Below are 55,337 nucleotides of genomic sequence, written 5' to 3' on the forward strand. Positions count from 1 at the left end.
AACTGGCCAGACTGTCCGCCGCGCAGCGGCAGCAGATCGTCGACGAGTTCGTCGAGGGCACGTTCGCGGGGCTCGACCTGGACGGCGACGCCGGGATCGTGGCCGAGTGGATGCGGGAACTGCCCGATGAGCCCGGCCGGGTGGACGCCTGGGTGGAGCTCGCCGGGCTGACCACCGACGCCGCCTTCGGCCGCCGGTTGAGGGAGATCGCGCTGGCGGGCCCGCAGCCCGCGCCGGGCCGCGATCTACGAGCGGCGGCCCTGGAGCACGTACGGCCGGCACTGGCCGACCAGGTGGCACCGGAGTCGGCCGAGGGCCTGCGGATCCTCGACCGGATCGTCGACGGCCCACAGCAGGGGCCCGAGCTGCTCGCCTGGCTGGAGACCGTCGCCGACGCCCGGGTCGAACGCTACTGGGAGTTGATCGCCACGCTCAACGGCCGCGAGACCGCGCCTCCCGCGGTGCCCGCACTCCAGTGGCTGATCGCCGCCCTGCGCGCCCACAGCCGACCCGTCGAGGTTTCGGGCCGTCGGGAAGGTACCTGATCAGGAAGGCTCCTGGGTGCGGCGCCAGCGGCGCGGCAAGCCGGGCGGTGCCGACGGCGCGGCGAGCCGGGCGGTTCGGCGCCGGAGGCGCGGTGAGCCAGGCGGTGAACGCGTGCGAGCGATCCGTCAGGTGGCGGTGTGGTCGAGGAAGGCGGCGATGAGGGGCGCGATTTCCGGCAGGTTCTCCTCAAGGGCGAAGTGACCGGTGTCGAAGAGATGAAGTTCGGCGTTGGGCAGGTCGCGCAGGTAGGCGCGGGCGCCGGGTTCGGGGAAGAACGGGTCGTTGGTGCCCCAGACGATGAGCGTGGGCGGGGTGTGCGCGCGCAGCCAGGCCTGCCAGGCGTCGTAGTGCTCGATGTTGGAGTGGTAGTCGAAGGTGAGGGCGATCTGGGCCTCCTTGCGGCCCGGGAGGTCGAGGAAGTGCTGGTCGAGCGTCCAGCCGTCCGGTGACACCAGCTCGGGGTCGCCGGTGCCGCTCTCGTACTGGCCGCGGGTGCCGGCCAGGGTGAGCAGCTCGCGGATCCGCTCTTCGGCGCCTTCGGTCTCCGGCCGCAGCCCGAGGAGGTCGCGGGCGAGCGGGGAAAGCCCTTCGACGTAGGCGTTGCCGTTCTGGACGATCAGCCCGGCGATCCACTCGGGGTGGCGCGTCGCGAGCCGGAAACCGACCGGCGCGCCGTAGTCGAAGACGTACATCACGAAGCGGGTCAGGCCGAGCCCTACGACGAAGCCCTCGACGATGTCGGCGAGCCGGTCGAAGGAGTAGGCGAAGCCTTCGGGGGTCTCGGTGTGCCCGAAGCCGGGGAAGTCGGGGGCGATCAGCCGGTAGCGGCCGCCCAGGACGTCGATCAGGCGGCGGAACTGGTGGGAGGCCGAGGGGAAGCCGTGCAGGAGCAGCAGCACGGGCGCGTCGGGCCGGTCGGGAAGCGACTCGCGGTAGAAGACCCGGACGCCGTCGACCTCGAGATGGCGATGCACGGTCCGGGCGACCAGGGGAAACGTCATGGCTAATGCCTTTCAGATCAGAGATCTCATGCATCAGCAACATAAATGATCTCGTACCCCTGACCGCGGAGCCGCCGGCCCTGGATTTGGTCAACACCCGCCCGACGGCGCAAGGCGATCTGACGACAGGGCACGTCAATGCCATCCAGAATCGCCAACCCCGGACATCACAAAACGCCGGAAATGTCCGGCAGAGCGTCAGAGCGAGGCGGCCAGCGCGAGGGCCGCGGCGGCCTCGTGGCGCAGGACCATGATCAGCAGCGTGGCGACCAGGGTGGCGATCAGCAGCCAGCTGATGAGGATGATGACCGTCGAACGGCGCGGCTTACGCCGCCCGCCGGACCCCCCGTCGGCCTTCTCCTCGCTGCGCCGGGCCCGCTCGTTGAATGACTCCAGCCGCGCCACAAGTCGCGGATCGTCATCGACGAGGTGCTGCTCGATCTGTGCCAGCATCCGCTCCTCGTCCTGCGACCAGGCCATGGGTGCACCTCCGGAACGCAAGCTCTGTGCCGGGTTTCTGCCCAACCATGAAGATCATTAGCCCCCGCCCAAGCAGGTAATTGCCACCTCTTTCCATTTGCGATCATCATCGAACCTTTGTTCTAATCATGGGATGCGCTGGGACAACCTGCGTCTGGCCGATTCCGGCCGGGACGATCCGGCCGCGCCGCTGTTCGCCCGCGGCGCGGTCACCCGCACGTTCGACACGCCCGAGTTCAAGGGGATGACCTTCTTCGAGATCCACGCCCGTTCGATCATCAACCGGGTGCCGGCGGCCAGCCGGGTCCCGTTCGACCACACCATCAACCCCTATCGGGGCTGCGGCCACCGCTGCGTCTACTGCTTCGCCCGCAAGACGCACCAATACCTCGACCTCGATGCCGGTGCCGACTTCGACTCGAAGATCGTGGTCAAGGTCAACGCCGCCGAGCTGGTCCGCAAGGAGCTGGCCGCGCCGCGCTGGCCGGGTCATGCCATCGCCATGGGCACGAACGTCGACTGCTACCAGCGCGCCGAGGGCCGTTATCAGCTGATGCGCGGCATCCTGTCCGCCCTGCGCGACGCCGCGAACCCGTTCTCGATCCTCACCAAGGGCACACTCATCCTGCGCGACCTCGACCTGCTGACCGAGGCGGCCGAGATCACCCAGGTGAGCGCCAGCGTGTCGGTCGGCTTCGTCGACCCCGACCTGTGGCGCTCCGTCGAGCCCGGCACCCCCGACCCGCGCCGCCGGCTGGAGACCTGCGCCACGCTCAACGACAACGCCATCCCCTGTGGCGTGCTGATGGCGCCGATCCTCCCCTATCTCACGGACTCCCCCGGCCAGCTCGAACGTACGGTCAAGGAGATCGCCCAGTCGGGCGCCACGCACCTCGCCCCCATCGTCCTGCACCTGCGGCCCGGGGCGCGCGAGTGGTGGCTGGGGTGGCTGTCCCGCGAGCATCCCCGGCTTGTGCCGCGCTATCTGGAGCTGTACGGAAGGGGGGCTTACGCGCCGCAGGCGTACCAGCAGCGCATCACGGACCAGGTCAAGGCGCTGGCCCGCCAGTACGGCGTCGGCCGCGCGACCGCGGCTTCGGCGCGCCGCCTTCCGCCACGCCCCCAGGCCGGAGCCCCGCACGGCCCAGAGGCCGGAGCCCGGCCCGGCCCGGCGGCGCTGCAGCTCAGCCTCCCCGGCCTGTCCGAACTCCCGGACGAGTGAGCCCTTCACCGAAGTCGGCCACCGGTCACCACTTCGGCCGGCGGCAAGCCTTCGAGAGGGGGTAGGCGCGGCGTTCACGAGGTGCGCTTCGGCGCCGGTCCTTGGCCGCAGCAGCCCTCGTCCGGCCGGACGGTCGTGAGCGACGAATAATGGTTGGCGGCGCGGATCACCCCGCTGCCACTATGGGGCCGTCTCTGACGTCTACCGGCAGGAGCGTGTGATGCGGTGCCTTCGAGTCTCCCAGCGCCCTATTGGCACGAGAGTTCTCGAGGCTTCGACCACACATGCACATCCTCAACATCGGCATCCTCGCGCATGTAGACGCCGGTAAGACCAGCCTGACCGAGCGGCTGCTGTTCCGGACCGGCGTGATCGACCGGCTGGGCAGCGTCGATGACGGCAGCACACAGACCGACAGCGGCGCCATCGAACGGCGCCGCGGCATCACCATCCGTACCGCCGTCGCCTCCTTCACCGTGGGCGACCTGCGGGTCAACCTCATCGACACGCCCGGCCACGCCGACTTCGTGGCGGAGGTCGAACGAGCGCTCGGTGTGCTCGACGGCGCCGTGCTGGTGCTGTCGGCCGTCGAAGGGGTTCAGCCGCACTCGCGCGTCCTGATGAAGACGCTGCGCAGGCTGCGGGTGCCTACGCTGATCTTCGTCAACAAGATCGACCGGGCCGGGGCCCGGGAGCGGGAGCTACTGGACGACATCCGGCGGTGGCTCTCGCCGCACTGCGCCCCTCTGAACACCGTCCGGCGGCTCGGCGGCCCGGACGCCCACACGGTACGCACTCCCGGCCCGGACGCCGAGGTGCTGGCCGAGCATGACGACGGCATCCTGGAGTCGCTCGTCGAGGGGCGGGTGCCGACCGGCAAGGAGCTGTGGGCGGCGATGGCCCGGCAGTGTGCCGACGGGGTGCTGCATCCGGTGCTGTTCGGGTCGGCGATGACCGGGCGGGGGGTGGATGAGCTGCTCGACGGGTTCCATCTGCTCCCGGCCACCGTCGCATCGGGTGGCGGGGCGGCCGGGGCGACGGTGTTCGCGATCGAGCGTGGTGCCGCCGGGGAGAAGATCGCCTATCTGCGGATGCGTTCCGGCGTGCTGCGGGCGCGGCAGCGGGTGTCCCTCTATCGCCGCGGCCGGGACGGGACGGTCGAGGAGTATGTCGGGCGGCCGACCGCGGTGCGGGTGGCCGGGTCCGCCGAGACGGAGGCGGTGGCCGGGGACATCGTGACAGTGCGCGGCGTCCCCGAGATCCGGGTCGGCGACCACCTCGGCACCCCGCCGGAAGCGGACGCCCGAGACAGCGGCCGGGCCGGGTATTTCCTGCCGCCCAGCCTGGAGACGGTGGTCAGGCCGCGGGTGCCGGGTCAGGAGGGGCGGCTGCATGCCGCGCTGGCCACCCTGGCCGAGCAGGATCCGCTGATCGGCACCCGCGCCCTGCCGGGCGGTCAGACGTCGGTACTCCTCTACGGGGAGGTGCAGAAGGAGGTCATCGCCGAGACGCTGGCCGCCGACTTCGGGGTGGCGGCGGTGTTCGAGCCGACCAGGCCCGTCTATCTCGAACGGCCCGCGCGCCAGGCGGAGGTCGTCGAGGAGATCACGCGTCACGGTCGTAACGACTTCGTCGCCACCGTCGGCCTGCGGGTGGAGCCCGCCGCCATCGGATCCGGGGTCGGATACCGGCTGGGCGTGGATCTGGGGTCGCTGCCGCTGGCCTTCCATCGGGCCATCGAGGACACCGTGCGCGACACGCTGGCCGAGGGACCGCACGGCTGGCCGGTCACCGACTGCCTGGTCACGCTGACCAGGAGCGGTTACGACAGTCCGGTCAGCACGGCGGCCGACTTCCGCGGGCGGACCGCGATCGTGCTGCGGCGGGCGCTGCGCCGGGCGGGCACACGGGTGTACGAGCCGTGCCACCGCTTCGAGCTGGAGGTGCCGCCGGAGTCGCTGAGCGCGGTGACCGTACGGCTGGCGGCGCTGGGTGCCGTGGTGGCCGATGCCGTGCGGCGGGAGGCGGTGTGGCTGGTCAGCGGCGAGATCCCGGCCGTGGCGGTGCATGAGTTCGAGCTGGCGCTGCCCGGGCTGTCGCACGGCGAGGGTGTGTGGTGGTCGCAGCCCTTCGGCGACCGCCCTGCTCGCAGGTAACGATATGTCACCATTAACCTGCCCATAGTGACCGCCATGCCCGAAATGGGTACTAAGTGCGTTGATGTACCAATCCACCATCATCCGTTCGGGGGGAACCATGGTGAACAAGAAGCCGGCCGCCAAGACCGGCAAATCCAAAAAACAGGCGATCAAGTCCAGCCGCCAGGTCAAGGAGTCCAAGGACGCCAAGAAGGAGCCCAAGAAGCCCGACGTGGCGTGACCCGGTGAAATGATCAGGCAGCCGCGGCCGGAGTCCCGGCTGCCTGACCACGGGAGCGATCCATGACGGCCTACCTCCGCTTCCCCGCCGTCTTCCAGGACGTCGTCGTCTTCGCCGCCGAGGACGACCTGTGGATGGTCTCCGCCCTCGGCGGGCGCGCCTTCCGCCTGACCGCCGGGGTCGCCGAGGCCGGATACCCGCGCATCTCTCCGCGCGGCGACCAGCTCGCCTTCGTCGGACGCGAGGAAGGCCAGGAAGAGGTGTACGTCATGCCCGCCGACGGGGGCGCGGCCCGGCGGGTCACCTACCACGGGGCTCGCTGCGCCGTCACCGGCTGGGACCCTGAGGGCCGCATCCTGTACGCCAGCGACGAGTGCCAGCCCTTCGAGGGCCGCAAGTGGCTGCACCGCGTCGCGCCGGGTGGCGTGCCGCAACGCCTGCCGTACGGCCCCGCGAACTCCATCGCCCACGGCCCGGACGGCATGATCGTGCTGGGGCGCAACACCGCCGACCCGGCACGCTGGAAGCGGTACCGCGGCGGCACCGTCGGCGACCTGTGGATCGATCCCGACGGCGAAGGCCACTTCCGCCGGCTCATCCGCCTGCCCGGCAATCTGGCCTCCCCCTGCTGGAGCGGCGACCGCGTCTGCTTCCTGTCCGACCACGAAGGCGTCGGCAACGTGTACTCCTGCACTCCCGACGGCGACGACCTGCGCAAGCACACCCATCACGAGGACTACTACGCCCGCAACCTGTCCGGCGACGGCCACCGCCTCGTCTACCACGCGGGCGCCGACCTCTACCTGCTCGATCCGGGGGACGCGCCGCACCGGATCGACGTGCGGCTGGCCAGCTCCAGGACCCAGCGCAACCGCAGGTTCGTGGACGCCGACGACTACCTCGACAGCGCCACGCTCAGTCCCGACGGCAGCGCCCTGGCGGTCACCGCGCGCGGCAAGGCGTACGCCATGGCCGGTTGGGAGGGGCCGGTCCGGCAGCACGGCGAGCCGGACGGCGTCCGTTACCGCTTCCTGACCTGTCTCAACGACGGCCGCCGCCTCATCGCCGCCGCCAGTGACGACAGTGATGAGGAACAGCTGGTCATCCTCGGCGACGCGACCGCCCTGAGCATCGCCCGGCTCGGGCGGATCACCGCGCTGGCGCCCGATCCCGTCCATGACCGCGTCGCCGTCACCAACCACCGCGACGAGCTGTATCTCGTCGAGCTGGCCACCGGGCAGGCCGTACTCGTCGAGGCCAATCCGCACGGGCCGCCCGCGGACCCCGCCTGGTCGCACGACGGCCAGTGGCTCGCGTACGCCAGCCCGCTGAACGCCCACACCACCGCGATCATGCTGCATCACCCCGCGACCGGCCAGACCGTGCCCGCCACCGAACCCCTTCTCGAAGACTCCCGTCCCGCCTTCGACCCGCGCGGCCGCTACCTGTACTTCATCGGCCAGCGCGTCTTCTCCCCCGTCTACGACCAGCTCCAGTTCGACCTCGGCTTCCCCCTCGGCACCCGCCCCTACGCCATCGCGTTGCGCCGGGACGTCCCCGACCCGTTCGTCCCGCAGCCGCGTCCCCTCGGGGCCAAGGACGAGGACGACGAGGAAGAGGAGGAGCCCGAGCCGCTGCGCGTGGACCTCGACGGGCTGGTCCGCCGCGTCACCGCGTTCCCGCTGCCTGAAGGCCGCTACGAGCGCATCGCCGGGCTGCCCGGCAAGGCCCTCATCCTCAGCAGCCCGCTGCAGGGTGACGGCGTCCTGGACCTGTACGACTTCGCCAAGGGCGAGAGCGAGACGTTCGCCCGCGGCGTCACCGACTTCGAGCTGGGCCGCGACCACAAGACGCTCCTGTACCGGGCGGGCGACCGGCTGCGTGTGCTGAAGGCCACCGAGACACCCGACAACGACGACGACACCCCGGGCCGCGAGAGCGGGTGGATCGACCTGTCGCGGATCAAGGTGTCGGTCTGCCCGGCCGCGGAGTGGCGGCAGATGTTCCGCGAGGCGTGGCGCCTGCAGCGCGAGAACTTCTGGACCGAGGACATGGCCGGCGTCGACTGGGCCGAGGTGTACGAGCGCTACCTGCCGCTCGTGGAGCGCGTCAGCACCCGGGGCGAGTTCTCCGACCTGCTGTGGGAGCTCCACGGCGAGCTGGCCACGAGCCACGCCTTCGAGAGCGGCGGTGAGTACCGGCCGGGCCCCGAATACACGCAGGGCAAGCTCGGCGTCGACTGGGACCACCGCGACGGCGTCTACCACATCGGCGCGATCGTCACCGGCGACCTGTGGAACCCCGAGGCCACCTCACCCCTCAACCGGCTCGGCCTCGACGTACGGCCCGGCGACGCGGTCCTGGCCATCAACGGCGCTCCCATCGGCGAGACCGCCACCCCGAACGAACGCCTGGTCAACCTGGCCGACGAGGAGGTCGAGCTCACGCTGCGCCGCGGCGAGCGCCTCTTCACCGCCACGGTCCGCGCCATCGCCGACGAGCGGCCCGCCCGCTACCGCGACTGGGTCAACCTCAACCGCGCCCGCTGCCACCAGCGTTCGGACGGCCGCGTCGGCTACCTGCACGTTCCCGACATGGGCACGGAAGGGTTCGCCGAGTTCCACCGCGGCTTCCTGGCCGAGTACGACCGCGACGCCCTCATCGTCGACGTCCGCTTCAACGGCGGCGGCAACGTCTCGGCGCTGCTGCTGGAGAAGCTGGCCCGCCGCCGCCTCGGCTACGACTACCCCCGCTGGGGCGACCCCGCGCCCTATCCGCCGGAGTCGCCGCGCGGCCCGCTGGTCGCCCTCACCAACGAATGGACCGGCTCCGACGGCGACATCTTCAGCCACACCTTCAAACTGCTGGGCCTCGGCCCCCTCATCGGCAAGCGAACCTGGGGCGGCGTCATCGGCATCTGGCCGCGGCACCGATTGGCCGACGGCACCCTAACCACGCAGCCAGAGTTCTCCTTCGCCTTCGACGACGTGGGCTGGCGGGTCGAGAACTACGGCACGGACCCCGACCTGGAGATCGACATCACCCCGCAGGACTACGCGGCGGGCACGGACACCCAGCTCGAGAAGGCCATCGACGTGATACTCGGCCTGCTGGCCGAACACCCCCCGCACACCCCGGATCCAGCACATCGGCCGCGGATGCAACCATAAGACGATTTACAGCGTCTATAGATCATGCGTGGGGTTGGTCCTCGGGGATGGACGGGACACTCCGCCAAAGCGGGACAATAAGCCGGTGGCGAACGGGTACGTATCGCTAACGGCCACTTGTGTAGTGACACTCTCAGTCCAAGGGGGACTTCTCAGGTGCGCGCACTGGCACGCAAGGGCAAGTCGGCGATGGTCCGGCTGTACAGGGGCTACAACCGCCGCAAGGTGCGCAAGGCGCCACCGCCGTCGACGGACAAGGTCAGCATTCTGATCCTGCACGCGTACGGCATGGGCGGCACGATCAGGACGGTGTTCAACCTGGCCAGCTATCTGGCCAAGCACCACGACGTCGAGATCGTCAGCATTCTGAAAGAGGCCGAGGAGCCCTTCTTCCCCATCGATCCACGGGTGAAGTTCCGTTTCCTGGACGACCGGCTGAACCCCAGCCCGGACCCGGTGCGCGCGATGCTGTCGAAGATGCCGAGCAAGCTCATCCCGGCGGAGGAGTCGGCCTACCACCGCTTCAACCTCTGGACCGACCTCAAGCTGGCCCGCTACATCCGCTCGCTCGACACCGGGATCCTCATCTCCACCAGGCCCGGCCTCAACCTGGCGATGGCCCAGTTAGCGCTGCCCAGCCTCATCACCATCGGCCAGGAGCACGTCGCCCTGCGCACCCAGCCGGAGGCGGTGCAGGAGCTCATCAAGTGGCGCTACCGGCGCTTCGACGCCCTCGCCACCCTCACCAAGGCGGACCTGCGCGACTATCGCGCCGCCCTGCCCAAGAAGCCCAAGCGGCTCATCCGCATCCCCAACGCCGTGCCGCCCATGACCGGCGACGTGGCCAAGCTCGATGCCAAGGTCGTCATCGCCGTCGGCAGGCTGACCCGCCTCAAGGGCTTCCACCGGCTCATCGTCGCCTGGGAAGAGGTCGCCAAGACCCACCCCGACTGGACGCTGCGCATCTTCGGCGCCGGTCCCCAGGAGGAGAACCTGCGCCAGCAGGTGATCGACGCAGGCCTCGAAGGCAAGGTCGAACTGCCCGGCGCCACCACCGACGTCGGCGCCGAACTGGAGAAGGCGTCCGTCTTCGTGCTCAGCTCGCGCCACGAGGGCTTCCCGATGACCATCCTGGAGGCCATGGCCAAGGGACTGGCCATCGTCAGCTTCAACAGCCCGCACGGACCCAAGGAGATGATCACCGACGAGGTCGACGGGTTGCTGGTCAAGCCGCGTACCAACGCCAACCTCGCCACCTCGCTCCTGCGCGTCATCGAGGACGAGCAGCTACGCCGCCACCTGGCGGCCGGGGCGCTGGAGACCGCGCGCACGTACGACGTCGACGCCATCGGCGCCCAGTGGGACGCCCTCTTCGCGGAGCTCCTGGCCCGCCGCAACGGCACCTACGTCCGTCCGACCCCGCCCGCGCAGGCACCGGCACAGATCGAGCCGGCACCGGCCGACCCCGCGCAGGCCCCGCCGCACGCCTGACGCCCGCGCCCCCGCTCTCGATCCGGGCGGGCGTCACCAAGCGGACGATCCGCTCGCTCAGGTGCGGCTCGTCAGCTCGACCGGCTCCGCGATGACGTCCACCAGTGCCCCGTTGCGGTGCACCGTGATGGGCAGGGGCCGCCCGATCGCGTCGGCGAACATCAACCGCTGCAGGCTCTGCGCGTCCCCCACCGGATGGCGGTCGGCGCTCAGCACCAGATCCCCCGCCCGCAGGCCGGCCCGGTCGGCGGGCGATCCGGGCATCACCTCCACCACCCGCAGCGCGGTGTCCTGGCCGGTCCGCCGCCGTAGCGGCTCGGCCAGCGGCGCCGGCGAGGTCACCAGCCCCAGGTACGCCCGTCGTACCCGGCCGTCCTTGATCAGCGTGGCGATGATCGCCCGGGTCGTGCTGTTGACCGGCACGGCCAGCCCCACCCCGACACCGGCCACGGCGGTGTTGACGCCCACCACCCGCCCCTGCGAGTCGGCCAGCGCGCCGCCCGAGTTGCCGGGGTTCAGCGCCGCGTCCGTCTGGATCACGTCCTCGATGAGGCGTACGGCCTGGCCGCTGCGGGCCGGTAAGGACCGTCCCAGCCCCGACACCACGCCGGCCGTCACCGAACCGGCCAGCCCCAGCGGGCTGCCGACCGCCACCACGAGCTGCCCCACCACCAGCTCGTCGCTGTCGCCCAGGACGACGGGCCCGGGCGTGGGCACCTGCGCCCTGATCACCGCGAGATCCGACAGCGGATCCCGCCCCACCACCAGGAACTCACCCGACGCCCCGTCGGAGAACGCCACCGTGCCCGCCCTCGACGAGCCCACCACGTGCGCGTTCGTCAGCAGGAATCCATCGGCTGTGAAGACCACCGCCGATCCGCTGCCCCGGTCCACCCGCACGCTGGCCACCTTCGGCAGCAGCTCGGCCGCCACCGTTGAGACGACACGGGAGTAATCATCCATGACGACCTCTTCTCAGTTGCTTACATCATTACTCCGCAACTCAGAAAACGGCACCAACTTTTTCAGCTCACCGCCTGCGCCAGGGCGGCGCCGCAGTAGGCCGCCCCCAGCCCGGCCACGACGCTCGCCGCCGCGTTGGCCACCGAGTGGAAGCGGGCGCCCTCCTCGGCCAGCCGCACGGTCTCGTACCCCAGGGTCGAGTACGTGGTCAGCGCCCCGCAGAACCCGGTGCCCGCGAACGCCATCACTCCGCTCCCGGCAGGCAGCGCCGCCAGGAACCCCAGAACCGCCGACCCGGCCACGTTCACCGCCAGCGTCCCCCAGGGGAACACCGTGTCGTGCCCGGCCTGCACCGCCCGGTCCGCCAGATACCGCAGCGGAGCGCCCAGCGCCGCGCCCACCACGATCAGGACGATCGTCATCGGGCCGCCACCCGCGCCAGCCGCCGCGTCACCCGCATCCCGCACCACACCGCCACCACGGCCGCGACCATCGTGGCCGCCAGATAGACCAGCCCGGCGACCGGCGCCCCCCATGCCACCAATCGCTGCACATCCACCACGTAAGTGGAGAACGTGGTGAACCCGCCCAGAATCCCGACCCCGAGGAACGGCCGCACCAGCCGATGCGCCTGCCGTACTTCGGTGATCACCACCATGAGCACCCCGATCAGCAGGCATCCGGAGACGTTCACCCAGAACGTCGCCCACGGGAACCCGGCAGGTGAGGTGGGCAGCGCGCTCTGCACCCCGTACCGGGCCAGCGCCCCTAGCGCACCCCCGGCCGCGATGACCGCGAGCACGCCCCAGGACAGCTCCGCCCGCTGCCCGGGAACGTGGAGATCCACATCCGGATCAACAGCACCGTGCGTCATAGATCCCTCCCTCTGCCGTCTCAAACCTCTCACCGTGTCAAACACCACAATGTCGGGAATTGATCTCTAGAGAACCTGTGCCCAAGATCTCGGAGGCGTACTTGAGCACAAAGGATACGGTCGCCCTCCTGGCCGGGGGTGTACTGGTCGTCTCCCTCATCGGCGGCAGCAAGAGCAGCCCGGCCACCGCGGCCAGCCCCCTGAGCAACACCAGCGGAACCCTGCCAGGACTCGCCCCCATCACCAAAGATGCCGACAAAGCCAGCGCCCGCGCCCTCATCAAGGGACTCCGGGTGAAGGGCCGCGGCCCCAAGACGGGCTACGAGCGCACCAGGTACGGCGACAACTGGGCCGACACCGCCACCGACGTCCCGTACGCCCGCAACGGCTGCCGTACCCGCGACGATCTGCTCGCCCGTGACGGCCATGACGTCAAGTATCGCCAGGGCTCCCGCTGCGAGATCGTCTCCCTGCGGCTGACCGACCCTTACACCGGCAGGACCATCGACTGGCGAAAGGAGCACGCCGACGAGATCCAGGTCGACCACGTCATCCCGCTCGCCTACGGCTGGCGGATGGGCACGCCGCGCTGGTCGATGGCCAAGCGCGTCGACTTCGCCAACGACCCGCTCAACCTGCTGCCCGTCGACGGCGCCGCCAACGAGCAGAAGGACGGCTCGGGGCCGGCCGGCTGGCTGCCGCCGCAGCACCGCATCCGCTGCGCCTACGTCACCCGCTTCGCCCAGGTCGCGCGCAAGTATGACCTGCCCGTCACCCGCGAGGACAAGGACACCATGCTCGCCCAATGCCGCTGACCGCCGCCGCTCAGCGCACGTCCATCCACTCGAAACCGTTCTTGAACGTCAGCGCGGCCAGGACCCGCTGCCCGTCGGCGTTCGGGTGGAAGTAGTCCCACTTGCTGATGTGGTCGAGCGTGAACGGGTAGCCGAACACCGCGCCGCCGTCCGTACGGCACGCGGGACCCAGCGTCGCGCACGCCTCGGCGGCCTCGTGGTTGTAGGCCATCACCCGCGCCCGCACCCGGGTCCGCCGCGCCACGTCCGCGGCCTTCATCGATGACGGGGAGGCGAGCATGGTGGGGCAGATATGGCCGAGCGTCCAGAACGAGCGCGCCAGCGCGTTGCCCTTGCCGACCTGCCACAACCGGCGCAGGTCCGGAATGCTGGCGATGAACACCCGCACGCCCGGCATCCCGGCCCGCAGCTCCGCCAGAGCCGCGTCCAGCCGCTGCCGGTAGACCTGCACGGGCGTCATGTCCTTCTCCGCCGGCTTGCAGGCGTCCTGGGCGCCGATGAGGATTGTGACATAACTCGCTTTGGCCTCCACCGCCTGCCTCACCTGCCCCAGCAGGTCCGCGCTCGTGGACCCGGGCACCGCGAAGTTGCGGTTGTGCCCCAGGATCGACCTGCTCAGCCCGGCCAGCCGCAGGTAGTGGCTGGTCACCTGGGCGTTGTCGCCCGCCGACCAGGAGCGGGAGGTGCAGGCGACGTACCAGCCGCACGCGTTGAACCCGGCCGAGACCGAATCACCCAACGCCGCCATGACCTCTGGGACAGGCTCCGCCGTGGCGGCCTGGGCCGTACCGGAACCGAGAAGAACGAGCGCGGCGACGCAGACGGGCGCGAGACGAGTGATCATGCGGCCCAAAGTAGGGATGAGCGAGGAGGCCGACTATGTCGTTAGGGCAACATCTGCCATCTCAGGACCGTGTTCATATCGCCGCTTGACAGGCCGGATCCGATGCGGCCACGACCGAATATCATGCGAGTTCCCACTTTTTCTGGGTTCGTTGACCGTAACCGGTCATTCACGGGGGTCCCAGTCGAACGTGTTCAGTTCCCGCATAGAGTGTCTTGGGTGAGTGTCGCGCTCGGAACCACCCGCCCGCTACCGGTTCGCACCACCCCCATAGGTGACCCCGGTAACTTGCTGGCCTCCCTGCCCCGGACCCCCGCCCCTTATGCCTGGATCAGGCATGGCGAAGGACTCGTCGGCTGGGGTGAGGCCGCCCGTGTGAATGTTCCCGCAGGTCCCGGCCGGTTCGCCTGGGCCCGGCGGTGGCTCGGCGACCTCTTCGGCGACGCCCGTATGGACGCCTACCTCGACGGGCCGGCCGGCACACCCGGCGTCGGGCCGGTCGCCTTCGGCTCCTTCACCTTCGACGAGAACGCCGCCGGCTCCGTCCTCGTCGTCCCGCAGGCCGTACTCGCCCGGCGCAACGGCCACGCCTGGCTCACCACCATCGGCGACGCGCGGCTCGAACCCCTCACCCCGATCCGCGACCCGGGCCGCATCAGCTACGGCGACGGCAGCCTGTCCGCCCCCGAATGGGAGCACGTCGTCGCCCAGGCCGCCCGGCGCATCCGCGACGGCGAGCTGGAGAAGGTCGTCCTGGCCCGGGACCTGCTCGCCACGGCCGAGCGTCCCATCGACGTACGCCTGCTGCTCAGCCGCCTGGCGCACCGCTATCCCGAGTGCTACACCTTCTCCGTCGCCGGCTTCGTCGGCGCCACGCCCGAGTTGCTCATCCGGCGCACCGGCCAGGAGATCGAGTCGCTCGTCCTGGCCGGCACCACGCCGCGCGGCAGCGGCCCCGAAGACGACCTGGCGCGCGGCGCCGCGCTGTTCGCCTCGGCCAAGGACCGGCACGAGCACGAGTGCGCCATCGCGTCCGTACGCGAGACGCTCGCCCCGCTGTGCTCGTCGCTGCAGACCCCCGACGAGCCCGAACTGCTCATGCTGCCCAACGTCCAGCACCTGGCCAGTCACGTCACGGGCCGCCTGGCCGACGGCGCGTCGGTGCTCGACGTGGTCGCCGCCATGCACCCGACCGCGGCGGTGGGCGGCACACCCACCGACACCGCCATCAAGGTGATCCGGGAGCTGGAGGGGATGGATCGCGCGGGGTACGCGGGGCCCGTCGGATGGATCGACGCTCACGGGGACGGCGAGTGGGGGATCGCGCTGCGGTCGGGGATCGTCCGCGGCCGCCGCGCCCGCCTCTTCGCCGGCGGCGGCATCATGGGCGACTCCGACCCGGCCTCCGAACTCGCCGAGGCGCAGGCGAAGTTTCGCGTCATGCAGTATGCGCTGGAGGGATGATTTTTTGCGTTATGGGAGAGCCCAGCCGCCGTGGGCCGCATGCGCTTGAGGGGTCAAAACCTTTTCTGTGCTTTACGGCACAGCACGGGAGGGCCCAGTCACCGTACGTGGCTGAGGACCTCCAGGGACACGGCCGCTGAGCCCGCACGGGGCCGGGCGCCGTTACGGCCGTATTCTTAGCCTGCTACGTGGATTCTGTTGCCCGGAGTCACCTGGGCTCGGCCTGCCGTGAGGGTTGCCAGCCAGTCGGTGAAGGTGGCCGTCTCGTCGTCTGACACCGCTACCGTGAAGACGACCTTGCTGCCGTAGGACACGTCCTTGATCGGGTGTTTTGATGCCCTCAAATCATTCTCTATGCGCCCTGCCTGGTCGTGGGCGACTGTTACCTCGATGAGGGTTGCCGGGATCATCCTGATGGGTTGTGCCTGGTCCAGAGTTTCCGTTACCGCTGAGCTGTAGGCGCGGACCAGGCCGCCGGCGCCCAGGAGGGTGCCGCCGAAGTAGCGGGTGACCACCGCCACCACATCGTTGAAGCCTCTTCCCGTCAGGGCCTGGAGCATCGGCGTGCCCGCTGTGCCGCCTGGTTCGCCGTCGTCGTCGCCCTTGCGGTCGTCGCCGATGACGTAGGCCGTGCAGTTGTGGGAGGCGTTCGGGTGCAGGTGGCGGCGTTCGGCGATGAAGGCCGAGGCTTCCTCGGGTGTCCTCGCCGGGGCGACCGCGCAGACGAAGCGGGAGCGGCGGGCCTCCGTCTCGTGCTCGATGGCGGCGCTCAGGGTGAGATAGGAGGACACGTCCACAGATTAGTGCTCGCCGGACAGCCTCTCGGGACTAGCATCGCCTTCATCCCCCGGCAGGTCCCATGGAGGTATCCGTGGACATAGCGGACGACGTCATGCCCTACATCACCGAGGCGATCTGCGCCTATGGCGGTGCCGTACTCGCCAAGACCAACGAGCTCGCCGCCGGGTCGAACATCGCCCGCGGGACCCGCATCCTGCAGCGGATCTTCGGGCGGGGTGACGCCGGCTCCAGGAGGGCGATCGAGCAGGTGGCGGCCCGCTCCGGCGACGATCTGGCGTTACGGCTGGCCATCCTCGAGGCGTTCGCGGCCGATCCGACCCTGGCCGGCGAGATCGCCGCCATGCTGCCCGCCCGCAGCACCACCTGAACGGCCAGCCGCGGCGCCACCTGAATGGCCGCTCGCAGCACCACTTGAACGTTCCGCCGAGGCGCCACCTGAGCCGCCGCCCGCAGCACCACTTGCGCGGCCGGCTGCGGCCACCGCTGCGGGACGCCCCGCGTCGCGCGACTGGTCCATTTCCCGCCATTCCCGGCGCAGTCCGGTCAGTCCGACGGTGAGGAAGTAGGCCGCCCCGCACGCGGCCAGCACCGGCGACAACCCGGCGGCGGCCACCGCCGCACCGGCGATGAGCCCGCCCAGCGGAATCCCGGCCCATGCCAGCGAGTCCCCCAGCGCGTTGACCCGGCCGAGCAGCCGTCGCGGCACCCGCTCGAAGTAGATCGCGCCCAGGATCGGGTTGATGAGGCCTCCGCTGAGCCCGCTCAGCGCGAACACGACCACGATCGCCCACACCGGCGCGTCCATCGCCAGAACCAGGAACCGCGGCGGACCCGCGAGCAGAAAGGCCACGAAGAACACCGCCCGCCGCCGCATCCGATGCGCCACCGCGGCGGCCACCAGACTCCCGCCGACCGCCGCCAGCCCCATCACGCTGCTGTTCAGCCCGATCACGGCCGGGCCGTGGCCGGACTCCCTGGCCCACACCGGCACCAGCACCTGGGCGAACGCCGCGTCCAGCAGGTTCGTCACGGCGACCATGAGAGCGAGGGCCAGCAATATCGGCTCACCCCGCAGAAAAGCGATCCCCCCGGCGAAACGCCGCCAGTAACCCGCCCGCTCCCCCGCACCACCCTCGGAATCGCGACCTGAGCCGTGGCTTGACGTCTGAAGAGGAACCGCGCCCTCGGCCGACACCTGGACGGCAAGGAGATCACCAGCCGGCACCTGGGCGGGGACTGCGTCTTCGGCTGACGCCCGGGCGCGGGGCAGTGCCCACACGATGACGACGGAGCCGAGTGCGAAGCAGGCTCCGCTGGCCGTCAAGCCCACCAGTGGGCCCGCCAGTGCCACCAGCGCCCCGCCCGTCGCCGGGCCGACGGTGGCGGCCAGGCGTTCCGTCACGCCCGACAGTGCCGCGGCCCGCTCCAGTGGGATCCGGCCGCGCTCGGCCGCCTCCGGCACCATGATCTCCTTGGCCAGGTCGCCGGGCCCGCGAGCCGCGCCGATCAGCGACACCAGCCCGAGCAACACCGGGAAGGCCAGCAGGCCGAAAGCGTGCAGCAGAACCACGGCCCCGGCTCCGGCGGCGCTCACCACATCGGCGACCCACGAGACCCGGCGCGGCCCCAGGTGGTCGACCAGCGGCCCCACGAAGAGCTTGACCAGGACATACGGTGCCATCTCGCAGAAGGCCACGAGCCCGGTCATGGTGGCGCTGCCGGTCGTGACGAGCACGAACCACGGCAACGCGATGGCCGACACCCGAGTGCCGGTCAATGACATGGCCAGGGCCGCCAGCACCCCGGCCAGCGGGCGTAAGGACCGCCCAGTCGCAGGACGGCCGGTCATGGCAGGTTCGATTCCGATACGTCCGGCTCGGGCAGCAGGTGCATGACCAGCGACACCCGCTCGGCGCCCTCGGCGGCCGCGCTCTCGGGGTCCTCGCGCCGGTAGCGGGCGACCACGGCCAGCAGCTCTTCGTGCAGCCGTCCGGCCTCCTCAGGGGTGAGGCGCAGCGCCCAGTGGCTGATGTCCAGCTCGTCGTACCAGGGCCGGGGCATGGTCTGCAGTTCGTTCAGCGCGCGCTGGGTCAGCAGGCTGTGCGCGGCCGCCACAGACCGCAGGTAGGTCAGCACAGCCTCGGGCTCCTGCCTGGCCAGTTCGCTGTCGGCGAGCCGGGTGACCTGGTGTACGGAACGCCACCACCGCTCGCGCGCGTTTCCGCGTTCGGTGTCCTCCTCGACGAAGCCCGCCGCCGCCAGCCTGCGCAGGTGGTAGCTGGCCGTACCGGAGTTGACGTCGAGGCGCTCGGCCAGGCGGGTGGCCGTCGAAGGACCGTACTTGCGCAGCAGTTGGACGAGCTCCACCCGCACCGGGTGGGCGAGGGCGCGCAGGCCCTTGGCATCGAGGACGACGACTGAGGTCATGCACCCAACCATAGATTGCCAACATCTCTTCGCAAAGAGTTATTCGCGAAGAGATGTTGGCAATCTACTCCGCACGCCTTTACATTGTAGATTTATTGGCATGGTAAAGTGCGATGGTGAATCCCCCCTTCACACCACTGGCCCCTGACGACCCATCCGAGATCGGCGGCTATCGCCTGGTGGCGCGGCTGGGGGCGGGCGGAATGGGGCAGGTCTACCTCGCCCGCACCCAGAGCGGCAGGCGGCTGGCCATCAAGGTGATCCGCGCCGAGTTCACCGGGGATCCGGAGTTCCGGCGGCGGTTCCAGCAGGAGGTCGCCGCGGTCGAGCGGGTGCAGAGTCTCTACACCGCGCCCGTCGTCGACGCCGATCCCCAGTCCAGGACGCCCTGGCTGGCCACCGCCTACGTGCCCGGGCCCTCGCTCGACAAGGCCGTCGCCCGGCACGGCCCGCTACCTCCCCGCACGGTGCTGACCTTGGTCTGCGGGGTGGCCGAGGCGCTGCAGGCCATCCACGCCGTCCAGGTGGTCCACCGCGATCTCAAACCGTCGAACGTGCTGCTGTCCCCCGACGGCCCCCGCGTCATCGACTTCGGCATCGCCAAGGCCGTCGACGCGACCCCGCTGACCGGCACCGGCATCCGCATCGGCACGCCGCTGTTCATGGCTCCCGAGCAGGCGCTCGGGCACCCGGCCGCGCCGCCGGTCGACGTGTTCGCGCTCGGCGGTCTTGCGCTGTTCGCGGCGACCGGCCGCACACCGTTCGGTGAGGGCCCCGACCCTGCGGTGCTCTACCGCGTGGTGCATGACGAGCCTCAGCTCGACGGCTGCCCGCCGGAGTTGCGCGAGGTGATCGCCCGCTGCCTGGCCAAGGACCCGGCGCACCGGCCGACGCCGCGCGCCCTGGTGACCGAGCTCGAACGGTACGCGCGGACGGGGCCGGAGTGGCTGCCCCCGGAGCTCACGCACTCCCTGCCCGCCTACGCGGCCTCGCCCTCTCCTCCCCCTGCGAGCTCACGCAGGACGTTCGGGTTCGGTGTCGTGGCCGGCGCCGTCGCGGGCGCCGCGCTGATCGCGGGCGCGGCCACGGCCGTGCTGCTGAACCAGGGTCCCGCCGTCGGCACCCCGCTCGCCCAACCCGCCGCGACCGTCACGGTCACCGAACAGGCGCCCGCGAGCAGGCCCACTGCCGGTACGACCGAGGAGACCACCCCGAGCCCCGCGGGCACGGCGACCGAGGGCTCGGTGGCCGGAGCGAAGGCGGGCACGCTGCTCGGCACGTACAAGGGCATCGATGTGACCATTTATTACTCGGTCAACTTCACCGACGACCCCACCCACCCGAAGGAGGGCAACGACGAGGACGTCACGTACGGCGCCATCGGCCTCGAGGCGGAGAAGATGGCCGTGCTCGAACCCGGACAGACCGGCACCTACCAGGCGTGCGTCGACAACACCCGGTACATGGACAGCTACGCCGCCGACCAGGCCAAGGGCCGGCTGGTGTGCGTCTTCGCCGAGAACACGATCGGTCTCGTCAAGGTGACGAAGCTATCCGGAGGGGCCAGTGACTACATCACCATGGACCTGACAGTCTGGCAGCGTTGACGCCTACTCTGTAAGTCATGTCCGTTACGCCCTTGCGAGGCGGGCCGGCGCGCGAGGCCGAGTTACTCGGCGTCGTGCTCGATGTGCTGCGCGAAACCGGGTACGACAGGCTGACCATCGAGGCGGTGGCCGCACGCGCGAAGGCGGGCAAGCACACCGTCTACCGGCGCTGGCCGTCCAAGGCGGAGCTGGTGGTGGCGGCGTTCGTCAATGCCGTCTCCGACAGGCCGGTCGTCCCCGACACGGGTGAGCTGCGGGGTGATCTGCTCGCGCTGATGGAGTCGCTGGTGGGCGAGCTGGCCCGGCTCGGTGACGTCATCGCCGGGCTGGTCGGCGAGATCCTGCACAACGCCGACCTGGCCCGCGCGGTGCAGCAGAACTACATCGCCGGCCGCCGCCGGTTGACGCTGGAGGTGTTCGAGCGGGCCTGGGCCAGGGGCGAGCTGTCGCGCAGCGCCGACACCGACCTGCTGTGGCAGGTGGGCCCGGCGGTGCTGTTCTTCCGGGCGCTGGTCAGCGGTGAGCCCGTCGACCACGAACTGGCCCGGCGGCTCGTGGACCACATCGTGCTGCCCATCGCCCTCGGCCGCCGATAGAGCACCACCGACAGAGCACCACCGACAGAACAGCGCCGACAGAGCAGCGCGCCGATCTCAGGCCCGCCGCCGGGCACGGTACGCGCTGGCCTTGGCGCGGTTCTGGCACGACAGCCCGCAGAAGCGCCGCGAGGTGTTCCGCGTCACGTCGAAGAAGACCAGCGCGCACCCGTCCGCCTCGCACGACCGGAGCCGAACCCCCTGCCCCACCCCGATCACCATGGCCAGCGCGGTGCCGGCGTCGGCGGCCCAGGCGTCGACCAGCGAGGCGTCCGGCTGGTGGAAGGCCAGGACGGGCGGCTCACCGTGCAGGTTGGCGACGGCCGCGTGCCGTACCAACAGCGCGTTGAGCGACGCGACGGCATCGGGGCCCCCGCCGAACACGGGCCGCAGTTCGGCGGCCACCTCCGCCAGGCGGTCGGCGTCGGCGGCGGTCAGAGATCCGGCGGGCGGCCGGTCGAGGCGCGCCGTGGCGGCCAGTACGGCGGCGCGGCGCGAGGCCCCGTCGGCCGGCGGCGCGAGGTCGCGCCCGCGTACCTCACCCACGGCCAGTTCGTTCACCAGGAGGACGGCGAGCTCCACCCACCGGCCAACATAACTGTCTATTTGGGATTGACCAGTGATGCGCCAGGAGTCTATCGTCACTGGCATACCTTATCTAGACAGTGAGGAATTGGCATGTCCATCGATGGCAGAGTCGCCCGCCGCATGTGGCACCAGTTGGAGCCGATCCACGCGGCGCTGTACTTCTCCCCCCAGGCCTTCGAGGAAGCCGCGGCGATCGGCTACGACGTGGAGTCGCGCTGGCCGAGCTACTTCGCCTACCGCACCGCGCCGCTGGGCCACACGGGCACGAACCTGGCCTTCGCCACCTACTACAGCTTCAGCCCTCAGACGATCGCCGAACACGTTCCGGCCGTCTGGGACACCGCCACCCCCGAGCAGGTGCTCCAGACCCGCATCCGGGCCGTCGACCGCACCTATCGGGCGCTGCTCGGCGACAAGGCAGAACAGCTCGCCGAGGCCGCCGAGCTGGCCAAGCGGACGGCCGAGAGCGTGACGGTGGCCGGACGGCCGCTCGCCGCCGCCAACCTGGACCTGCCCTGGCCGGACGAGCCGCACCTGGCGCTCTGGCACGCCGCCACCGTGCTGCGCGAGCACCGCGGCGACGGCCATCTCGTGGCGCTCCAGGCGGCGGAGCTGGACCCGTGCGAGTCGCTGGTCTCCTTCGCCGCGATCGGCGCCGCTCCGTCGGCCAACTTCGCCGGGCGCGGCTGGAGCGAGGGCGACTGGGCCGCCGCGCAGGATCGGCTGGCCGGGCGTGGCCTGGTAGACGCCGCGGGCCAAGCCACCGACGCGGGCCGGGCGCTGCGCGACCAGGTCGAGCGGATGACCGACGAACTGGCCGCCGAGCCGTGGCGACGGCTCGGCGAGCAGCGCGCCGACCGGCTGGCCCAGCTCATCCGGCCGGTCCTGGGCGCCGTCTTCGAGGCGGGAATCCTCCCGATGACCAGCACGCTCGGCATCGCCACGGTGAAGGCACCCGACTGATCCACGAACGCGCCCGGACCTCCATCGGCGGGCGCGGACCTGTCAGTAGCCGGGTGCGGGCTGCCAGAGGCTGATCTCCGTGCCCTGGTCGTCGGTGCAGGTGCAGCCCCGCCCCGATTTGCTCTCGATGATCTCCCCCGTCGTGCCGCCGAGCTCGCGCACCCGCTTGATCGCGGTGTCGACGTCGTCGACGCTGTAGTACAGGTTCGGCTGCGACGAGGGGCCGGAGGCGGTGAGGCCCATCGGCACCGCGGTGTTGGTCACGTGCAGGTACGTCTCGTGCTCGCGCCGGAACTCCCACCCGAACAGCGCCTCGTAGAAGGCGGCGGCCCGATCCAGGTCCTCGACCGACAGCGTGTAGTAACCCAGCTCTACAGCCATGCGCAGACCTCCGCAATAATTGTCGCTATCGTTAAGCATCACCATACAACGAAGGCGAGCAATAATTAACGCAAACGGCAACGATCTGGATGCCACGCTGGCCGCCCTCGCCGACCCCACCCGGCGCAAGGTGATCGACCTGCTGCGCGCCGGTCCCCGCCCCGCCGGGGAGCTGGCGCAGGCCGTCCAGATGAGCGCGCCCGCGCTGAGCAGGCATCTGCGCGTGCTTCGGGCCGGCGGGCTGGTCCAGGCGGAGGCGGGCGGCGAGGATGCCAGGCTGCGCCTCTACACGCTGCGCCAGGAACCGTTCACCGCCCTTCAGGCGTGGCTCGACCAGGTGCAGGCGTTCTGGGCCGAGCAGCTCGGCTCGTTCAAGGACCACGTGGAACGCACGACTCCATGAACTCCGTCCAGGCCGCCGTCATCGTCCCCGTCGACCAGGCCACCGCGTTCCGCGTCTTCACCGACGAGATCGACGGCTGGTACGTACGCGGCCCCCATAGCTGGGTCGACCCGTCACGCGCGGTCGGCATCCGGTTCGCGGACGGCTACCTGCGCGAGCTGTGGTCCGACGGCGGCCACGTCGACACCGGCCGGATCCTCGTCTGGGAGCCGCCACGCCGCCTGGTCTGGGCCGACCTGATCAACGACCAGGGCGAGATGGAGATCGAGGTCGCGTTCACGCCGGTCGACGGCGGCACCGAGGTGCTGCTGGAGCACCGCGGCCTCGACACGCTGCCGCCGGACGTGGCCGGGCGCATCCGCCGCGGCTACTCCTGGCAGATCGCGCTGAGATGGTTCGCCGAGAGTTTCGCGCGTTTGTGAAGCCCGTAGAATCCCGCCTGTGACTCGTGACGAAGAGGCCGTGCGCCACGCGGTCGAGCGGATGGCGCGGATCTTCTCCGACTGGGGGCTGCCGCCCATGGCGGCGCGCGTGCTGTTCACGATGATGGCGGCCGAGGAGCGGACGCTGACCGCCGCCGAGCTCGGCGAGCGGCTCGGCGTCAGCCCGGCCGCCATCTCCGGAGCGGTGCGCCTGCTCACGCAGATGCACCTGGTGGTGCGGGAGCCGGTGCCCGGCTCCCGCCGCGATGTCTACCGTCTGCCCGACGACGCCTGGTACGAGCTCACGCTGGCCAAGATGCCGATCTTCCGGCAGATCACCGACGAGGCGTCGGCCGCGGTCGAGGCGGTCGGCGGCGACGACACCACCGCCGGCGCCAACCTGGCCAGGATGCGCGACTACTTCGCGTTCGTGGAGCGCGGGCTGCCCCGGCTGCTCGCCGAGTGGCGCGAGCGCTGACAGCCGAGCACGAGCGCTAGCCCCTGCCGTATTTCTTGTGCACGGCCTGTTTGCTCACCCCGATCGCATGAGCGATCTGCGCCCACGGCAACCCGGCCACCCTGGCCCGGCGTACCTGGACCGCCTCCATGCGTTCGATCTCGTGCCGCAACGCGGTGGTCGCCTGCAGGGCTCGCAGCGGATCCTCGTCCTGCGCCTGCCGCATCAGCGTCGCCAGGTCGTTCGTCATTCCCCCAACGTAGTCCAGCGGCCGCTCATCGCGAGTCCAGGACGAGCCTCAGGCCGAGCCCGATGAGGACGACACCGGAGATCTGCTCCAGCCGCCGCTTGACGACCGGGCGGCCGAGGAACGCCTTGGCCTTGGCGACGGTCCAGATGAGCAGGCCGTACCAGAGCAGGTCCACGAGCACCCAGACGACGGCGAGCGTGACGAGGGTGAGCGGGACGTTCTGCCCCTGCGGCACGAACTGCGGCAGGAACGACATCGCGAACACCGCCGCCTTCGGGTTGGCCAGACAGGTCCCGAACCCGGCCAGGAACGACCGGCGCCGACCACTGACCGCGACCCCCTCGACCGGCGCCGAACCCTTGCGGGCCTGCCAGAGCGACTGCGCCCCCATCACGACCAGCAGGACCGCGCCCGCGACGCGCATCACGTCATAGGCCACCTGCGAGGCCAGCACCAGCGCCGACAAGCCGAACGCGGCGGCCAGCCCCCAGATCAGGATGCCGGTCTCGTTGCCCAGGGTGGCGGCCAGGCCGGAGCCGCGCCCGGCCCGCAGCGTCTGTCTGAGAATGATCGCGGTGCTGACCCCGGGAACCATCGCCACCAGGATGCACGCGCCAATGAATGCGATGAGATACATGCGAGGCATCGTGGCAGAATCGCCCCGATTTAGCCGTAGATTTTTCCGAGCTCCGCGACGGCCTCCACCATCAGCGCGCGCAGCTCGGGCGGTCCCAGCACCTCGACGCTCGCCCCGAGCCGCAGCAGCAGCCACCGGGCGTGCGTGATCGACTCGATCGGAACGGTGAGCGTGCGCCAGCCCTCGGCGTCGGGCTCGGCGCCCTCGGCCAGCGCGGCGGCGACGACGTCGTTGCCCATCGTGTAGGCGAGCAGGCTGTCCGTGCCGGGGGCGACCTTGATGACGGCCTCGGCGGTGTACATGCGCTCGCGGAACTCGCGTGAATAGTCGCGCCAGAAGCCGCCGAGATCGAAGCCCTCGGGCCGGTCGAAGCCGCCCGGCAGGGTCTCCAGCGCCAGGATGCGCGCGACCCGGTACGTACGCGGCGTCGCTCCGGCGGGGGCGGCGACCATGTACCACGAGCCGCCCTTGAGCACGAGCCCGTACGGGTTCACCACCCGCTCGACCTCCTGCCTGCCCCAGCGCCGATAGGTCATCCGCAGCCGCCGCTGCGCCCACACCGCCTCGGCCACCTCGCTGAGGTGCGGCACGTCGTCGGCGTCGCGGTACCAGCCGGGCACGTCCAGCAGGAAGCGCTCACGCATCCGTGAGGCGTGCGAGCGCGGCTCGGGCGGCAGCGCGGCCAGCAGCTTCAGCTCCGCGCTCGCCACCACCTCCGACAGCCCCAGCTCGGCCGCGGGCCCCGGCAGCCCGGCCAGGAACAGCGACGACGCCTCCTCGGCCGTCAGCCCGGTCAGCCGGGTCCGGTAGCCGTCGAGCAGCTGGTAGCCGCCCGCCGGGCCGCGGTCGGCGTAGACCGGCACGCCGGCGGCCGACAGCGCCTCGACGTCGCGATAGACGGTCCTGACCGACACCTCCAGCTCCGCGGCCAGGTCGGTGGCGGTCATCCGGCCGCGCGCCTGCAGGAGCAGCAACAGGGAGAGCAGACGGCTGGCGCGCATACCCACCATTGTATTGCGCACATAAGTCATGTTTGTATGAACACATGGAACGTGTGCTGGCCATCATGAACACCCTTCGCACCCACGACAGCGTCTCGGTCGCCGAGCTGGCCGCCGAGCATGGCGTGTCGGAGATGACCATCCGCCGCGACCTGGACGAACTGGCCCAGCAGGGGGTGGTGCGCAGGGTCAGGGGCGGCGCGCTGTCGCTGCTGCTGCGCGGCGAGGAGCCGCCGTTCGGGGTACGGGAGCACGAGGCGGTCGACGCCAAGCAGCGGATCGGCGCCGAGGTGGCCGGGCTGATCGCCGACGGCGAGGCGGTGCTGCTCGACGGCGGCACGACCGTGTACGAGGTGGCGCGCGCACTGCTGGACCGCCGGGTGACCGTCCTGCCGCTGGCGCTCCAGTCCGCGTCGCTGCTGGCCGCGGCGCCACGCGTACGGCTGGTGCTCCCCGGCGGAGAGGTACGGCCGGGCGAGCTGAACTTCAAGGGCCCCCTGACCGAGAGCTCGATCAGGGCCCTGCGCTTCGACACGGCGGTGATCGGCTGCTGCGGCCTGTCGTCCGAGCAGGGGATGACCGCCCACGACCTGCCGGAGGTGGCCGTCAAGCAGTCCGCCATCGCCGCGGCCAGGCGGGTGATCGTGGCGTGCGACTCGGGCAAGTTCGCCAGGACGGCGTTCGGCGCGGTCTGCCCGATCTCGCGGCTCGACGTGGTGGTGACCGACGCCGGCATCCCGCGCGAGCAGCACGACGCCCTGCTCGCCGCCGGGGTCACCGTCCGGCTCGTCCAGGAAGCCCGGTGAATCGCGCCCGGGTCGCCGTCTACCTGCTGTTCTTGCTCGCCGGGGCGGCCATCGGCACCTGGACGGCCCGGATACCGGCCATCAAACAGGACCTCGGGCTGAGCGACGGGCGGCTGAGCCTGGCGCTGCTGGCCATCGCCGCCGGGGCGATGGCGGGCATGCAGGCGGTCGGCCGCCTGGTCGACCGCTACGGCAGCAGCCGCGTCATGATCCCCGCCGCGCTGCTGCAGGGGGTGGTGCTCGTCCTGCCCGCCTACGCCGTGAACCTGGGCACGCTGGCCGCCGCGCTGTTCGGGTTCGGCGTGGTCCACGGTGTGCTGGACGTCTCGATGAACGCCAACGCGGTGGAGGTGGAGCGGGCGTGGGGGCGGCCGATCATGTCGTCGTTCCACGCGGTGTTCAGCATCGGCGGGTTCGCGGGCGCCGCCGCCGGAGGGCTGTTCGCGCACCTGGCGCTCTCGCCCGCCGCCACGTTCCTGTCGGTGGCGGTGGTGATCGCGCTGCTGGCCGCGTGGGCGGCGGCCTGGGCGCTGCGCTCCCGGCCCGCGCCGGCGTCCTCGGAAGCCGGGGTACGGCCGAGGCTGCCCAAGGGGATCCTCTTCCTCGGTGTGCTGGCGTTCTGCTGCCTGGTGGGCGAGGGGGCGGCGGCCGACTGGAGCTCGGTCTACCTGCGGGAGGACCTGTCCGCGTCCGCGGGGTTCGCGGCGGCGGGCTATGCCGCGTTCTCCATCATGATGACGGCCGGGCGTCTGGCCGGGGACCGGCTGGCGGTCCGCTTCGGGCCGGTGGCGCTGGTGCGCGGGTGCGGGCTGCTGGCCGCCGCCGGGCTCGGGCTGGCGCTGACGGTCGGGCATCCGGTGGCGGGGGTGGCCGGGTTCGGGTGCTTCGGGGCGGGGTTGTCGTGCATCGTGCCGCAAGTGTTCTCCGCCGCCGGGCATCGTGATCCGGCGTTCGCGGGGCGGGCCCTCGCGCGGGTGGCGAGCATCGGCTATCTGGGGTTCCTGTCCGGGCCCGTGCTCATCGGGGGTCTCGCCGAGCTGTCCGGGCTGCCGCGGGCGCTGGGCGTACCAGCGCTGCTGGCCGCCTTCGTGGCGCTGGCCGCCACCGCGCTGCGCCCCCGTACGGCCGAGCCGGTCGGGTCCTAGCGCTCGCGCGAGCGCACGGCGCCGCATCAGGTCCTAGCCGAACTGCTGCCAGCCCAGCCTGATCACCATGGCCACCACCACGCACAGCAGCACGACGCGGACGAAGCCCGTGCCGCGCTTGAGCGCCATGCGGGCGCCCACCTGCGCGCCCGCCACGTTGCAGACGGCCATCCCGAGGCCCAGCCCCCACAGCACGTGTCCCTGCCAGGCGAACACGAACAGCGCGCCCAGGTTGGTCCCGGTATTGATGATCTTCGCCGAGGCGGAGGCGGACACGAAGTCGAGCCCGAGGATCGTGGTGAACGCGATGATCAGGAACGTGCCCGTCCCCGGGCCCATGATGCCGTCGTAGAAGGCGACGCCCACGCCCGCGATCGTCACGGCCGCGACGACGCGGCCGTTCGTCCGCAGATGGGGCTGCGGCACCGAGCCCATCGCCGGGCGCAGCGTCACGAACGCGGCCACACCCACCAGCACCGCCATCACGGCCGGGCGCAGCACCTCGGCCGAGATCGCCGCCGCGGCCAAGGCCCCCAGCCCGGCGCTGACCACGGCCAGCCCCACGCCGGGCAGCGCGACCGCCCGGTCCACCTTGGTGGTACGCGTGTAGGTCACGGCGGCCGAGGCGGTGCCGAAGACGGAGGAGAGCTTGTTGGTGGCCATCGCCTGCACGGGCGGGATGCCCGTCACCATCACCGCGGGCAACTGCACCAGCCCGCCGCCACCCACGACGGCGTCGACCCAGCCCGCACAGAGGGCAGCCGCCAACACCAGCACCACATGCTCCAGCGGCACGCCACTCCCCCGATTTCCCCCGAGAACCGCAAAGAGCGTATATGTCCCGCTATCACAACCAAACAGGAGGGATGCCCCTTACCACCGACACCCCAGCCCCGGCCGCACTGCCCTGCACCGACAGACTGCAAGCCCCAGTCCGCTGGCCGCGTTTCGCTGGCCTGCGGGAGCGGCCGACCTCATGGCGCGGCCGCCCCGCAGGTCTTCGTCGCCGCCCGGTTCTAGCGGGCGGTGGTCAAGGTGCGCTTTCGGGAGGCGTAGATGTCGTCGATCAGGTTGTAGGAGCGCGCCTGCTCGGCCGTGAAGATCCGGTCCCGCTCGATGTCCTTCCTGATCTCCAGCTCCGTCTTGCCCGTATGCCTGGCCAGCATGAACTCCTGCTGGTCGCGCATCCGCAGGATCTCCCTGGCGTGGATCTCCATGTCGCTCGACTGGCCCCGTCCGCCCTCGGTGGAGGGCTGGTGCAGCAGGACGCGGGCGTGCGGCAGGGCGGCGCGCTTGCCCGGCGTGCCCGCCGCCAGCAGGACCGCGGCGGCCGAGGACGCCTCGCCGATGCAGACGGTGTGGATCTCCGGCCGGACGAACTGCATCGTGTCGTAGATCGCCGTCATCGAGGTGAACGAGCCGCCCGGCGAGTTGATGTACATGTTGATGTCCTGGTCGGGGTCGAGCGACTCCAGCGTCAGCAGCTGCGCCATCACGTCGTTGGCGCTCGTGTCGTCGATCGGCGTGCCCAGGAAGATGACCCGGTCCTCGAACAGCTTGTTGTACGGGTTCATCTCCTTCATGCCGTAAGAGGTGCGCTCGGTGAACGAGGGCAGCACGTAACGTCCGCTCATATCAGTTCATCCCCTCGGCCATGTGGTCGACGAATCCGTAGTCGAGCGCCTCCTGCGCGGTGAACCAGCGGTCGCGGTCGGAGTCGGCCTGGATCTGCTCCAGCGGCCGGCCGGTGTGCTGGGCGGTGATCTCGGCCAGCCTGCGCTTGGTGTAGAGCAGATTCTCCGCCTGGATCTGGATGTCGCTGGCCGAGCCGCCGATGCCGCCGAGCGGCTGGTGCATGACGATCCGCGCGTTGGGCAGCGCGTAGCGCTTGCCGGGGGTGCCCGCGCACAGCAGCAGCTGCCCCATGGAGGCGGCGAAGCCCATGGCCACCGTCGCCACGTCGCACGGGACGAACTGCATCATGTCGTACAGAGCCATCCCCGCGGTCACCGACCCGCCCGGCGAATTGATGTAAAGCGTTATGTCGCGGTGCGGGTCCTCGGCCGCCAGCAAAAGCAGCTCACCGCACAGCCGATTGCATATCTCGTCGTCGACCTCCTGGCCGAGAACAAGTATGCGCTCCTTCAGCAGGCGCTGGCTGAGCTGGTCAGGCCAGGCAGTACGCAGGGTCTCCGTCATGGAATCGCCTTTCTCTCGAGCTATTCACCGACGCTAGACCCGGGCCGCGCCAATTCCAGCTCCTTTTCGCTGGGGGCGCATTTCTCTAAAGGCGCATTCCACCGAGAGCGAATAACCGTCGACATACAATCACGAATGTGAGATGGAACCTGCCCCGGCGATGGGCGTGCCTGATCCTCGGCGGCGCGCTGCTGATGCCGTACATGATGACCGGGGTTCTGACATCGGGCCTGCTCCAGGGCCAGTCGGCCAATTTCCTGCTGCCCCTCCAGCTCGGGGTGTTCGTGGCGGTCCTGCCGGTGGTGGCGGTGACCGGGCTGTTCCTGCCGGTGCGGGCGCTGGAGGTGAGCGCCGCCCAGGGGTTGCTCGGCGCGCGTGTGGAGACGCCGCCCAGGCAGGCGGGCCGGTCATGGCAGGAACGGTGGCGCACGGCCGCCTGGTACACCCTCCACCTGGGCGTCGGCGGCCTGGTGAGCGGGTGCACGCTGGCCGGGGTTCCGTTCACGGTCTTCACGTTCGCGGTGCCGTTCGTCGGCGGGCCCGAGCGGATGCTGGGGATCGCCGTCGAGCCGGGCTGGGCGGCGCTGCGCTGGCCGCTGATCGGGCTGGCCGTGCTGGGGGCGGTGGTGCTGTTCGCGGCCGGCGCGGGCGCGCTGCTGGCCCGGCTCGCCCCCGTGCTGCTCGGCCCCACCCCCGGCGAACGGCTGGCCGCGGCCGAGCGTCGGGCCCGTACGCTGGCCGAGCGCAACCGGCTGGCCCGCGAGCTGCACGACTCCGTCGGCCACGCGCTGAGCGTCGTCACCCTGCAGGCCGCCGCGGCCGGGCGGGTGCTCGACCGCGACCCGGAGACGGCCAGGACCGCTCTGGCGGCCATCGAACAGTCGGCCCGTGCCGCCCTCGACGACCTCGACCACGTCCTCGGTGTCCTGCGCGAGGGCGACCCGCCCTCTGACGCCGGCCCGCCGCAGGCGACGCTGGCCGATCTGGGCGACCTGGCCGCCGCCTCCGGCGCCGAGGTGCGGCGCGAGGTGGGCGACCTGACCGGCGTGCCCGCCGTGGTCTCCAGGGAGGCCTACCGGATCGTTCAGGAGGCGCTGACCAACGCGCTCAGACACGGTCAGGGGCCGGTACGGCTGGCCGTCGCCGTGCAGGACGACGACCTGAGACTGGAGATCACCAACGAGACCGGCACGCAGCCGGGCACCCGGTCGGACGCACCGACCAACCGGCCGGACGCACGGAACAACCGGCCGAGCGCGGGGCCGGGCGACCGGGTGGGCGGGAGGGGAATGACCGGTATGCGGGAGCGCGTTCGCCTGCTCCGCGGCGATCTGGAGGCGGGCCCGGTGGCGGACGGCTGGCGCGTCTCCGTCCGGCTGCCACTCCGGTCGGTCCCGTGACAGGCGGTGGTCGAGGGTGCCCGGCGCAGGGGCGGGCCTGGATCATCGCTCAGGTCGGTCCCTGACCCCGCTACGGTCGGTCCCATGACATCCCCTACGGTCGCTCTCATGACACTCCCGCGGTCGCGCGCATGACGCTCAAGGTCGTGATCGCCGACGACGAGGGCCTCATCCGGGCCGGTCTGCGCGTCATCATCGACGCCGAGCCGGGGCTGAGCGTGGTCGGTGAGGCCGCCGACGGCGCCGAGGTGGTGCCCGTGGTGCGCAGGGAGCGCCCCGATGTGGTGCTGATGGACGTACGCATGCCCGCGGTGGACGGCATCCAGGCCACCCGGCGGCTGGTGGCCATGGACGAGCCGCCCAAGGTGCTGGTGGTCACCACGTTCGAGAACGACGACCACGTCTACGAGGCGCTGCGGGCGGGCGCCAGCGGGTTCCTGCTCAAGCGGACCAGGCCCGACGAGCTGGTCCACGCGATCAAGCTGGTGGCGGCCGGGGACTCGCTGCTGTTCCCGGCGGCGATCCGGACGCTGGCCGGGCGCAGGCCGCCCGAAACCCAGCCCTCAGAGGTGCCCGGCATCGGCCGGCTGACGGGCCGCGAGGGCGACGTGCTGCGGCTGATGACCAGGGGGCTGTCCAACGGCGAGATCGCCGCCGAACTGGTCGTCAGCCAGGAGACCGTCAAGACGCACGTCGGCAACGTGCTGACCAAGCTGGGCGCGCGGGACCGCACCCAGGCCGTGATCGCCGCCTACGAGTCGGGCTTCGTCTCACCTCGCTGACACACCCCGCTGGACGATCCGCGACACCGGCAACGTCGTGCTCTCGGTGACCGTCATGCCGGTGGCGGCCAGGTGCTCGTCCACCAGCCGCAACCCCACCGCATATCCCGCCATGTCGGGAATGCCGCGAGGCTCTTGCCCGTACCGCGCCACGGTGGTGTCCCCCAGCACGTACGCGGACGTGAGGTGCATGCCCTCCAGCTCGAAGTCGGCCATGATCTTCGCGTAGGCCCGGTCCAGTTCCGCGCCGGTGACCATCGACGACCACGGCCCCATGGCCTCGACCCCCGACAGCTCCCGTACGAACGCCTCCGCCAGCCCCTCGGAGACCACGTGCTCCCCCACCGTCGGACGCCACGGCACGTTGGTGTAGCGCGCCTGGTGGTGGAACTCGTGGACGGCGCAGTGCGCTATCCTGCCGATCGTCTCCTCCGTCGGCCAGCCCAGCAGGTACAGCAGGCCGGGCGAACCGCCCATCCCGTAGTAGCCGCCCGTGACCTTCATCAGGTGCTCGTCGTCGGGATTTCCCAGCACGAACACCACCTGCAGTGAGCCGGGCACCTTGAGGCCGGCCAGCCGGTCGGCGGCCCGGTACAGCTCCCGCTCGACCTGCCCCAGCACGTCCGCCTCGATCATGGCGCGGATCGCGGGCAGGTAACGCGGGTCCTCGGCGTCCACCCGGAAGCCGGGCCCCTGGTGGTGGATGTCGACGATGTCGCCCGGCATCGGGATGGCCGGGCGGATGGGCGCGAGCAGCTCGCGCAGCAGATCGGGACGCCGCTCCAGCGGCTGTTCCAGCAGCTCGGCCATGGCCGTGAGCGTGTCGTGAACGATGAACTCCATGTCCACGGACGCTAGAACCTCACGCGACGTGAGACTCAAGCCGAAAAACCGGGAGATCAGAGCGGCGAGCCGTCTCCCGAGTCCTCACCGGGCGTCGGCCCCGGCGTGAGCTGCCCGCTCCTGCTCGGCGACGGCGTCTGGGTGGGCGAGGGCTGCTGCGGCTCCGGCGTGGCCGGCGTCGGAGGCGCGGTCGGCTGGAAGTTCGTCGGCGGCAGCGGCCTGGGCAGCGGCTCGTCGTCCGCCCTGCCCATGATCAGCAGCAGCGCGATCACCGTACCGAGCAGCAACAGCACGGCCAGCGCCATGGCGGCGAGCAGCACCCGCCGGCGCGTCTCGGTGAGCGGCCGGCGCCCGCTCGGCGCGCCCGGCAGGGCGGGCGCGCGGTCGGTCAGCCAGTACGGCACGAAGTCCGGGCCGTGCGCCTGTCCGATGAACGTGCCCCCGACCATCACCGGCTCCAGGAACCACTCGGCCCCCGGACGGCCCGGCACGAACGGCACGGCCACCCAGGGCGCCGTGCCGGTCTCCATCGACAGCACCTCCGGCACGCCGTCCAGCACCGCGGCGCGTGTCCTGGAGGCCCGGCCGAGCCAGCCGCGCGCGGGCGCGGCCTCGCGCACCGCGGTCACGAACCGTTCGCGGGCGGCGGCGTCGAAGGCGGCGCCGCGGGTCAGGAGGGCCAGCGAGACGGCGCGGCCGTCCTGCCCCTGGCCGAGGTAGACGAAACCGGCCGGCGCGGAGTGCAGGCGGGCCTGCACCACGAACGGCCCCAGGTTGGGCGGATCTCCGTACTGCAGCGGACTGGCCACGTTTGCCATGAAAGCACAGACCGGCACCGTGCACGTTTGCGGGACGTTTGGTGGAATGGCGTCATGAGCGTCGCCGAAGATGTGCCAGACGAAACCGATGCGGCCGTGCTGCGTCAGACCCTTGACGAGGTCCGGCGGGTCATCGTCGGCCAGGATCACATGGTCGAGAGGTTGATCGTCGCCCTGCTGGCCCGCGGTCACTGCCTGCTGGAAGGAGTGCCGGGCGTCGCCAAGACCCTCGCCGCCTCTACCTTGGCCACCGTGGTGGGCGGCACGTTCGCCCGGATCCAGTTCACGCCCGACCTGGTGCCGAGCGACATCGTCGGCACCCGGGTCTTCCATCCGTCCAATGAGAAGTTCGACGTCGAGCTGGGTCCGGTGTTCGTCAACTTCCTGCTCGCCGACGAGATCAACCGCGCCCCCGCCAAGGTCCAGTCGGCGCTGCTGGAGGTGATGGCCGAACGCCAGGTCACCCTGGCCGGGATCACGCACCCGCTGCCCAGGCCGTTCATCGTGCTGGCCACCCAGAACCCGATCGAGTCCGAAGGCGTCTATCCGCTGCCCGAGGTGCAACGCGACCGGTTCCTGTTCCGCGTGCGGGTCCCGCATCCCAGCGCGCACGAGGAGCTGGAGATCCTGCACCGCATGAGCGTCACCCCGCCGGCGCCCGACCGCGTGCTGGACCCCGACCGGCTGATGGCGCTGCAGGAGGCGGCCGAGCAGGTCTCGGTCCACCAGCTCGTCGCCGACTATGTCGTACGCCTGGTCATGTCCACCCGCTCGCCCGCCGAGTACGGGCTGGGCGAGCTGGCCGACACCATCGAGGTCGGCGTCAGCCCGCGCGCCACGCTCGGCCTGGTCGCCGCCGGGCGTGCCCTGGCCCTGCTGCGCGGCCGCGACTACCTGCTGCCCGACGACGTACGCGACGTGGCCGTCGACGTGATGGCGCACCGGCTGATGCTCACCTTCGACGCGCTGGCCGACGGCGTCGATCCCGAACAGGTCGTCAGGCAGATCCTGCACGCCGTACCACCGCCCCTCGTCGTCTGGAACCAGAATCGATGAGCGGCCGGTGAACACAGCCGAGCAGGCGCTGCGGCGCCTGGAGCTGACGGTGACCCGGCGGCTCGACGGGCTGCTGCACGGCGCCCATCTGGGGCTGCTGCCGGGGACGGGCAGCGAGGCCGGCGACAGCCGCGTCTACGTGCCCGGCGAGGACGACGTGCGGCGGATGGACTGGGCGGTCACCGCCCGCACCACCGTGCCGCACGTCCGTGACCTGATCGCGGACCGGGAGCTGGAGACGTGGGCGCTGGCGGACCTGTCGCCCAGCATGGACTTCGGCACCGCCGACACCGACAAGCGCGATCTGGTGGTGGCCGCGGTGGGCGCGATCGGGTTCCTGTCCAGCCGGATGGGCGACCGGTTCGGGGCGCTGGTGCTGCACGACGAGTTCGTGCACCGGATGCCGGCGCGCACCGGGCGGCCCGCGCTGTACGGGCTGCTGCACTCGCTCATGGACGCGCCGCGCGGGCAGGCCGTACCTGACGCGCCCGACCTGGCGGAGGGCATCGACGTGCTGTCCGCCACCCGCAGGCGGCGCGGCATGCGGCTGATCGTGTCGGACTTCCTCGACGCCCGGCCCGAGCTCGACCCCGAGGCCGAACGGACGTGGGAACGACCGATCAGGCGGCTGTCGGCCCGCCACCAGGTGCTGGCGGTGGAGGTCATCGACCCGCGCGAGCTCGAACTGCCCGACGTGGGCCGGGTCGCGTTCGCCGACCCCGAGAGCGGGCACGTACGCGAAGTGCACCTTTCCCCCAAAGTACGCCGAGACTACGCAGAGGCGGCCGCACTGCAACGCGAAGGCACCAAGGCCGCGCTGCGCCGAGCCGGAGTGGCCCACCTGGTGCTGCGGACCGACAGGGACTGGGTGTTCGACGTGGCGCAGTTCGTCCTGCGTCAGCGGCGCATGGCCCACCTCGCCCATCGGAGGCCACGTGCGTAGTCAGGGAGTAATCGAACCGGGCGACAATGGTCCTATGCCGATGAAGGAGGCATGGTGACCTTTCTGTCGCCGGCGTGGTTGTGGTTGTTCGCGGTGGTGGCGCTGGTCGTGGTCGGCTACGTGGCGGCGCAGTTCGCCAGGCGCCGCTACACCGTGCGCTTCACCAACCTCGCGCTGCTCGACCTGGTCGCGCCCGCGGGCCCCGGCTGGCGGCGGCACGTGGCGCCGCTGCTGTTCCTCGCCATGATGTCGCTCCTGGTCATCGGCGCGGCCAAACCGGCCGACCAGGTGAAGGTGCCGCGCGACCGCGCCACCATCATGATCGCGCTGGACGTGTCGCTGTCGATGGACGCCGACGACGTCCAGCCCAACAGGATCAGCGCCGCAAAAGCCGCCGCCCAGTCGTTCGCCAGGGAGCTGCCCGACAGGTTCAACGTCGGCGTGGTCTCCTTCGCCCGCTCGGCCAACGTGGTCATCGCCCCCACCACCGACCACCAGGCCGTCGTGACCGCGATCGGCAACCTGACCACCCGGCCGGGCACCGCGATCGGCGAGGCGGTGTTCAACTCGCTCGACTCCGTACGCTCCTTCGACCAGCAGGCCGCCACCGACCCGCCACCGGCCGCGATCGTGCTGCTGTCCGACGGCGACAACACCTCGGGCAGAGGCGTCAACGAGGCCATCGACGCCGCCCAGCAGGCGCGCGTGCCGGTCTCCACGATCGCGTACGGCACGCAGGAGGGCACCGTCTCCATCGACGGCAGGCCGGTGAACGTGCCGGTCAACAAGCAGACCCTGCAGTCGCTGTCCGACGGCACCAGCGGCCGGGCCTACACGGCGGAGTCGGGCAGCGAGCTGCGTGACGTCTACGAGCAGATCGGCACCTCGCTCGGCTTCAAGCTGGTGGACCAGGAGGTCACCCAGTGGTTCATCGTGGCCGCCATCGTGGCCGGGCTGCTGGTGGCGGGTGCCGCGGTCCTGTTCGGTGCCCGGATCCCGTAACGTTTTGCCACGTGGCCCACTACTTCTCCGAGCAGCCGCGGACCGCGAGCCGACCGGGCTCCGTCGACCTGGTGCTGCCCGACCTGCACCTGCGGCTGGAGACCGACCGGGGGGTGTTCTCCCCCGAGCGGGTCGATCTCGGCACCCGCGTGTTGCTGGAGAGCGTTCCGCCGCCGCCGCAGGAGGGCGACCTGCTCGACCTGGGCTGCGGCTACGGACCGATCGCGCTGACCATGGCCTCGCGCGCGCCCGGGGCGACCGTCTGGGCCGTCGACGTGAACCGGCGCAGCGTGGAGCTCACCGCGCGCAACGCGCAGGCCGCCCACCTTGACAAAGTAAGGTCACTGCATGTCGACGAGGTACCCGAAGACGTGAAATTTCGGGCTATCTGGTCTAATCCCGCTATCCGTATTGGCAAGCCCGCCCTGCACGAGATGCTCACCAGCTGGCTGTCCCGGCTGACGCCCGACGGCGTCGCCTACCTGGTCGTACAGAAGCATCTCGGCTCCGACTCGCTGCAGCGCTGGCTCGGCGAGCAGGGCTGGCAGGCCACCCGCGCGGCCTCCCGCGCCGCCTACCGAATCCTGAAGGTAACCCGATGAGAAGGCAGCTGCGCCCCACCGACGTCAAGCGGCTCAACCGCACCTGGCGCAGGAACACCTCCAACCGGCTGTCGCTGATCCTCGAGTCGGTCACCGGCCCGTTCAACGTCGGCTCGATCTTCCGCAGCGCCGCCGCGTTCGGCGTCGACCAGATCTGGCTGGCGGGCAACGCCACCCCGCCGACCAACCCCAAGGCGGGCAAGACGGCGCTCGGCACCGAGCGGCTGGTCACCTGGCACGAGCCGGTGCCCGCCGTCGACGCCGTGAAGGCCGCCCGCGAGGACGGCTACACCGTGCTGGCCATCGAGCTGACCGGCGAGGCCAAGCCCCTGCACCGGGCCGACCTGGCCCGCGACGTGTGCCTGGTGGTCGGCAGCGAGGACCACGGCTGCTCGCCCGCCCTGCTCGACTCCGTCGACGGGGTCTGCTACATCCCGCAGGTCGGGCGGGTCGGCTCGTTCAACGTCTCGGTGGCCGCCGCCATCGCGCTGGCCGAGGCCCGGCGCCAGGAATGGCAGAATCTCGCTGATTCGTAACCTTATTGTTCATCCACGGAAGGCATACTTCAGGACGTGCTCAGCCGCCGCTTCGCGTTTCTCGATCATCCGGGCCCACTGGCCTTCGCGCACCGCGGAGGCGCCGCCGAGGGCTCCGAGAACTCCGCCGCCGCCTTCGAGCAGGCCGTGAGGCTGGGCTATCGCTACCTGGAGACCGACGCGCACGCCACCGCCGACGGAGTGCTCCTCGCCTTCCACGACCACACGCTCGACCGGGTCACCGACCGGCGCGGCCGCATCTCGGAGCTGCCCTACAGCGCGGTCAGGCAGGCGCGCATCGACGGGGTGCACGAGATCCCGCTGCTGGAGGACCTGCTCGGCGGCTATCCGGAGATCCGCTTCAACATCGACGTGAAGGAGGCCGCCGCGATCGCGCCGCTGGCCGAGGCGGTCCGGCGCACGGCGGCCTACGACCGGATCTGCCTGACCTCCTTCTCCGACGAGCGCCTGGTGCTGGCCAGGGCCGCGCTCGGCGGGGAGGTCTGCTCGGCGCTCGGCCCGCGTGGCGTCGCCGCGCTGCGCGCCGCCGCGGCCACCTCCGGCTACGGCCGGCTGCTGGCCCGGCTGAAGCGCTCGGGCGTGCCCTGCGCGCAGGTGCCGGTGGGCTTCCGCGGCCTGAAGGTCACCACCCACCGCCTCATCCGTACGGCGCACGCCATCGGCATGCAGGTGCACGTGTGGACGATCAACGACCCCGTCCGCATGGAACACCTGCTCGACCTCGGCGTCGACGGCATCATGACCGACAACGTCACCGGCCTTCGCGACGTGCTGGAGCGTCGCGGCCTGTGGCATCCCGGCCGCATGGCCGCATAGGAGCGACACGACACATGCCCGTACCCGCACCCCCCGCGGCTCCCGACGACACCGCCGACTCTCCCGCCGCACGCAGGCGCGAACAGCGCGGCTGGTACATCTACGACTGGGCCAACTCCGCCTTCTACACCACGATCATCTCGGTCTTCCTCAGCCCGTACCTCATCTCCGTCGCCAAGACCGCGGCCTGCGCCAAGGACTTCCCCTCGGTCGCGCCCGCCACCTGCTCGACCGACTTCGACAAGCTGGCCGAGGCCCACCCCGGCCTCGGCTACGTCGACGTGCTCGGCGCCGACATCAGGCCGGCCGCGTTCTTCGGGCTGATGCTGACCGTGTCGGTGCTGCTGCAGATCGTCTGCCTGCCGATCGTGGGCGCGCTGGCCGACCACACCGGCCGCAAGAAGGAGATGCTCGCCACCTTCGCCTACCTGGGCGCGCTGGCCACCGCGGGCCTGTACTTCCTCGAAGGCGACCGCTACGTGCTGGGCGGGGTGCTGTTCATCCTGGCCAACCTGGCCTACGGCTCGTCCGTCGTGGTCTACGACTCCTTCCTGCCGCAGATCTCCACCGCCGAGGAACGCGACCGCGTCTCCTCCCGCGGCTGGGCGATCGGCTACCTGGGCGGCGGCCTGCTGCTGGCGCTCAACCTGGTGCTCTACCTCAACCACGAGGGGCTGGGGCTGGCCGAGGGCATGTCGGTGCGGATCAGCATGATGTCGGCGGGCCTGTGGTGGGCCATCTTCACGATCGTCCCGCTCCTCCGGCTCCGCAACCGGCCGGTCCCGGCCCACGAGAGCACGGCGCTGCGCTCGGTCGGCGGCAGCTTCAAACAACTCGGCCGGACGCTCAGCGAGCTGCGGCGCTATCCGCTGACGCTGTTGTTCCTGGTGGCCTACCTCGTCTACAACGACGGCGTGCAGACCGTCATCGGCAACAGCTCGGCCTTCGCCTCCGAGGCGCTCAAGCTGAGCAAGGAGACGCAGATCAGCGCCATCCTCATGGTGCAGTTCGTGGCGTTCTTCGGGGCGCTGCTGATGGGCCTGCTGGCCCGCCGGTTCGGCACCAAGAACACGGTGCTGGGCAGCCTGGTCGTGTGGACGGTGATCGTGATCATCGCGTACTTCCTGCAGGAGAAGGCCGCCCTGCAGTTCTACCTGCTGGCCTTCGCCATCTCGATCGTGCTGGGCGGCACCCAGGCGCTGTCGCGCTCGCTGTTCTCGCTGGTGATCCCGAAGGGGCGGGAGGCCGAATACTTCAGCCTGCTGCAGATCAGCGACAAGGGGTCGGCGTTCATCGGCGCGCTGACGGTGACGATCGCGGTCCAGCTCACCAACAGCTACCGGATGGCCATCATCTCGATGGTCGTCTTCTTCATCGTGGGGTTCGTCCTGCTGGCCATGGTCAACCTGCCCAAGGCCATCCGCGACGCGGGCAACGAGGTTCCGGCGCGCATCTGACCCCCAGGATCGTCAGGCCTCGGCGGCGAGGACCATCGTGCCCGGGCCCTGGGCGGCGCCCGGGCCCCGGACGGCCCGCACGCTCTCCGCGTCGGCCTCGCCGCCGCAGTGCGGGCACGTCACCACCGGCGTGAACCGCTCGCCGCAGGAGTGCACCAGCAGCGCGGGCGGCCCGCCGGGCGGGGTCGCCCAGCGGTCCCCCCAGGCCATCAGCGTGAACAGGGCGGGCACGACGTCGCGGCCCGCCTCGGTCAGCACGTACTCGAAGCGCACCGGCCGCTCCTGGTAGGGCAGCCGCTCCACCACTCCCGCCGCCACCAGGTGCTCCAGCCGCCGGGTCAGCAGGTTGCGCGAGATGCCCAGATCCTCCGCGAGGTCGTCGAACCTGCGCACCCCCAGGAACAGATCCCGCAAGATCAGCGGCGTCCACGGCTCGGCCACCACGCCGACGGCCTGGGCGATGGAGCAGTGCATGTCCCCGAACCTGTTCACGACCCCAGCATAGTGGGTTGATATTGTGAACTCATGTCAGTTCACATTCAGGACTCACCAGCCCGCGCCTACCGCGAAGCCGGTGAGGCGAAGAACGTCGACGCGATCATGTCCACCCTGGCGCCGGGCGTGGTCTTCCACTCCCCGCTCAGCGCCACAGCGGGCTTCCACGGGTACGAGCAGGTGCGTGAGCTGTTCACCGCGGCCATGGGCGCCCTGAGCGACCTGCGCTACCACACCGACGTGGGCGACGAGCGGACGCGCATGCTCGCCGCCACCGCCCGCCTCGGCCGCCAGGAGATCGAGGAGTCGGTACTGCTGCACCTCGACGACCAGGGCTTGATCAAGGAGATCACCATGTGGATCCGGCCGTTGCCGGGCCTGACCGCCATGATGGCCGCCCTCGGCCCCGCCCTGGCCAGAGCGACGGGCAAGCCGGGCCTGCCGCTGCTGGTCAGCGCGGCCACGAAGCCGCTGGTCGCGATGACCCGCCTCGGGGACCGCACCCTGGTTCCCCTGCTCACGAAACGAGAGCACCGCTCTTGACATCGTCGCTCCAAAGAGAGAGCATTGCTCACAGAAAAGAGCAATGCCCTTCTCCTTGGAGTCATGATGAACACCCGGCTGACCTCTGCGGCCTTCGCCGCCGGTGGCGTGCTTTTCCTCATCTACCCGGCCGTGCGGCCGTCCACTGACGACGCGGCCGCCATGGCGTCGGGCGCGTGGGTGGCCGGCCATCTGGCGGCCATGATCGGCTTCATCCTCGCCGGGCTGGCCGTCCTGGGCCTGCACCAGGTGCTGGGCGACCGGCTGTCGCTGCGGGCGGCGGTGGTGACGTGGATCGGCGCGGGCCTCACCCTGCCCTACTACGGCGCCGAGGACTTCGGGCTGAACGTCATCGCCCGCCGCTCGCTGCGCGACAACGCGCCGGCGCTGATGGAGCTGGCTCAGGAGTTCCGGTACGGGCCGGTCGCGGTGACCATGTTCGCCGCCGGGCTCGCGCTGCTGGGCGTGGGGACGGTCATGGCGGCGGTCGCCGTGTGGCGGTCCGGAGCGGTGGCCCGGTGGAGCGCGGTGCCGTTCGCGGTGGGGTTCGCGCTGTTCATCCCGCAGTTCTTCGGACCGTACTCGCTGCGGGTCGCGCACGGCGCGCTGATCGCCGTCGGCGGCCTCTGGCTGGCCGCCGAGCTGTGGCGCGCCGGGGGCCGGGCCCGGTCCGCGACGCCGGCCAGGCGGCCCGCGACCGCCGATCGGTGAGCCGCGTGATCGGCGGGACCCATTCGCGCGCTACGAGGGCAGCAGCAGGGCCGGGTGGCCGATGACGCGTTCGATCACCACCCCGGCCGCGCCGAGCACAGCGGCGTTCCCCGCCAGCTCCGAGGCGACCACCGGCGGCACTTCGGTGCGCAGCGAGCCGCCCCCCTCCGCCAGAGCGGCTTCCACGGCCGGGCGGATCCAGGGCGCGAGCGGCGAGAAGATGCCCCCGAGCACGATCGCGCCGGGGTCGACCAGGTTGACGGCCGAGGCCAGGGTGGCGCCGAGCGCCCGGCCCGCTCCGTCGAGCGCGGCCAGGGCCCGCGGGTCCGAGCGTTCCAGCAGGGCGATGAGCGCCTTGATCGGGCCGTCCGGCTTGGCGGCCGTGGTCGCCGTGACGGCGGGCAGCCCGGCGGCGCGCAGGATGGCGTCCTGACCGGCGCTCTGCTCCAGGCAGCCGCGCCCGCCGCAGGTGCACGGCGCGCCACCCGGCTCCACGATGAGGTGGCCGAGCTCGCCGGCGAACCCGTGCGTGCCGCGCAGCACCTGGCCGTCCATGACGATGCCGGCCCCGATCCCGATCTCACCCGAGACATGGATGAAGCCGCCGTGCCGCGCGCCGTCGCCGAACCACAGCTCGGCCAGGGCGGCCAGATTGGCCTCGTTGTCGTGGCCCGCGGGGATCGGGAGGTCGGGCAGGGCGTCGTGGAGCAGGGCGCTGACCGGGACGTCGGTCCAGCCGAGGTTCGGGGCGCGGCGGACCAGGCCGTTCTCCCGGTCGAGCAGGCCGGGGACGGCGACCGTCGCGCCCGCCACGTTCAGGCCCTGCCCGGCGGCCGCGGCGACGGCCTCGGCGGCCAGCCGCCCCAGCGAGGCGATCACCGCCTCGGGCGACCGGCCCCGGTTGTCGAAGGTCACGAGCTGGTGGTAGCGAGTACGCCGGCCCAGATCCAGCACGCACGCGGCGAGGTAGTCGACGTTGATCTCCAGCCCGAGCGCGGCGGCGCCGTCGCCGTTGACCGAGACGGCGATCCCGGGCCGGCCGCGCTCGCCGTCCTGCACCAGCGCGCCGTCCTGGACCAGCCCGGCGCCTTCGAGCACCGCGAGCAGATTGGAGACGGTGGTCTTGGTGAACCCGGTGTGCTCGGCGAGCCGGGCACGGGTGACCGGCTGGCAGCGCACGACCTGCTCCAGCATGACGGCGAGGTTGCGTTCGCGCATCGTCGCGTGCCGGAGCGGCCCTTCCCTGGATTTTGTCACGATCTAAGACTAATGGGTCTTCCTGGCGATTCGCCGGTCTGTTACGCTATTTAATCCATACAGTTTACTAATATGGAGTCCGGGTGACAGAGGCACTGGTGGCCGGGGTCGACTCCTCGACTCAGTCGACCAAGATCGTGCTGTGCCGGGCCGGTGACGGCACGGTGGTCGACGAGTTCGCGGCCCCGCATCCCGACGGCACGGAGTGCCATCCCAGCCATTGGGAGAGCGCGCTCGACAAGGGGCGGCACCTGCTGGAGCGGGCCGCCGCGGTCGCGGTGGCGGCCCAGCAGCACGGCATGGTCGCGCTCGACGGCGCCGGCGAGGTCGTACGGCCCGCCCTGCTGTGGAACGACACACGGTCGGCGCCGCAGGCCACGCGGCTGACCGGCGAGCTGGGCGGTCCCGCCCGGTGGGCCGAGCTGACCGGCAGCGTGCCCGTGGCCTCGTTCACGGTCACCAAGCTCCGCTGGATGGCCGAGCACGAGCCGGAGCTGGCCGCCCGCACCGAGGCCGTGCTGCTCCCCCACGACTGGCTGACCTGGCGGCTGGGCGAGCGCCGCGAGCTGACGACCGACCGGGGAGACGCCTCGGGCACCGGATACTGGTCCCCGGCGACGGGGGCGTACCTGCCCGAGTTCGTCTCGGCCGCGATCGGGCGCGAGATCGAGCTGCCGCGCGTGGCCGCGCCGAACGAGATCGTCGGAGAGCTGCCGGGCGGCGCCGCGATCGGGCCCGGCACCGGCGACAACATGGGCGCGGCGCTCGGGCTCGGGCTGCTCCCCGGCGACGTCGCGGTGTCCGTCGGGACCTCGGGCACGGTGTTCGCGGTGAGCGAGGTGCCCGCCGCCGACCCCTCGGGGATGGTCGCCGGGTTCGCGGACGCGACCGGCCGGTTCATGCCGCTGCTGGCCACGCTCAACGCGGCCAGGATCCTCTCCTCGGCGGCCTCGATGATCGGCTGCTCACTGGCGGAGCTGTCGGAGCTCGCGCTGGCCGCCCCGCCGGGCGCCGGCGGGCTCACGCTGCTGCCCTACCTGGACGGCGAGCGCACGCCGAACCGCCCGGACGCCTCCGGCACGCTCAGCGGCCTCACCACGCGCAACGCCACCCGCGAGAACCTCGCGCGCGCGGCCGTCGAGGCGCTGCTGTCCTCCCTGGCCGACGCCATCGACCACCTGGCCGAGCAGGGCGTACGGCCACGCCGCGTGCTGCTCATCGGCGGCGGCGCCAAGTCCGAGGCGGTGCGCCGCATCGCCCCCCAGATCTTCGGCATGCCGGTCGCCGTCCCCGCGCCCGCCGAATACGTGGCGCTCGGCGCGGCCCGCCAGGCCGCCTGGGCGCTGGCCGGCACGCCCGCACCGCCCGTCTGGTCGGCCCAGCCGGTCCAGGAGTACGACGGGCCCCCCACTCCCCACGTCCGTGAGCAGTACGCCGAGCTGCGCGATCGTACGGCCGGCTGGCAGCACCACCGAGAGGAACAACCATGAGCGAAGACCTGTACACGCCCACCCGCGAGGACCGTTTCTCCTTCGGCATCTGGACCGTCGGATGGCAAGGCGTCGACGTGTTCGGCCCGGCCACCAGGGCGCCCATGCCCGCCGAGCGGGCCGTGCACAAGCTCGCCGAGATCGGCGCGTACGGGGTGAACTTCCACGACAACGACGTCTTCGACTTCGACGGCCACGACCGGGACGAGCGGGTCGGCGCCTTCCGCAAGGCGCTGGAGGAGACCGGCCTGGTGGTCACCACGGCGACCACCAACCTGTTCTCGCACCCCATCTTCAAGGACGGCGCCTTCACCTCCAACGACCGCGACGTGCGCCGGTTCGCGCTGCGCAAGGTGATGGACAACATCGACCTGGCCGCCGAGCTGGGCGCGCAGGTGTACGTGTGCTGGGGCGGCAGGGAGGGCGCGGAGTCCGGCGCGGCCAAGGACGTCAAGGCCGCCCTCGACCGCTACAAGGAAGCCTTCGACGTGCTCGGCGCGTACGTGCTGGACCACGGCTACGACCTCAAGTTCGCGATCGAGCCCAAGCCCAACGAGCCGAGGGGCGACATCCTGCTGCCCACCATCGGCCACGCGCTGGCGTTCATCAACGAACTGGAGCACGCCGAGCTGGTCGGGCTCAACCCCGAGGTGGGCCACGAGGAGATGGCCGGGCTCAACTACGCGCACGGCATCGCGCAGGCGCTGTGGCACGGCAAGCTGTTCCACATCGACCTGAACGGGCAGAACGGCCCGCGCTACGACCAGGACTTCCGCTTCGGCGCCGGCAACGCCCGGGGCGCCTTCTGGACCGTCGACGTCCTGGAGTCCAACGGCTTCTCCGGCCCCATCCACTTCGACTTCAAGCCGCCGCGCACCGAGGACGACGAGGGCGTGTGGGTGTCGGCGGCCGCGTGCATGCGCAACTACCTGATCCTGCGCGAGAAGGTGCGGGCCTTCCGCGCCGACCCCGAGGTCCAGGAGGCGCTGCGGGCCGCGCGCCTCGACGAGCTGTCCGTGCCGACGCTCGCCGCCGGCGAGAGCTGGCGCGACGTGCGCTCGTTCACCCCCGACATCGACACGCTCGCGGCCCGCGGCGCCGCGTTCGAGCACCTCGACCAGCTGGCCATCGAGCACCTGTACGGCGTGCGCTAGCCGACCGGCTTCCCCCCGGTGGGCGCTGGGCGCGCTCGCCGGGCTTCTCCCCCGCCGATGGCCACTCGGCCCTCGGCGGCGGACGGCGGCGATCAGCCAGACGCACTCCGCCGCCGGTGCCGGTCGACGCCCACGAACAGGGTGGGTCTGCTGCCCCACGTGGTGCTCGTCGGCGGCCGGGCGGAGTAGGTGCGCCTCGACGTCGCTCCAGAGGGCGCGCGGAGGCCGCCTTGCGGTCGGGCCGATTCACGGATCGTCCCTGGAATGACCCTTGCCTTCACGTGGCCCGGAAGCTCCGGAACGCCGACGGAAGCCCGGCTGCGGGCAACTCCTCGGGGTGATAGCGATTGGATCACCCCACATGGGGGAATCCCATCACGGTACCAAGCGTTAGACACCGTGGGAGACAGACCCCTCACGATGGGGGCCCTGTAGGAGGCATTTAAACATGGGCGAGCGCGCGCTTCGTGGCACCCGGCTCGGGGCAACCAGCTACGAGAACGACCGTAACACGGATCTGGCCCCGCGCCAGGAGGTGTCCTACACCTGTCCCAAGGGCCATCGCTTCGAGGTTCCGCTTGCCGCCGAGGCGGAGATTCCCGCGACGTGGGAGTGCCGCATGTGCGGCGCGACCGCGGTTCGGGTCGACGGCGAGCAGCCGGAGTCGAAGAAGACGAAGCCCCCGCGGACGCACTGGGACATGCTCCTGGAGCGACGGTCCATCGAGGACCTGGAAGAGGTGCTCAACGAGAGGCTGGCCGTACTTCGGGCCCAGCGTCGAAAGAGCGCCTGACACCTTCTCACGGTGAAAGCCCCCGGGCGAGATGCCCGGGGGCTTCGCAATGCCCTGACGCGCCGTCGCGGAGGACCCAAGTCGCCGAGGCTCGGTCAGGAAGGCTCGCGGTCTTCCCTGATCACCTCGCCGTGCACCACACCACCACGCCCGCCGATGTGCCCGCCCAGGTGCCCGTCGGCGGGGCCGCCGGACGACGGTGGGAAGAGGTTCGCGTACGGCGAGGCCGCCGCCATCCTCTTGACCCGGCGGTCGAAGAACCACGACACCAGGCGCCGCATCGCCGGCCGCGTGAACGGCAGCACGCACAGGAACCCGAGGACGTCGCTCAGGAACCCCGGCGTCAGCAGCAGCGCGCCGCCCACCAGGATCAGGCCGCCGTCGGCGAGCTCCTTGTCGGGCATCCGGCCGGACTGCAACGCGTCCTGCAGCGCCCGCCACGCCCTGCGCCCCTCGCGGCGCACCAGCCACGCGCCCAGCAGGCTGTCGGCGATGAGCAGGGCCACGGTCGTCCAGCCGCCGATCGCCGAGCCCACCTGGATCAACAGCCAGATCTCCAGCACCGGGACGATCAGGAAGGCCAGGAAAAGCAGGAGCCGCATCGTCTTCCCCATTCCGCGCACGCGACGTCTGTAGAACGCGTATAAGACCGCTTATATAGGGACAACGCCCCGCGTCCCCGAACCGTTCCGGCGCCGCCTGAGGGCGATCACAGGTTCTCAGGTGCGCTTGCCACGCAACCGGGCGGGCAGGCCGGTCAGGCCCCAGACGGCGATGCGCCAGAACGACTCGGCCATGACCCGGCTGCTCATCTTGCTCGTGCCGACGGTCCGCTCGACGAACGTGATCGGCACCTCGACCACCCGCAGGCCGTGCTTGGCCGTCCGCAGGGTGAGGTCGACCTGGAAGCAGTAGCCCTGTGACTCGACGTCGGCCAGCCCGATCTTGTCCAGCGTCGCTGCGCGGTAGACGCGGAACCCGGCGGTCGCGTCGCGCACCGGCATGCCGAGCATGAGCCGCGTGTAGATGTTGGCGCACCTGGACAGGAGCTCGCGCGAGGCGGGCCAGTTGACCACCTTGCCGCCGGGCACCCAGCGCGACCCGATCGACAGGTCGGCGCCGTCGGCGACCGCCTCCAGCAGCTTGTGCAGCTCCTCGGGCTGGTGCGAGCCGTCGGCGTCCATCTCCACCAGCACGTTGTAGCCCTCGTCGAGGCCCCAGCGGAACGCGGCGATGTAGGCGGCGCCCAGCCCTTCCTTGCCGGCCCGGTGCAGGACGTGGATGTGATCGTCCTTGGCGGCCAGCTCGTCGGCGATCTCCCCGGTGCCGTCGGGGCTGTTGTCGTCGACCACCAGCACGTGCGCGTCCGGCATCGCGGCCCGCACCCGCTCGGTGATCATCAGCACGTTGTCACGCTCGTTGTACGTCGGTATGACGATGAGTATCCGGCCAAGAATCTCCATGATCAGTTATCCCTCACGCGGTCGCCTTGCCCCTGACCCGCCACGCGGCGACCCCGGCGGCCGCCACTCCCATCAACGCCAGCGCCCACTCCGGCAACGCGCCGACCTGCGTCGCGACCGTCGCCTGGGTGCGCACGGGCACCTTCACCACGTTCATGTCCGCGACGAGCTCGCGGGTCCGCCAGGAGACCTTACCTTCAGGTGTGACGTACGCCGAGATGCCGGTGGTGGCCGCCGTCACGACCGCCCGGTTGTGCTCGACGGCCCGCAGCTTCGACATGGCGAGCTGCTGCGGCGGCAGGTTGGACTCGGCGTAGGTGGCGTTGTTGGTCTGCACCACCAGCGGCGTGGCCCCGGTCTGTACCGTCCTGCGCACAGTGCCGTCGTAGGCGACCTCGTAGCAGTTGACCGCGCCGATCGTCACCGGGCCCAGCTTCAGGTCGCCCGGCTTGGTGCCCGCGACCGACTGCCTGCCCACCAGGCCGGCCCGATCCCACAGGGCCAGCACGATCTCCTTGAACGGCGTGTACTCGCCGAACGGCACCAGATCCTGCTTGTCGTAGTAGGCGCCGGGCCCGGTCACCGGGTCCCAGACCAGGCTGCGGGTCGCCCGGTTCGCGTCCCCGATGGCCACGACCGCGCCGACCAGCGTGGGCACCCCGACGTCCTTGACGGAGTCGTCGATGATCTGGCGGGCGCCCGCGTCCCGGTAGGGGTCGATGTCGGTGGAGTTCTCCGGCAGGACGACGAGGTCGGGCTTAGGGAGTTTCCCATCCCGTACGGCCTGCGCCAGCTTTTTCGTCTCGTTGGCATGATTTTTCAGGACAACGGCGGGTTCGTCGCCCAGGATGTCCATGCCCCGGCCCGGCACGTTGCCCTGCACGATGCCGATGTTGACCGAACGCCCCTCGTCCCCCGGCCTCGGCACGGCCAGCGTCAGCAGCGGCACGGCCAGGGCGATCGCCACCGGGACGAGCCGCCCCGCGACTCGCCGGGCCTCCGCCGGCCGCCGCAGCACCGCGTACGCCAGCAGGGCCCCGCACAGGGCGACGGCGAACGACACGAGCGGCGCCCCGCCCAGCGCGGCGTACTCGGTGAACAGCGACTCGCCCTGGCTGAACGCCAGCCGCGCCCAGGGGAAGCCCCCGATGGGGAACAGCCCGCGCGCCCACTCCATGGCCACCCAGAGCCCGCCGAACCACAACGGCCACAGCGGCAGCCGGAACACCAGCGCGGCCAGGGCGGCCATCACGGCGTAGAACAGGCTCTCGACCCCTACCAGCATCACCCAGACGTCGTCACCGATCGTCCGTACCCAGGCCAGCGTGGGGAACAGGAACACGGCGGCGGCCAGGTAGCCGAGCCAGGCGGCACGCCGGGGGCGGACACCGTAGAGGGCGGCGACGATCAGCCCGACGCCGAGCGGCGCGGCGAGCCACCAGTCGATGGGCGGGAAGGCGAGGAACAGCAGCCCCCCACCGGCCACGGCGGCGGCCACCCGAGCCAGGAGCACCCGCCCTGACTCCCGCACACCCCGCCCCGCGGGCGCGGACGCGTCGGAGACGGGAGCGGACGTGTCCACGGCCGGAGAGGGCGCGTCCACACCTGGAGCGGCCGACGTAGGCGTGTCCACGTCGGGAGCGGACGTGTCCGCGGCCGGAATAGGCGTGCCCGCGGCCGGAAGCCCGGAATCGGGCGTGGGCGGATCAGGGATGTGCGGGGTCCCGCCGCCAGTGGGCGGTGGGCCCGTCTTGTCCTGCACCACGCGGGGTTCTCCTCGCCGTTCGCACGCCTGCTTGCGAAAACGCTACCGCTCCCGGGCGGCGAATCGGCCGTCGCGGCCCCTTGTTGCCTCAGAAGTAGGAGTAACCAAACTCTGGACGGCCCAGAAGCGGGCGAGCGAAGCCGGGCGGGGAGCGGCAGGGTGATCCCGTGACCTGACGGGACCACCCGGCGCTGATGGCGATCCTGCGCACGAGAGGGAAGAGGGCCCGGAAACCCTTCGGACCGGACCCGTCTCGTCGGCGGCGAGCGCGGAATTCCGTTGTCTACTGGGCTCCCGGGCCCGTCCCGGGTCCAACCCCCCGCCCGGCTGGGGTGCCCCGACTCGACGGACCGACGGCCCTGCACCTGGCTGTGTGGACGAAGTCACGCTCCGTCACGGACGCAGGATCCGACGATGTCAGAGACGGCCAACCGGCCAAGTCCCGTGCTGGACTGCGCAGCAAACTACCGACTCCACCTCAGATGTCAACCGTGTCCCGATCAGCAGAAACATCAAGTTTCCGCAGGTAGGACATGCTTGCGTTGTCGCATTAAAGCGATCTAATGCCCATTTGTCGGCCCGGACGCACGGCTTGGCAAGCCGCTCAGCGCCTCCGACAGGAGGGCCGACAGCGGCCGTTCGTGGACGACGCCGAGCCGCTGGGTGGCCCGGGTGAGAGCGACATAAAGGTCGCTCAGGCCGCGCGGCGACTGTGAGGCTATCAGGTCGGGCTCGGCCACGATGACCGAATCGAACTCCAGCCCCTTGGCATCGGCCACGCCGAGCACGGCCACCGGAGCGTCGAGCGCCGCGGTCCCCCGGGTGGCGCCGGAGGAGACCACGGCGGCCCCGTCCACCGTGTCGGAGATCGCCTTGCCGAGCTCGCCGAGCAGCGCGTCGGGGACGACCACGGCCACCTTGCCGCCCTCCCCGACCTCGGACTTGACCAGCTCGGGCAGCGCGGACAGCGGCGCCGACCAGGGCTCCGCGCCGGTGTCGCGGACCGAGGTGGGCGCCTCGAGCGCCGGGTCGATGGTGGCCAGCACCCGGGCGGCGACCTCCATGAGCTCCACCGGCGTGCGGTAGTTGACGGTGAGCCGCTCCTGGCGCCAGCGTCCCGCCACGTAGGGGTCGAGCACCTGGTTCCACGATCGGGCCCCGGCCGTCGAGCCGGTCTGCGCGATGTCGCCGACGATCGTCATCGACCGGGTGGGCACCCGCCGCATGATCACCCGCCAGGCCATGGACGACAGCTCCTGCGCCTCGTCCACGATCACGTGGCCGTAGGCCCAGGCGCGGTCGGCGGCGGCGCGCTCGGCCGTGGTGAGGTAGGGGCCCTCCCCGCGCTGGCGCTCGGCCAGGCGCTCGGCCTCCATGACGTCGGACAGGCCCGTCAGCTCGAGCACCTCCCGGGCGTAGGCGAGCTCCGCCTCGCGCTCGTGCTCGGCCGCCTGCCTGGCCGCGGCCAGGTCCTCCTCGGCCTGCAGGGCGCTGGCGCGCAGCACCTGCTCGTCGATCTCGCCGAGCACCTCGGCCGCCTCGTCGAGCAGCGGCACGTCGGACTCGGTCCACTCCCCTCCGTCACGGCGCAGCAGCGCGCGCTCCTCCGGCGTCAGGGCCGAGGCGGCGTGGTCGAGCCGCTCCGGCGAGGCGTACAGGCCCAGGAGCAGGCGCTGCGGGGTCAGGTACGGCCAGAGCCGGTTGAGAGCGGTCTTGACCGGCTGCTCGGTGCGCAGCTCCTCACGCAGGTCGGCCAGCTCGTCGTCGTCGATGAGGCCCTTGCCGAGCTTCCTGGCCGCCTGCCTGGCCAGGGCGTTGAGTATGGACCTGACGAACACCGCGCGGGCCTGGTTGTGCGGGCGGCGCGAGCGGGTGGCCTTGTTCTTGGCCGCTTCGAGCATGTTGCGGTCGATGGTGAGGGCGTAGCGGCCCAGGTTCAGCTCGACGGGCTTGCGGGGCACCCGCTGCCGGTCGCGTACGGCCCGCTCGATCACCTCGGCCATGCGGATGTCACCCTTGATCGCGGCCACGTCGGGCCGCTCCCTGGCGGTGGCCGTCAGGCCGGGGTAGAGCTCGCCGACCGTCGACAGCAGCACGTCGGTCTCGCCGAGCGAGGGCAGCACCTGCTCGATGTAGCGCAGGAAGGTGAGGTTGGGGCCGAGGATCAGCACGCCGCGGCGCTCCAGGCGCTCCCTGTGGGTGTAGAGGAGGTACGCGGCGCGGTGCAGGGCCACGACGGTCTTGCCGGTGCCGGGGCCGCCCTGGACGACCAGCACGCCGTTGAGGTCGGCGCGGATGACGCGGTCCTGCTCGGCCTGGATGGTGGCGACGATGTCCCGCATCCGGCCGGTGCGCCGCTCGTCGAGGGCGGCCAGCAGCGCGGCCTCGCCGTTGAGCGTGGCGCGGTCCTCGTCGGTCAGCGTGTCGAAGTCGAGCAGGTCGTCGTCGACGCCGATGACCACGCGGCCCTTGGTCTGCAGGTGCCGCCGCCGGGTCAGGCCCATCGGCGCGGCCGGGGTGGCGCGGTAGAACGGCTGGGCCACGGGCGCGCGCCAGTCGATGAGCAGCCGCTCCTGCTCGTCGTCGGTGAGGCCGAGCTTGCCGATGTAGAGCCTGCCCTCGTCGACGTGGTCGAGACGGCCGAAGACCAGCCCGCGCTCCACCGCCCACAGCCGGGCCAGCCGGGAGGCGTACATCCCGGCGAACGTGTCGCGCTCCGACCTGTTCTGCAACGTGCCGACGGCGCCGGCGCCGAGCACCTCCTTCAGCTGGCTCTGGGTGCGTTCACGCAACGCGTCGAGGCGGGCATAGAGGCGGGCGACGTACTCCTGCTCCCTTGCCAGCTCCGTTTGACGAGTTGCCGCCTGACCATTATTGTTGTTAATGGGACACTCCGGGCCATTCTGCTTGTTGTTACGACAAACGACGACATTAGCACGCCTGTTGAGGCACTCCCATCCTCTCGCCTGATGTCCTTCCCCGCATCCGGTCACGGCTTGGTTTCACCCCTTGACCGAAACCGTCCAGACTCTTAGGTTCGCATCAAGTTAGGAAAGTTTCCTAACTTCGAGCCAAGGGGTGAACGTGAGCGGTCCGGTGCCGGGGACTCCCAGTCTGCTACGCGCGATCAACGATCGCGCGGCCTTGCAGGCCCTCCTCGAACGCGGCCCGCTGACCCGCCCCGAGATCGGCACCCTGACCGGCCTGTCGAAGCCGACGGCCTCGCAACTGCTGTCCCGCCTCCAGGAGGCCGGGCTGGTGGTGCTCGACGGCATCAGGGAGGGGCTGCCCGGCCGTACCGCGGAGGTCTACCGGATCAATCCGGCCGCGGCCTACGTGGGCGCGCTGGACGTCACGCCCGCCCGGATCGAGGCCAGGATCGCCGACATCGCCGGCACGACCGTGGGCTCGTACACGCTGCCCACGCCGCGCCGGCCGGGCGGCGAGCTGGTCGCCCGGCTGCGCGCGGCGCTCGACGGCGCGGGCTCACCCGGCCCGCTGCGCCGGGTGGTGATCGGCGTGCAGGCGGCGATCGACCCGTCCACCGGCCGGCTCGGCTACGCCACCGCCAAGGACATGCCGGGCTGGCAGATCGGCGACCTGGTGCCGACGCTCGCCGAGGGACTCGGCGTGCCGGTGTCGGTGGAGAACAACGTCAACCTGGTGGCACTGGCCGAAATGGCGCACGGCGCCGCCCGCGGCGACTCCGACTTCGTGCTGCTGTGGGCGGACGAGGGCATCGGCTCGGCCATCGTGCTGGGCGGGCGGATGCACAGGGGCGCCACCGGCGGCGCGGGCGAGGTCGGCTACATGCCGACCCCGGGCGCGCCGACGGCCCGCGAGGCGGGACGGTACGCCAACCACGGCTACCAGGCGCTCACCGGCGGCCCCGCCGTACTGAAACTGCTGCGCTCGTACGGCGTGCGCGGCACGGACTTCCGCCAGGCCATCGCGAACGCGGTGCGCGCGGCGGACGAGCACCAGACGGGCCAGAAGGCCGACGACGCACGGGCGGGGCTGCGCGACATCGCCGCGCGGCTGGCGGTGGGCCTGGCCGCCATCACCTCCGTCATCGATCCCGGCCTCATCGTGCTGACCGGCGGCGTGGTGCTGTCGGGCGGCGAACCCCTGCGCGAGCTGGTCGAGCACGAGCTGCACGCGCTGACCATTCCGCGGCCCCGGCTGCGCCTGTCGTCCGTCGAAGGCAACCCCGTCCTCGCCGGCGCCCTCGACCTGGCCCTGGACCTCGTCCGCGACGAGGTTTTCGGGTCAACGGTCCCGACATCATGAGACACACCATGAGGAGGCACCCCTGTGCGCTTCGTTCCCCTGGCGGCCGCAGGGCTCGCCATCCTGAGCCTGGCCGCGTGTACCGCGGGTAAAGAGGGCGGTCCCGCCCTCGGTTCTCAGTCCAAACCCACCAATACCGCGCCCACGGCGCTGCCGGCCGCCTCCATCGAGCTGTGGCACGGGTTCTCGGCGGACTCGGAGGTGAAGGCGTTCACCGACGCCATCGCCGGGTTCAACAAGAAGTACCCGCAGATCAAGGTCAAGCTGGTCAAGGGCGTGCAGGACGAGCAGATCACGCAGGCCGTACGCGGTGGCCGCCCGCCGGACGTGGCCTCCTCCTTCACCACCGACTCGGTGGCGACCTGGTGCAAGAGCGGGGTCTTCCAGGACCTCAACCCGGTGATCAAGCAGGACGGCGTCGACCTGTCGGGCCTGCCGCCGGTGGTGAACGACTACACGCAGTACGAGGGCAAGCGGTGCGTGATGCCGCTGCTGACCGACGCGTACGGCCTCTACTACAACAAGGCCCTGATGAAGGGCCACCAGCCGCCCAAGACCCTGTCGGAGCTGACCAAGCTGGCCAAGGAGCTCACGGTCAGGAACCCGGACGGCACCATCAAGGTCGCCGGGTTCATCCCGAGCGGCCAGTACTACGAGAACACCGCGGGTCACTGGAGCGCGATGGTCGGCGCCAAGTGGACCAACCCCGACGGCACCTCGGCGATCGGCTCCGACCCCGCCTGGAAGACCCTGCTGAAGTGGCAGAAGGATCTCATCGACTGGTACGGCTACGCGAACCTGGACAAGTTCCGCAAGGGCCTGGGCGACGAGTTCTCCGGCAAGCACCCCTTCTACCAGGGCAAGGTCGCCATGGGCATCGACGGCGAGTGGCGGGTGGCCATGATCGCCAACGAGGCGCCGAAGCTCGACTACGGCACCGCCCCCATGCCGGTCGACGACAGCAAGCCCGACCTGTACGGCAGCGGCTTCACCGCGGGCACCGTGATCGGCGTGCCGAAGGGCGCCAAGAACCCCGAGGCCGCCTGGGCACTGGTGAAGTACCTGACCACCGACACCGACGCGCTGGTCACGCTGGCCAACGCGATCCGCAACGTGCCGACCACCAGGGCCGCGCTGGAATCGCCCGCGCTGAAGAAGGACGAGCACT

58 protein-coding genes (2 of these 58 cut by a window edge) are annotated in these 55,337 nt (G+C 71.0%); 33 read left to right on the forward strand and 25 right to left on the reverse strand.

Features of this window, described 5'->3' with window-relative positions:
- Positions 1-545: the 3' portion of a MerR family transcriptional regulator gene (locus AB0B91_RS25415; RefSeq protein ID WP_358324177.1), read on the forward strand. It extends 367 nt beyond the left edge of the window; 545 of the gene's 912 nt are visible here — the last part of the coding sequence; its start codon lies beyond the left edge, outside the window; its stop codon occupies positions 543-545.
- Between the two features lie 126 nt (positions 546-671).
- Here AB0B91_RS25415 and AB0B91_RS25420 read toward each other — a convergent pair whose 3' ends face one another.
- Together AB0B91_RS25420 and AB0B91_RS25425 are read right to left on the reverse strand one after the other, a co-directional pair.
- The gene (locus AB0B91_RS25420) at positions 672-1,547 is read right to left on the reverse strand and encodes an alpha/beta hydrolase (RefSeq protein ID WP_358324179.1); all 876 of its coding nucleotides are present in this window, start codon (positions 1,545-1,547) and stop codon (positions 672-674) included.
- Between the two features lie 198 nt (positions 1,548-1,745).
- Positions 1,746-2,027, reverse strand: coding sequence for a DUF3040 domain-containing protein (locus AB0B91_RS25425; RefSeq protein ID WP_219528394.1), 282 nt, complete (start codon positions 2,025-2,027; stop codon positions 1,746-1,748).
- Between the two features lie 133 nt (positions 2,028-2,160).
- Here AB0B91_RS25425 and AB0B91_RS25430 point away from each other — a divergent pair, with 133 nt between their 5' ends.
- From AB0B91_RS25430 to AB0B91_RS25450, 5 genes are all read left to right on the forward strand, one after another.
- Positions 2,161-3,249: an Rv2578c family radical SAM protein gene (locus tag AB0B91_RS25430; protein ID WP_358324181.1), complete on the forward strand. Its 1,089-nt coding sequence runs from the start codon at positions 2,161-2,163 to the stop codon at positions 3,247-3,249.
- A gap of 284 nt (positions 3,250-3,533) precedes the next feature.
- Positions 3,534-5,405: a translation factor GTPase family protein gene (locus tag AB0B91_RS25435; RefSeq protein WP_358324184.1), complete on the forward strand. Its 1,872-nt coding sequence runs from the start codon at positions 3,534-3,536 to the stop codon at positions 5,403-5,405.
- 100 nt (positions 5,406-5,505) lie between these two features.
- Positions 5,506-5,628 (forward strand): hypothetical protein, encoded by a 123-nt coding sequence (locus AB0B91_RS25440; RefSeq protein ID WP_358324187.1) that lies wholly within the window; start codon positions 5,506-5,508, stop codon positions 5,626-5,628.
- A gap of 62 nt (positions 5,629-5,690) precedes the next feature.
- Positions 5,691-8,798 carry a S41 family peptidase gene (locus AB0B91_RS25445; RefSeq protein WP_358324190.1) on the forward strand — a complete coding sequence of 1,036 codons (3,108 nt, stop codon included), beginning with the start codon at positions 5,691-5,693 and terminating at the stop codon, positions 8,796-8,798.
- A 156-nt stretch (positions 8,799-8,954) separates the two neighbouring features.
- Positions 8,955-10,289, forward strand: a complete 1,335-nt coding sequence (locus AB0B91_RS25450) for a glycosyltransferase family 4 protein (protein WP_358324193.1) — start codon at positions 8,955-8,957, stop codon at positions 10,287-10,289.
- Positions 10,290-10,346: 57 nt separating this feature from the next.
- Here AB0B91_RS25450 and AB0B91_RS25455 read toward each other — a convergent pair whose 3' ends face one another.
- The 3 genes from AB0B91_RS25455 to crcB all read right to left on the reverse strand — a co-directional run bounded on the left by AB0B91_RS25455 (position 10,347) and on the right by crcB (position 12,126).
- Positions 10,347-11,252, reverse strand: coding sequence for a trypsin-like peptidase domain-containing protein (locus AB0B91_RS25455; protein ID WP_358324196.1), 906 nt, complete (start codon positions 11,250-11,252; stop codon positions 10,347-10,349).
- A gap of 62 nt (positions 11,253-11,314) precedes the next feature.
- Entirely contained in the window at positions 11,315-11,674 is a 360-nt protein-coding gene (locus AB0B91_RS25460; protein ID WP_358324199.1) for a CrcB family protein, read from the reverse strand.
- On the reverse strand, positions 11,671-12,126 hold the full coding sequence (gene crcB / locus AB0B91_RS25465) for a fluoride efflux transporter CrcB (RefSeq protein WP_358324202.1): 456 nt from the start codon (positions 12,124-12,126) through the stop codon (positions 11,671-11,673). The genes AB0B91_RS25460 and crcB overlap by 4 nt, the downstream gene beginning before the upstream one ends.
- 101 nt (positions 12,127-12,227) lie before the next feature.
- Between crcB and AB0B91_RS25470 the strand changes: the two genes are divergently transcribed.
- Positions 12,228-12,941, forward strand: coding sequence for an HNH endonuclease family protein (locus tag AB0B91_RS25470; RefSeq protein ID WP_358324205.1), 714 nt, complete (start codon positions 12,228-12,230; stop codon positions 12,939-12,941).
- A gap of 10 nt (positions 12,942-12,951) precedes the next feature.
- Here the strand turns inward: AB0B91_RS25470 and AB0B91_RS25475 are convergent, their stop codons facing one another.
- A complete protein-coding gene (locus AB0B91_RS25475) occupies positions 12,952-13,785 on the reverse strand; it encodes an SGNH/GDSL hydrolase family protein (protein WP_358324208.1) in 834 nt (277 codons plus the stop codon).
- A 219-nt stretch (positions 13,786-14,004) separates the two neighbouring features.
- Here AB0B91_RS25475 and AB0B91_RS25480 point away from each other — a divergent pair, with 219 nt between their 5' ends.
- A complete protein-coding gene (locus AB0B91_RS25480; protein ID WP_358324211.1) occupies positions 14,005-15,249 on the forward strand; it encodes an isochorismate synthase in 1,245 nt (414 codons plus the stop codon).
- 176 nt (positions 15,250-15,425) lie between these two features.
- Here AB0B91_RS25480 and AB0B91_RS25485 read toward each other — a convergent pair whose 3' ends face one another.
- Positions 15,426-16,040 carry a YigZ family protein gene (locus AB0B91_RS25485; protein WP_358324214.1) on the reverse strand — a complete coding sequence of 205 codons (615 nt, stop codon included), beginning with the start codon at positions 16,038-16,040 and terminating at the stop codon, positions 15,426-15,428.
- An 80-nt stretch (positions 16,041-16,120) separates the two neighbouring features.
- On the opposite strand from AB0B91_RS25485, the gene AB0B91_RS25490 reads away from it, so the two are divergent.
- Positions 16,121-16,417 carry a hypothetical protein gene (locus AB0B91_RS25490; protein ID WP_358324216.1) on the forward strand — a complete coding sequence of 99 codons (297 nt, stop codon included), beginning with the start codon at positions 16,121-16,123 and terminating at the stop codon, positions 16,415-16,417.
- Here AB0B91_RS25490 and AB0B91_RS25495 read toward each other — a convergent pair.
- Positions 16,328-17,899 carry an MFS transporter gene (locus AB0B91_RS25495; protein ID WP_358324219.1) on the reverse strand — a complete coding sequence of 524 codons (1,572 nt, stop codon included), beginning with the start codon at positions 17,897-17,899 and terminating at the stop codon, positions 16,328-16,330. The genes AB0B91_RS25490 and AB0B91_RS25495 overlap by 90 nt on opposite strands.
- Positions 17,896-18,477: a helix-turn-helix domain-containing protein gene (locus AB0B91_RS25500; protein WP_358324222.1), complete on the reverse strand. Its 582-nt coding sequence runs from the start codon at positions 18,475-18,477 to the stop codon at positions 17,896-17,898. The genes AB0B91_RS25495 and AB0B91_RS25500 overlap by 4 nt, the downstream gene beginning before the upstream one ends.
- A 113-nt stretch (positions 18,478-18,590) precedes the next feature.
- Here AB0B91_RS25500 and AB0B91_RS25505 point away from each other — a divergent pair, with 113 nt between their 5' ends.
- Positions 18,591-20,084, forward strand: a complete 1,494-nt coding sequence (locus AB0B91_RS25505) for a serine/threonine-protein kinase (RefSeq protein ID WP_358324225.1) — start codon at positions 18,591-18,593, stop codon at positions 20,082-20,084.
- Positions 20,085-20,101: 17 nt separating this feature from the next.
- On the forward strand, positions 20,102-20,680 hold the full coding sequence (locus AB0B91_RS25510; RefSeq protein WP_358324228.1) for a TetR/AcrR family transcriptional regulator: 579 nt from the start codon (positions 20,102-20,104) through the stop codon (positions 20,678-20,680).
- A 57-nt stretch (positions 20,681-20,737) separates the two neighbouring features.
- On the opposite strand, the gene AB0B91_RS25515 is transcribed toward AB0B91_RS25510, so the two are convergent.
- On the reverse strand, positions 20,738-21,262 hold the full coding sequence (locus AB0B91_RS25515) for a CGNR zinc finger domain-containing protein (RefSeq protein WP_358324231.1): 525 nt from the start codon (positions 21,260-21,262) through the stop codon (positions 20,738-20,740).
- Between the two features lie 96 nt (positions 21,263-21,358).
- On the opposite strand from AB0B91_RS25515, the gene AB0B91_RS25520 reads away from it, so the two are divergent.
- A complete protein-coding gene (locus AB0B91_RS25520) occupies positions 21,359-22,231 on the forward strand; it encodes a hypothetical protein (protein ID WP_358324234.1) in 873 nt (290 codons plus the stop codon).
- Positions 22,232-22,273: 42 nt separating this feature from the next.
- On the opposite strand, the gene AB0B91_RS25525 is transcribed toward AB0B91_RS25520, so the two are convergent.
- Complete coding sequence (locus AB0B91_RS25525) at positions 22,274-22,612, reverse strand: VOC family protein (protein WP_358324237.1); 339 nt, start codon at positions 22,610-22,612, stop codon at positions 22,274-22,276.
- A 19-nt stretch (positions 22,613-22,631) separates the two neighbouring features.
- Here AB0B91_RS25525 and AB0B91_RS25530 point away from each other — a divergent pair, with 19 nt between their 5' ends.
- Genes AB0B91_RS25530 through AB0B91_RS25540 form a run of 3 tightly spaced genes read left to right on the forward strand, consistent with a single transcriptional unit; the run spans position 22,632 to position 23,915 of the window.
- Complete coding sequence (locus tag AB0B91_RS25530) at positions 22,632-23,015, forward strand: metalloregulator ArsR/SmtB family transcription factor (RefSeq protein WP_358324240.1); 384 nt, start codon at positions 22,632-22,634, stop codon at positions 23,013-23,015.
- A complete protein-coding gene (locus tag AB0B91_RS25535; protein WP_358324243.1) occupies positions 23,012-23,437 on the forward strand; it encodes an SRPBCC domain-containing protein in 426 nt (141 codons plus the stop codon). The genes AB0B91_RS25530 and AB0B91_RS25535 overlap by 4 nt, the downstream gene beginning before the upstream one ends.
- A gap of 19 nt (positions 23,438-23,456) precedes the next feature.
- Entirely contained in the window at positions 23,457-23,915 is a 459-nt protein-coding gene (locus tag AB0B91_RS25540) for a MarR family transcriptional regulator (RefSeq protein ID WP_358024641.1), read from the forward strand.
- Between the two features lie 16 nt (positions 23,916-23,931).
- On the opposite strand, the gene AB0B91_RS25545 is transcribed toward AB0B91_RS25540, so the two are convergent.
- Genes AB0B91_RS25545 through AB0B91_RS25555 form a run of 3 tightly spaced genes read right to left on the reverse strand, consistent with a single transcriptional unit; the run spans position 23,932 to position 25,782 of the window.
- Positions 23,932-24,144: a hypothetical protein gene (locus AB0B91_RS25545; protein ID WP_219528414.1), complete on the reverse strand. Its 213-nt coding sequence runs from the start codon at positions 24,142-24,144 to the stop codon at positions 23,932-23,934.
- A gap of 25 nt (positions 24,145-24,169) precedes the next feature.
- Positions 24,170-24,781 carry a LysE family translocator gene (locus AB0B91_RS25550; RefSeq protein WP_358324246.1) on the reverse strand — a complete coding sequence of 204 codons (612 nt, stop codon included), beginning with the start codon at positions 24,779-24,781 and terminating at the stop codon, positions 24,170-24,172.
- Between the two features lie 29 nt (positions 24,782-24,810).
- A complete protein-coding gene (locus tag AB0B91_RS25555) occupies positions 24,811-25,782 on the reverse strand; it encodes a YafY family protein (RefSeq protein ID WP_358324249.1) in 972 nt (323 codons plus the stop codon).
- 44 nt (positions 25,783-25,826) lie between these two features.
- Here AB0B91_RS25555 and AB0B91_RS25560 point away from each other — a divergent pair, with 44 nt between their 5' ends.
- Together AB0B91_RS25560 and AB0B91_RS25565 are read left to right on the forward strand one after the other, a co-directional pair.
- Positions 25,827-26,588 (forward strand): DeoR/GlpR family DNA-binding transcription regulator, encoded by a 762-nt coding sequence (locus AB0B91_RS25560; protein ID WP_358324252.1) that lies wholly within the window; start codon positions 25,827-25,829, stop codon positions 26,586-26,588.
- Positions 26,585-27,733, forward strand: coding sequence for an MFS transporter (locus AB0B91_RS25565; RefSeq protein ID WP_358324255.1), 1,149 nt, complete (start codon positions 26,585-26,587; stop codon positions 27,731-27,733). Before AB0B91_RS25560 ends, AB0B91_RS25565 begins: the two co-directional genes overlap by 4 nt.
- Before the next feature lie 33 nt (positions 27,734-27,766).
- Here the strand turns inward: AB0B91_RS25565 and AB0B91_RS25570 are convergent, their stop codons facing one another.
- From AB0B91_RS25570 to AB0B91_RS25580, 3 genes are all read right to left on the reverse strand, one after another.
- Entirely contained in the window at positions 27,767-28,528 is a 762-nt protein-coding gene (locus AB0B91_RS25570) for a TSUP family transporter (protein ID WP_358324258.1), read from the reverse strand.
- Positions 28,529-28,749: 221 nt separating this feature from the next.
- A complete protein-coding gene (locus tag AB0B91_RS25575; RefSeq protein ID WP_358324261.1) occupies positions 28,750-29,367 on the reverse strand; it encodes an ATP-dependent Clp protease proteolytic subunit in 618 nt (205 codons plus the stop codon).
- A gap of 1 nt (position 29,368) precedes the next feature.
- On the reverse strand, positions 29,369-29,932 hold the full coding sequence (locus AB0B91_RS25580) for an ATP-dependent Clp protease proteolytic subunit (RefSeq protein WP_358324264.1): 564 nt from the start codon (positions 29,930-29,932) through the stop codon (positions 29,369-29,371).
- Positions 29,933-30,069: 137 nt separating this feature from the next.
- On the opposite strand from AB0B91_RS25580, the gene AB0B91_RS25585 reads away from it, so the two are divergent.
- Both AB0B91_RS25585 and AB0B91_RS25590 read left to right on the forward strand, forming a co-directional pair.
- Positions 30,070-31,332 carry a histidine kinase gene (locus AB0B91_RS25585; RefSeq protein WP_358324267.1) on the forward strand — a complete coding sequence of 421 codons (1,263 nt, stop codon included), beginning with the start codon at positions 30,070-30,072 and terminating at the stop codon, positions 31,330-31,332.
- A 131-nt stretch (positions 31,333-31,463) separates the two neighbouring features.
- The gene (locus tag AB0B91_RS25590; RefSeq protein WP_358324270.1) at positions 31,464-32,114 is read left to right on the forward strand and encodes a response regulator transcription factor; all 651 of its coding nucleotides are present in this window, start codon (positions 31,464-31,466) and stop codon (positions 32,112-32,114) included.
- On the opposite strand, the gene AB0B91_RS25595 is transcribed toward AB0B91_RS25590, so the two are convergent.
- Together AB0B91_RS25595 and AB0B91_RS25600 are read right to left on the reverse strand one after the other, a co-directional pair.
- Positions 32,103-32,957 carry a DUF2268 domain-containing putative Zn-dependent protease gene (locus AB0B91_RS25595; protein WP_358324273.1) on the reverse strand — a complete coding sequence of 285 codons (855 nt, stop codon included), beginning with the start codon at positions 32,955-32,957 and terminating at the stop codon, positions 32,103-32,105. The genes AB0B91_RS25590 and AB0B91_RS25595 overlap by 12 nt on opposite strands.
- Positions 32,958-33,013: 56 nt before the next feature.
- On the reverse strand, positions 33,014-33,775 hold the full coding sequence (locus AB0B91_RS25600) for a hypothetical protein (protein WP_358324276.1): 762 nt from the start codon (positions 33,773-33,775) through the stop codon (positions 33,014-33,016).
- A gap of 54 nt (positions 33,776-33,829) precedes the next feature.
- Between AB0B91_RS25600 and AB0B91_RS25605 the strand changes: the two genes are divergently transcribed.
- From AB0B91_RS25605 to AB0B91_RS25635, 7 genes are read left to right on the forward strand one after another with little or no spacing between them, the layout of a single operon-like run.
- Positions 33,830-34,831, forward strand: a complete 1,002-nt coding sequence (locus AB0B91_RS25605) for an AAA family ATPase (RefSeq protein ID WP_358324279.1) — start codon at positions 33,830-33,832, stop codon at positions 34,829-34,831.
- A 7-nt stretch (positions 34,832-34,838) separates the two neighbouring features.
- Entirely contained in the window at positions 34,839-35,774 is a 936-nt protein-coding gene (locus AB0B91_RS25610; RefSeq protein ID WP_358324282.1) for a DUF58 domain-containing protein, read from the forward strand.
- A gap of 54 nt (positions 35,775-35,828) precedes the next feature.
- Positions 35,829-36,776: a VWA domain-containing protein gene (locus tag AB0B91_RS25615; protein WP_358324872.1), complete on the forward strand. Its 948-nt coding sequence runs from the start codon at positions 35,829-35,831 to the stop codon at positions 36,774-36,776.
- Positions 36,777-36,787: 11 nt separating this feature from the next.
- Positions 36,788-37,378, forward strand: coding sequence for a methyltransferase (locus tag AB0B91_RS25620; RefSeq protein ID WP_358324285.1), 591 nt, complete (start codon positions 36,788-36,790; stop codon positions 37,376-37,378).
- On the forward strand, positions 37,375-37,914 hold the full coding sequence (locus AB0B91_RS25625; protein WP_358024687.1) for a TrmH family RNA methyltransferase: 540 nt from the start codon (positions 37,375-37,377) through the stop codon (positions 37,912-37,914). Before AB0B91_RS25620 ends, AB0B91_RS25625 begins: the two co-directional genes overlap by 4 nt.
- Before the next feature lie 36 nt (positions 37,915-37,950).
- Complete coding sequence (locus tag AB0B91_RS25630; protein WP_358324288.1) at positions 37,951-38,751, forward strand: glycerophosphodiester phosphodiesterase family protein; 801 nt, start codon at positions 37,951-37,953, stop codon at positions 38,749-38,751.
- A gap of 14 nt (positions 38,752-38,765) precedes the next feature.
- Positions 38,766-40,208, forward strand: coding sequence for an MFS transporter (locus tag AB0B91_RS25635; protein ID WP_358324291.1), 1,443 nt, complete (start codon positions 38,766-38,768; stop codon positions 40,206-40,208).
- A 12-nt stretch (positions 40,209-40,220) separates the two neighbouring features.
- On the opposite strand, the gene AB0B91_RS25640 is transcribed toward AB0B91_RS25635, so the two are convergent.
- A complete protein-coding gene (locus tag AB0B91_RS25640; protein ID WP_358324294.1) occupies positions 40,221-40,700 on the reverse strand; it encodes a helix-turn-helix domain-containing protein in 480 nt (159 codons plus the stop codon).
- 33 nt (positions 40,701-40,733) lie between these two features.
- Here AB0B91_RS25640 and AB0B91_RS25645 point away from each other — a divergent pair, with 33 nt between their 5' ends.
- Together AB0B91_RS25645 and AB0B91_RS25650 are read left to right on the forward strand one after the other, a co-directional pair.
- Positions 40,734-41,246, forward strand: coding sequence for a nuclear transport factor 2 family protein (locus tag AB0B91_RS25645; RefSeq protein WP_358324297.1), 513 nt, complete (start codon positions 40,734-40,736; stop codon positions 41,244-41,246).
- Between the two features lie 63 nt (positions 41,247-41,309).
- Positions 41,310-41,957: a hypothetical protein gene (locus AB0B91_RS25650; protein WP_358324300.1), complete on the forward strand. Its 648-nt coding sequence runs from the start codon at positions 41,310-41,312 to the stop codon at positions 41,955-41,957.
- 30 nt (positions 41,958-41,987) lie between these two features.
- Here AB0B91_RS25650 and AB0B91_RS25655 read toward each other — a convergent pair whose 3' ends face one another.
- Entirely contained in the window at positions 41,988-43,214 is a 1,227-nt protein-coding gene (locus AB0B91_RS25655) for an ROK family transcriptional regulator (protein ID WP_358324303.1), read from the reverse strand.
- Positions 43,215-43,297: 83 nt separating this feature from the next.
- On the opposite strand from AB0B91_RS25655, the gene xylB reads away from it, so the two are divergent.
- The 3 genes from xylB to AB0B91_RS25670 all read left to right on the forward strand — a co-directional run bounded on the left by xylB (position 43,298) and on the right by AB0B91_RS25670 (position 46,651).
- Positions 43,298-44,704 (forward strand): xylulokinase, encoded by a 1,407-nt coding sequence (gene xylB, locus AB0B91_RS25660; RefSeq protein ID WP_358324306.1) that lies wholly within the window; start codon positions 43,298-43,300, stop codon positions 44,702-44,704.
- A complete protein-coding gene (gene xylA, locus AB0B91_RS25665) occupies positions 44,701-45,858 on the forward strand; it encodes a xylose isomerase (RefSeq protein ID WP_358324309.1) in 1,158 nt (385 codons plus the stop codon). The genes xylB and xylA overlap by 4 nt, the downstream gene beginning before the upstream one ends.
- 448 nt (positions 45,859-46,306) lie before the next feature.
- The gene (locus AB0B91_RS25670; protein ID WP_043625492.1) at positions 46,307-46,651 is read left to right on the forward strand and encodes an RNA polymerase-binding protein RbpA; all 345 of its coding nucleotides are present in this window, start codon (positions 46,307-46,309) and stop codon (positions 46,649-46,651) included.
- Positions 46,652-46,746: 95 nt separating this feature from the next.
- Here the strand turns inward: AB0B91_RS25670 and AB0B91_RS25675 are convergent, their stop codons facing one another.
- From AB0B91_RS25675 to AB0B91_RS25690, 4 genes are all read right to left on the reverse strand, one after another.
- A complete protein-coding gene (locus AB0B91_RS25675; RefSeq protein WP_358324311.1) occupies positions 46,747-47,253 on the reverse strand; it encodes an FxsA family protein in 507 nt (168 codons plus the stop codon).
- Positions 47,254-47,370: 117 nt separating this feature from the next.
- Positions 47,371-48,114 (reverse strand): polyprenol monophosphomannose synthase, encoded by a 744-nt coding sequence (locus tag AB0B91_RS25680; RefSeq protein ID WP_358324314.1) that lies wholly within the window; start codon positions 48,112-48,114, stop codon positions 47,371-47,373.
- Between the two features lie 13 nt (positions 48,115-48,127).
- Entirely contained in the window at positions 48,128-49,879 is a 1,752-nt protein-coding gene (gene lnt, locus AB0B91_RS25685) for an apolipoprotein N-acyltransferase (RefSeq protein WP_358324317.1), read from the reverse strand.
- A gap of 560 nt (positions 49,880-50,439) precedes the next feature.
- Positions 50,440-52,671, reverse strand: a complete 2,232-nt coding sequence (locus AB0B91_RS25690; protein ID WP_358324319.1) for an AAA family ATPase — start codon at positions 52,669-52,671, stop codon at positions 50,440-50,442.
- A gap of 292 nt (positions 52,672-52,963) precedes the next feature.
- On the opposite strand from AB0B91_RS25690, the gene AB0B91_RS25695 reads away from it, so the two are divergent.
- Together AB0B91_RS25695 and AB0B91_RS25700 are read left to right on the forward strand one after the other, a co-directional pair.
- Positions 52,964-54,169 carry an ROK family transcriptional regulator gene (locus AB0B91_RS25695; protein WP_358324322.1) on the forward strand — a complete coding sequence of 402 codons (1,206 nt, stop codon included), beginning with the start codon at positions 52,964-52,966 and terminating at the stop codon, positions 54,167-54,169.
- Between the two features lie 24 nt (positions 54,170-54,193).
- A protein-coding gene (locus tag AB0B91_RS25700) for an ABC transporter substrate-binding protein (RefSeq protein WP_358324325.1) crosses the window boundary here: on the forward strand, positions 54,194-55,337 show its 5' portion. The gene runs 194 nt beyond the window's last position; only the first 1,144 of its 1,338 coding nucleotides appear in the window; it begins with the start codon at positions 54,194-54,196; the stop codon falls past the right edge of the window.

Source organism: Nonomuraea sp. NPDC049141, assembly GCF_040648415.1.
Lineage (GTDB): Bacteria > Actinomycetota > Actinomycetes > Streptosporangiales > Streptosporangiaceae > Nonomuraea.

Bases quoted from the DNA above. Each gene is read 5' to 3' on its own strand.
- AB0B91_RS25495 (WP_358324219.1), bottom strand. From the start codon at position 17,899: ATGACCGGCCGTCCTGCGACTGGGCGGTCCTTACGCCCGCTGGCCGGG.
- AB0B91_RS25460 (WP_358324199.1), bottom strand. From the start codon at position 11,674: ATGACGATCGTCCTGATCGTGGTGGGCGCGGCGCTGGGCGCTCCGCTG.
- AB0B91_RS25550 (WP_358324246.1), bottom strand. From the start codon at position 24,781: ATGTATCTCATCGCATTCATTGGCGCGTGCATCCTGGTGGCGATGGTT.
- AB0B91_RS25420 (WP_358324179.1), bottom strand. From the start codon at position 1,547: ATGACGTTTCCCCTGGTCGCCCGGACCGTGCATCGCCATCTCGAGGTC.
- AB0B91_RS25525 (WP_358324237.1), bottom strand. From the start codon at position 22,612: ATGGCTGTAGAGCTGGGTTACTACACGCTGTCGGTCGAGGACCTGGAT.
- AB0B91_RS25645 (WP_358324297.1), top strand. From the start codon at position 40,734: ATGTCAGTTCACATTCAGGACTCACCAGCCCGCGCCTACCGCGAAGCC.
- AB0B91_RS25635 (WP_358324291.1), top strand. From the start codon at position 38,766: ATGCCCGTACCCGCACCCCCCGCGGCTCCCGACGACACCGCCGACTCT.
- AB0B91_RS25520 (WP_358324234.1), top strand. From the start codon at position 21,359: ATGTCCATCGATGGCAGAGTCGCCCGCCGCATGTGGCACCAGTTGGAG.
- AB0B91_RS25555 (WP_358324249.1), bottom strand. From the start codon at position 25,782: ATGCGCGCCAGCCGTCTGCTCTCCCTGTTGCTGCTCCTGCAGGCGCGC.
- AB0B91_RS25670 (WP_043625492.1), top strand. From the start codon at position 46,307: ATGGGCGAGCGCGCGCTTCGTGGCACCCGGCTCGGGGCAACCAGCTAC.
- xylA (WP_358324309.1), top strand. From the start codon at position 44,701: ATGAGCGAAGACCTGTACACGCCCACCCGCGAGGACCGTTTCTCCTTC.
- AB0B91_RS25575 (WP_358324261.1), bottom strand. From the start codon at position 29,367: ATGAGCGGACGTTACGTGCTGCCCTCGTTCACCGAGCGCACCTCTTAC.
- AB0B91_RS25505 (WP_358324225.1), top strand. From the start codon at position 18,591: ATGGTGAATCCCCCCTTCACACCACTGGCCCCTGACGACCCATCCGAG.
- AB0B91_RS25675 (WP_358324311.1), bottom strand. From the start codon at position 47,253: ATGCGGCTCCTGCTTTTCCTGGCCTTCCTGATCGTCCCGGTGCTGGAG.
- AB0B91_RS25500 (WP_358324222.1), bottom strand. From the start codon at position 18,477: ATGACCTCAGTCGTCGTCCTCGATGCCAAGGGCCTGCGCGCCCTCGCC.
- AB0B91_RS25580 (WP_358324264.1), bottom strand. From the start codon at position 29,932: ATGACGGAGACCCTGCGTACTGCCTGGCCTGACCAGCTCAGCCAGCGC.
- AB0B91_RS25600 (WP_358324276.1), bottom strand. From the start codon at position 33,775: ATGGCAAACGTGGCCAGTCCGCTGCAGTACGGAGATCCGCCCAACCTG.
- AB0B91_RS25605 (WP_358324279.1), top strand. From the start codon at position 33,830: ATGAGCGTCGCCGAAGATGTGCCAGACGAAACCGATGCGGCCGTGCTG.
- AB0B91_RS25650 (WP_358324300.1), top strand. From the start codon at position 41,310: ATGATGAACACCCGGCTGACCTCTGCGGCCTTCGCCGCCGGTGGCGTG.
- AB0B91_RS25560 (WP_358324252.1), top strand. From the start codon at position 25,827: ATGGAACGTGTGCTGGCCATCATGAACACCCTTCGCACCCACGACAGC.
- AB0B91_RS25425 (WP_219528394.1), bottom strand. From the start codon at position 2,027: ATGGCCTGGTCGCAGGACGAGGAGCGGATGCTGGCACAGATCGAGCAG.
- AB0B91_RS25475 (WP_358324208.1), bottom strand. From the start codon at position 13,785: ATGATCACTCGTCTCGCGCCCGTCTGCGTCGCCGCGCTCGTTCTTCTC.
- AB0B91_RS25455 (WP_358324196.1), bottom strand. From the start codon at position 11,252: ATGGATGATTACTCCCGTGTCGTCTCAACGGTGGCGGCCGAGCTGCTG.
- AB0B91_RS25590 (WP_358324270.1), top strand. From the start codon at position 31,464: ATGACGCTCAAGGTCGTGATCGCCGACGACGAGGGCCTCATCCGGGCC.
- crcB (WP_358324202.1), bottom strand. From the start codon at position 12,126: ATGACGCACGGTGCTGTTGATCCGGATGTGGATCTCCACGTTCCCGGG.
- AB0B91_RS25430 (WP_358324181.1), top strand. From the start codon at position 2,161: ATGCGCTGGGACAACCTGCGTCTGGCCGATTCCGGCCGGGACGATCCG.
- AB0B91_RS25440 (WP_358324187.1), top strand. From the start codon at position 5,506: ATGGTGAACAAGAAGCCGGCCGCCAAGACCGGCAAATCCAAAAAACAG.
- AB0B91_RS25595 (WP_358324273.1), bottom strand. From the start codon at position 32,957: ATGGAGTTCATCGTTCACGACACGCTCACGGCCATGGCCGAGCTGCTG.
- AB0B91_RS25680 (WP_358324314.1), bottom strand. From the start codon at position 48,114: ATGGAGATTCTTGGCCGGATACTCATCGTCATACCGACGTACAACGAG.
- AB0B91_RS25445 (WP_358324190.1), top strand. From the start codon at position 5,691: ATGACGGCCTACCTCCGCTTCCCCGCCGTCTTCCAGGACGTCGTCGTC.
- AB0B91_RS25435 (WP_358324184.1), top strand. From the start codon at position 3,534: ATGCACATCCTCAACATCGGCATCCTCGCGCATGTAGACGCCGGTAAG.
- AB0B91_RS25510 (WP_358324228.1), top strand. From the start codon at position 20,102: ATGTCCGTTACGCCCTTGCGAGGCGGGCCGGCGCGCGAGGCCGAGTTA.
- AB0B91_RS25535 (WP_358324243.1), top strand. From the start codon at position 23,012: ATGAACTCCGTCCAGGCCGCCGTCATCGTCCCCGTCGACCAGGCCACC.
- AB0B91_RS25625 (WP_358024687.1), top strand. From the start codon at position 37,375: ATGAGAAGGCAGCTGCGCCCCACCGACGTCAAGCGGCTCAACCGCACC.
- AB0B91_RS25545 (WP_219528414.1), bottom strand. From the start codon at position 24,144: ATGACGAACGACCTGGCGACGCTGATGCGGCAGGCGCAGGACGAGGAT.